General features: G+C 70.8%; 52 protein-coding genes and 1 riboswitch (1 of these 53 running past the window's edge). Of the genes, 27 read left to right on the top strand and 25 right to left on the bottom strand.

All coding sequences use genetic code 11. From position 1 onward, the window contains the following. The 7 genes from AB0C26_RS03405 to rnhA form a co-directional block, all read right to left on the bottom strand. On the bottom strand, positions 1–652 hold the 5' portion of the coding sequence (locus AB0C26_RS03405) for a carbohydrate ABC transporter permease (protein ID WP_360243491.1). 104 nt of this gene lie to the left of the window's left edge; 652 of the gene's 756 nt are visible here — the first part of the coding sequence; the start codon lies at positions 650–652; its stop codon lies beyond the left edge, outside the window. A gap of 214 nt (positions 653–866) precedes the next feature. After that, positions 867–1760, bottom strand: coding sequence for a sugar ABC transporter permease (locus tag AB0C26_RS03400; RefSeq protein ID WP_360240802.1), 894 nt, complete (start codon positions 1758–1760; stop codon positions 867–869). Positions 1761–1813: 53 nt separating this feature from the next. Further along, positions 1814–3124 (bottom strand): extracellular solute-binding protein, encoded by a 1311-nt coding sequence (locus tag AB0C26_RS03395; RefSeq protein WP_360240799.1) that lies wholly within the window; start codon positions 3122–3124, stop codon positions 1814–1816. A gap of 128 nt (positions 3125–3252) precedes the next feature. Then, positions 3253–4269 carry a LacI family DNA-binding transcriptional regulator gene (locus AB0C26_RS03390; RefSeq protein ID WP_360240796.1) on the bottom strand — a complete coding sequence of 339 codons (1017 nt, stop codon included), beginning with the start codon at positions 4267–4269 and terminating at the stop codon, positions 3253–3255. A gap of 144 nt (positions 4270–4413) precedes the next feature. Continuing rightward, positions 4414–5430, bottom strand: a complete 1017-nt coding sequence (locus AB0C26_RS03385) for a DUF1932 domain-containing protein (protein WP_360240793.1) — start codon at positions 5428–5430, stop codon at positions 4414–4416. Between the two features lie 328 nt (positions 5431–5758). After that, positions 5759–6106, bottom strand: a complete 348-nt coding sequence (locus AB0C26_RS03380; protein WP_360240791.1) for an MmcQ/YjbR family DNA-binding protein — start codon at positions 6104–6106, stop codon at positions 5759–5761. Between the two features lie 1009 nt (positions 6107–7115). Then, a complete protein-coding gene (rnhA, locus tag AB0C26_RS03375) occupies positions 7116–7580 on the bottom strand; it encodes a ribonuclease HI (RefSeq protein WP_360240788.1) in 465 nt (154 codons plus the stop codon). Between the two features lie 72 nt (positions 7581–7652). Between rnhA and AB0C26_RS03370 the strand changes: the two genes are divergently transcribed. From AB0C26_RS03370 to AB0C26_RS03345, 6 genes are all read left to right on the top strand, one after another. After that, complete coding sequence (locus AB0C26_RS03370) at positions 7653–8564, top strand: ABC transporter ATP-binding protein (RefSeq protein WP_360240785.1); 912 nt, start codon at positions 7653–7655, stop codon at positions 8562–8564. After that, entirely contained in the window at positions 8561–9316 is a 756-nt protein-coding gene (locus tag AB0C26_RS03365) for an ABC transporter permease (RefSeq protein WP_360240782.1), read from the top strand. Before AB0C26_RS03370 ends, AB0C26_RS03365 begins: the two co-directional genes overlap by 4 nt. 80 nt (positions 9317–9396) lie before the next feature. Further along, positions 9397–10230: an ABC transporter ATP-binding protein gene (locus AB0C26_RS03360; protein ID WP_360240779.1), complete on the top strand. Its 834-nt coding sequence runs from the start codon at positions 9397–9399 to the stop codon at positions 10228–10230. After that, complete coding sequence (locus AB0C26_RS03355) at positions 10227–11015, top strand: ABC transporter permease (protein ID WP_360240776.1); 789 nt, start codon at positions 10227–10229, stop codon at positions 11013–11015. Before AB0C26_RS03360 ends, AB0C26_RS03355 begins: the two co-directional genes overlap by 4 nt. After that, positions 10979–12136: a sensor histidine kinase gene (locus AB0C26_RS03350; protein ID WP_360240773.1), complete on the top strand. Its 1158-nt coding sequence runs from the start codon at positions 10979–10981 to the stop codon at positions 12134–12136. Before AB0C26_RS03355 ends, AB0C26_RS03350 begins: the two co-directional genes overlap by 37 nt. After that, complete coding sequence (locus AB0C26_RS03345) at positions 12133–12750, top strand: response regulator transcription factor (protein ID WP_360240770.1); 618 nt, start codon at positions 12133–12135, stop codon at positions 12748–12750. The genes AB0C26_RS03350 and AB0C26_RS03345 overlap by 4 nt, the downstream gene beginning before the upstream one ends. Before the next feature lie 18 nt (positions 12751–12768). Here AB0C26_RS03345 and AB0C26_RS03340 read toward each other — a convergent pair whose 3' ends face one another. Continuing rightward, positions 12769–13452 carry an alpha/beta hydrolase gene (locus tag AB0C26_RS03340; RefSeq protein WP_360240767.1) on the bottom strand — a complete coding sequence of 228 codons (684 nt, stop codon included), beginning with the start codon at positions 13450–13452 and terminating at the stop codon, positions 12769–12771. Positions 13453–13610: 158 nt separating this feature from the next. Between AB0C26_RS03340 and AB0C26_RS03335 the strand changes: the two genes are divergently transcribed. The 7 genes from AB0C26_RS03335 to AB0C26_RS03305 all read left to right on the top strand — a co-directional run bounded on the left by AB0C26_RS03335 (position 13611) and on the right by AB0C26_RS03305 (position 21514). Further along, positions 13611–13853: a hypothetical protein gene (locus AB0C26_RS03335; RefSeq protein ID WP_360240764.1), complete on the top strand. Its 243-nt coding sequence runs from the start codon at positions 13611–13613 to the stop codon at positions 13851–13853. Continuing rightward, positions 13853–14857, top strand: coding sequence for an FAD:protein FMN transferase (locus tag AB0C26_RS03330; RefSeq protein ID WP_360240761.1), 1005 nt, complete (start codon positions 13853–13855; stop codon positions 14855–14857). Before AB0C26_RS03335 ends, AB0C26_RS03330 begins: the two co-directional genes overlap by 1 nt. Next, positions 14854–15426, top strand: a complete 573-nt coding sequence (locus AB0C26_RS03325) for a ferric reductase-like transmembrane domain-containing protein (protein WP_360240758.1) — start codon at positions 14854–14856, stop codon at positions 15424–15426. The genes AB0C26_RS03330 and AB0C26_RS03325 overlap by 4 nt, the downstream gene beginning before the upstream one ends. Then, complete coding sequence (locus AB0C26_RS03320; protein WP_360240755.1) at positions 15423–16583, top strand: NADH-ubiquinone oxidoreductase-F iron-sulfur binding region domain-containing protein; 1161 nt, start codon at positions 15423–15425, stop codon at positions 16581–16583. Before AB0C26_RS03325 ends, AB0C26_RS03320 begins: the two co-directional genes overlap by 4 nt. Beyond that, positions 16580–16840: a ferredoxin gene (locus tag AB0C26_RS03315; protein ID WP_360240752.1), complete on the top strand. Its 261-nt coding sequence runs from the start codon at positions 16580–16582 to the stop codon at positions 16838–16840. Before AB0C26_RS03320 ends, AB0C26_RS03315 begins: the two co-directional genes overlap by 4 nt. 411 nt (positions 16841–17251) lie before the next feature. Next, a complete protein-coding gene (locus tag AB0C26_RS03310; RefSeq protein WP_360240750.1) occupies positions 17252–18430 on the top strand; it encodes a hypothetical protein in 1179 nt (392 codons plus the stop codon). A 140-nt stretch (positions 18431–18570) separates the two neighbouring features. Beyond that, positions 18571–18650, top strand: a riboswitch (cyclic di-GMP riboswitch). An 89-nt stretch (positions 18651–18739) separates the two neighbouring features. Further along, positions 18740–21514: a Calx-beta domain-containing protein gene (locus AB0C26_RS03305; RefSeq protein WP_360240747.1), complete on the top strand. Its 2775-nt coding sequence runs from the start codon at positions 18740–18742 to the stop codon at positions 21512–21514. Between the two features lie 45 nt (positions 21515–21559). On the opposite strand, the gene AB0C26_RS03300 is transcribed toward AB0C26_RS03305, so the two are convergent. The 3 genes from AB0C26_RS03300 to AB0C26_RS03290 all read right to left on the bottom strand — a co-directional run bounded on the left by AB0C26_RS03300 (position 21560) and on the right by AB0C26_RS03290 (position 25882). Next, a complete protein-coding gene (locus tag AB0C26_RS03300; protein ID WP_360240744.1) occupies positions 21560–23461 on the bottom strand; it encodes an ABC transporter ATP-binding protein in 1902 nt (633 codons plus the stop codon). Positions 23462–23573: 112 nt separating this feature from the next. Beyond that, positions 23574–25310 carry an ABC transporter ATP-binding protein gene (locus AB0C26_RS03295; protein WP_360240741.1) on the bottom strand — a complete coding sequence of 579 codons (1737 nt, stop codon included), beginning with the start codon at positions 25308–25310 and terminating at the stop codon, positions 23574–23576. Between the two features lie 2 nt (positions 25311–25312). Next, on the bottom strand, positions 25313–25882 hold the full coding sequence (locus AB0C26_RS03290) for a TetR family transcriptional regulator (protein WP_360243488.1): 570 nt from the start codon (positions 25880–25882) through the stop codon (positions 25313–25315). Positions 25883–26351: 469 nt separating this feature from the next. Here AB0C26_RS03290 and AB0C26_RS03285 point away from each other — a divergent pair, with 469 nt between their 5' ends. Further along, the gene (locus tag AB0C26_RS03285) at positions 26352–28538 is read left to right on the top strand and encodes an EAL domain-containing protein (RefSeq protein ID WP_360240738.1); all 2187 of its coding nucleotides are present in this window, start codon (positions 26352–26354) and stop codon (positions 28536–28538) included. 61 nt (positions 28539–28599) lie between these two features. Beyond that, on the top strand, positions 28600–30246 hold the full coding sequence (locus AB0C26_RS03280) for a sulfatase-like hydrolase/transferase (protein ID WP_360240735.1): 1647 nt from the start codon (positions 28600–28602) through the stop codon (positions 30244–30246). On the opposite strand, the gene AB0C26_RS03275 is transcribed toward AB0C26_RS03280, so the two are convergent. Beyond that, on the bottom strand, positions 30243–30602 hold the full coding sequence (locus AB0C26_RS03275) for a hypothetical protein (RefSeq protein ID WP_360240732.1): 360 nt from the start codon (positions 30600–30602) through the stop codon (positions 30243–30245). The genes AB0C26_RS03280 and AB0C26_RS03275 overlap by 4 nt on opposite strands. 89 nt (positions 30603–30691) lie before the next feature. Continuing rightward, positions 30692–31708, bottom strand: a complete 1017-nt coding sequence (locus AB0C26_RS03270; RefSeq protein ID WP_360240729.1) for a hypothetical protein — start codon at positions 31706–31708, stop codon at positions 30692–30694. A gap of 91 nt (positions 31709–31799) precedes the next feature. Here AB0C26_RS03270 and AB0C26_RS03265 point away from each other — a divergent pair, with 91 nt between their 5' ends. Both AB0C26_RS03265 and AB0C26_RS03260 read left to right on the top strand, forming a co-directional pair. Continuing rightward, a complete protein-coding gene (locus AB0C26_RS03265) occupies positions 31800–32363 on the top strand; it encodes a GNAT family protein (RefSeq protein ID WP_360240726.1) in 564 nt (187 codons plus the stop codon). Then, a complete protein-coding gene (locus AB0C26_RS03260) occupies positions 32345–33010 on the top strand; it encodes an adenosylcobinamide amidohydrolase (protein WP_360240723.1) in 666 nt (221 codons plus the stop codon). Before AB0C26_RS03265 ends, AB0C26_RS03260 begins: the two co-directional genes overlap by 19 nt. Here AB0C26_RS03260 and AB0C26_RS03255 read toward each other — a convergent pair. Beyond that, complete coding sequence (locus AB0C26_RS03255; RefSeq protein WP_360240720.1) at positions 32941–33834, bottom strand: DUF3800 domain-containing protein; 894 nt, start codon at positions 33832–33834, stop codon at positions 32941–32943. The two genes, AB0C26_RS03260 and AB0C26_RS03255, sit on opposite strands and share 70 nt — an antisense overlap. 42 nt (positions 33835–33876) lie before the next feature. Beyond that, positions 33877–34422: a TetR family transcriptional regulator gene (locus AB0C26_RS03250; protein ID WP_360240717.1), complete on the bottom strand. Its 546-nt coding sequence runs from the start codon at positions 34420–34422 to the stop codon at positions 33877–33879. A 54-nt stretch (positions 34423–34476) separates the two neighbouring features. On the opposite strand from AB0C26_RS03250, the gene AB0C26_RS03245 reads away from it, so the two are divergent. Then, positions 34477–34965 carry a GNAT family N-acetyltransferase gene (locus AB0C26_RS03245; protein WP_360240714.1) on the top strand — a complete coding sequence of 163 codons (489 nt, stop codon included), beginning with the start codon at positions 34477–34479 and terminating at the stop codon, positions 34963–34965. Positions 34966–35007: 42 nt separating this feature from the next. Here AB0C26_RS03245 and AB0C26_RS03240 read toward each other — a convergent pair whose 3' ends face one another. Beyond that, positions 35008–35973 (bottom strand): methyltransferase domain-containing protein, encoded by a 966-nt coding sequence (locus AB0C26_RS03240; RefSeq protein ID WP_360240711.1) that lies wholly within the window; start codon positions 35971–35973, stop codon positions 35008–35010. A gap of 13 nt (positions 35974–35986) precedes the next feature. Here AB0C26_RS03240 and AB0C26_RS03235 point away from each other — a divergent pair, with 13 nt between their 5' ends. Further along, positions 35987–37255: an alpha-amylase family protein gene (locus AB0C26_RS03235; RefSeq protein ID WP_360240708.1), complete on the top strand. Its 1269-nt coding sequence runs from the start codon at positions 35987–35989 to the stop codon at positions 37253–37255. Positions 37256–37263: 8 nt separating this feature from the next. Here the strand turns inward: AB0C26_RS03235 and AB0C26_RS03230 are convergent, their stop codons facing one another. From AB0C26_RS03230 to AB0C26_RS03210, 5 genes are all read right to left on the bottom strand, one after another. Beyond that, on the bottom strand, positions 37264–38385 hold the full coding sequence (locus tag AB0C26_RS03230; protein WP_360240705.1) for a MerR family transcriptional regulator: 1122 nt from the start codon (positions 38383–38385) through the stop codon (positions 37264–37266). A gap of 78 nt (positions 38386–38463) precedes the next feature. Continuing rightward, positions 38464–38898 carry a GNAT family N-acetyltransferase gene (locus AB0C26_RS03225; RefSeq protein ID WP_360240702.1) on the bottom strand — a complete coding sequence of 145 codons (435 nt, stop codon included), beginning with the start codon at positions 38896–38898 and terminating at the stop codon, positions 38464–38466. Further along, a complete protein-coding gene (locus tag AB0C26_RS03220; protein WP_360240699.1) occupies positions 38888–39808 on the bottom strand; it encodes an aminoglycoside phosphotransferase family protein in 921 nt (306 codons plus the stop codon). Before AB0C26_RS03220 ends, AB0C26_RS03225 begins: the two co-directional genes overlap by 11 nt. Before the next feature lie 16 nt (positions 39809–39824). After that, a complete protein-coding gene (locus AB0C26_RS03215; RefSeq protein ID WP_360240696.1) occupies positions 39825–40634 on the bottom strand; it encodes a PrsW family intramembrane metalloprotease in 810 nt (269 codons plus the stop codon). 57 nt (positions 40635–40691) lie between these two features. Then, the gene (locus tag AB0C26_RS03210; RefSeq protein WP_360240693.1) at positions 40692–41936 is read right to left on the bottom strand and encodes a multidrug effflux MFS transporter; all 1245 of its coding nucleotides are present in this window, start codon (positions 41934–41936) and stop codon (positions 40692–40694) included. A gap of 182 nt (positions 41937–42118) precedes the next feature. On the opposite strand from AB0C26_RS03210, the gene AB0C26_RS03205 reads away from it, so the two are divergent. From AB0C26_RS03205 to AB0C26_RS03195, 3 genes are read left to right on the top strand one after another with little or no spacing between them, the layout of a single operon-like run. Then, positions 42119–43468, top strand: a complete 1350-nt coding sequence (locus AB0C26_RS03205) for an MFS transporter (protein ID WP_360240690.1) — start codon at positions 42119–42121, stop codon at positions 43466–43468. 15 nt (positions 43469–43483) lie between these two features. Further along, positions 43484–44251 carry a hypothetical protein gene (locus tag AB0C26_RS03200; protein ID WP_360240687.1) on the top strand — a complete coding sequence of 256 codons (768 nt, stop codon included), beginning with the start codon at positions 43484–43486 and terminating at the stop codon, positions 44249–44251. Then, entirely contained in the window at positions 44251–44748 is a 498-nt protein-coding gene (locus AB0C26_RS03195) for a DinB family protein (RefSeq protein ID WP_360240684.1), read from the top strand. Before AB0C26_RS03200 ends, AB0C26_RS03195 begins: the two co-directional genes overlap by 1 nt. 239 nt (positions 44749–44987) lie before the next feature. Here the strand turns inward: AB0C26_RS03195 and AB0C26_RS03190 are convergent, their stop codons facing one another. Beyond that, the gene (locus AB0C26_RS03190) at positions 44988–45629 is read right to left on the bottom strand and encodes a methyltransferase domain-containing protein (RefSeq protein ID WP_360240681.1); all 642 of its coding nucleotides are present in this window, start codon (positions 45627–45629) and stop codon (positions 44988–44990) included. A 135-nt stretch (positions 45630–45764) separates the two neighbouring features. Here AB0C26_RS03190 and AB0C26_RS03185 point away from each other — a divergent pair, with 135 nt between their 5' ends. Beyond that, complete coding sequence (locus AB0C26_RS03185; protein ID WP_360240678.1) at positions 45765–46361, top strand: TetR/AcrR family transcriptional regulator; 597 nt, start codon at positions 45765–45767, stop codon at positions 46359–46361. Between the two features lie 3 nt (positions 46362–46364). On the opposite strand, the gene AB0C26_RS03180 is transcribed toward AB0C26_RS03185, so the two are convergent. From AB0C26_RS03180 to AB0C26_RS03170, 3 genes are read right to left on the bottom strand one after another with little or no spacing between them, the layout of a single operon-like run. Beyond that, positions 46365–47822 carry an ATP-binding protein gene (locus tag AB0C26_RS03180; RefSeq protein WP_360240675.1) on the bottom strand — a complete coding sequence of 486 codons (1458 nt, stop codon included), beginning with the start codon at positions 47820–47822 and terminating at the stop codon, positions 46365–46367. A gap of 1 nt (position 47823) precedes the next feature. After that, entirely contained in the window at positions 47824–49482 is a 1659-nt protein-coding gene (locus AB0C26_RS03175; protein ID WP_360240672.1) for an FAD-dependent oxidoreductase, read from the bottom strand. An 11-nt stretch (positions 49483–49493) separates the two neighbouring features. Further along, positions 49494–50651, bottom strand: a complete 1158-nt coding sequence (locus AB0C26_RS03170) for an NAD(+)/NADH kinase (RefSeq protein WP_360240669.1) — start codon at positions 50649–50651, stop codon at positions 49494–49496. Between the two features lie 187 nt (positions 50652–50838). Here AB0C26_RS03170 and AB0C26_RS03165 point away from each other — a divergent pair, with 187 nt between their 5' ends. From AB0C26_RS03165 to AB0C26_RS03150, 4 genes are all read left to right on the top strand, one after another. Continuing rightward, positions 50839–52353 (top strand): ricin-type beta-trefoil lectin domain protein, encoded by a 1515-nt coding sequence (locus tag AB0C26_RS03165; RefSeq protein WP_360240666.1) that lies wholly within the window; start codon positions 50839–50841, stop codon positions 52351–52353. Between the two features lie 130 nt (positions 52354–52483). Further along, positions 52484–54190, top strand: a complete 1707-nt coding sequence (locus AB0C26_RS03160; RefSeq protein WP_360240663.1) for a beta-1,3-glucanase family protein — start codon at positions 52484–52486, stop codon at positions 54188–54190. A 491-nt stretch (positions 54191–54681) separates the two neighbouring features. Further along, complete coding sequence (locus tag AB0C26_RS03155) at positions 54682–55308, top strand: hypothetical protein (RefSeq protein ID WP_360240660.1); 627 nt, start codon at positions 54682–54684, stop codon at positions 55306–55308. A gap of 10 nt (positions 55309–55318) precedes the next feature. Next, the gene (locus AB0C26_RS03150; protein WP_360240657.1) at positions 55319–55831 is read left to right on the top strand and encodes a DUF4240 domain-containing protein; all 513 of its coding nucleotides are present in this window, start codon (positions 55319–55321) and stop codon (positions 55829–55831) included. The last annotated feature ends 66 nt before the right edge of the window (positions 55832–55897 follow it).

Below are 55897 nucleotides of genomic sequence, written 5' to 3'. Positions count from 1 at the left end.
AGGCCGCGTAGTCCGGCGACTGCGCGCCGGCCAGCGCGTTCAGCGCGATCGTGATCGGGCCGTTCCTCGTGTTGGACAGGAAGATCGCGAACAGATAGTCGTTCCAGGCCGACGTGAACTGCCAGATCACCGTGACCACGAAGCCCGGGACGGAGATCGGCAGGATGATCCAGGCGAACGTGCGCAGCAGGCCGGCGCCGTCGACCCGGGCCGCCTCGACGAGCTCCTCCGGAACCGTGGTGGCGTAGTAGTTCCGGAAGATCAGCGTGCAGATCGGGATGCCGTAGACGCAGTGCACGAAGACCAGGGTCGGGATGCCGGGCGGGATGCCGATCGTCGTGACGATCTCCCGCAGCGGGATCATGACGGCCTGGTACGGGATGAACATGCCGAACAGGATCAGCGTGAACACCAGGTCGGCGCCGGGGAACCGCCAGCGCGACAGCACGAAGCCGTTGGCCGCGCCGATCACCGACGAGATCAGGGCGACCGGGATCGCCAGCTCGAAGGTGCGGACGAAGGACGCGTGCAGCGAGTTCCAGGCCTTCTCCCACGACGCCAGCGTCCACGTCTCCGGCAGGTTCCACTGGCTCGTGACGCCGATGTCCGAACCCGACTTGAAACTGGTCACGATCAGCACGTACATCGGCATCAGCACGATGATCAGGAAGAGCAGGACCAGCGCGTACTTGACGATCGAGCCGGGCCCGAACCTCTGCCGCGGCTTGGTGCGCGGCTTCAGGCTCTCCAGCGTCTCCTGAGGGGCGGCGACGACGGTCATTCCGAGCCCTCCTCTCGCATGACCTTCTGGCCCTCGCCTGCGAGGCCGTTTCTCGGTGCGGCGGGGTGCCGCTCGGTGCAGGCGGTCATGCGTTCTTCTCCGCCCGGTTGGTGTAGATCAGGTACGGGACGATGACGACCGCCACGAGCAGCAGCAGGATGATCGAAATCGCCGCGGCCTTGGCGTAGTCGCTGGTCAGCAGCGTCTGCCAGACGTAGACGGCGGGCACCTCGGTCAGCCACTGCGGACCGGAGACGCTCATGATCAGGTCGAACATCTTCATCGACATGTGGCCGAGGATGATCAGCGCCGACAACGCGACCGGCGTGAGCTGCGGGAAGATCACGTTGCGGTACAGCCGGTACGTGCTGGCGCCGTCCATGGCCGCCGCCTCGCGCAGCTCCTGCGGGATGCCGCGGAAACCGGCCAGGAACAGCGCCATCACGTAGCCGGAGAGCTGCCAGACGGCGGGCATCGCCATCGCGGCCATGCCCCAGTTCGGGTTGGTCCACCACGAGTTCTGCAGGAAATCGAGGCCGAGCGCGCCGAAGACGGCGTTCAGGCCACCCGCGTTGTCGCCCGTGTTCGGGTTCATCAGCCAGCGCCACACCACGCCCGACGCCACGAACGAGACGGCCATCGGGAACAGGTAGACCGTACGGAAGAAACCCTCACCACGTACGCCGCGCTCGAGCAGGAAAGCCCAGAGCAGGCCGAAGAACATCGCGCCGACCAGGAACACCACCGTGAAGATCAGCAGGTTCTTCAGCGAATGGGTGAAGCGGTCGTTGATGTCGTCGGTGAACAGCTTGGTGTAGTTCTCCAGGCCGACGAAACCCTTCGACCCCAGGGCGTTGTGCTCGTCGGACACCGAGACCTTCGTGGTCCAGGCGATCAGGCCGTACACGAAGACGGCGAGCAGGATGAGCGAGGGGGAGAGCAGGAGCAGTCCCGGTCCCCACTGCCGGAGTCGGCGCATAAGGGCTCCTTGCTGGGAAAGGCGGGGCGGCCGGTCGCCACCCCGCCCCAGACCTACTTCTTGACGAACTGCTGCGCGGCCGAGGCGAGAGCCTTCTGCAGCGCGCCGGCGTCCTGGTTGGTCGAGAACGCGCCCAGGGCCGAGTTGGCCGCACCCTGCCAGCCCTGCGAGCAGGCCGAACCGTGGGCACACGACGGAACCTGGGTCGCCGACTTCCAGTCCGCCATGGCGGCCTGCTGGTACTTCGGGTAGTCGCTCGGGCTGGCGTCCGTACGGGCCGGGATCGAGCCCTTCTTGGTGTTGAACGCCTTCTGGCCCTCGGCCGAGCCGACCGTCTTGAGCCAGCACTTGGTGCCCTCGGCGTTCTTGGCGCCCTTCGGCAGCACGAACGAGTCGGCGAGCCACTGGAAGGTGGTGCCGTTGCCCGGGAACGTGAAGTAGCCGTAGTCGGTGAACTTCTTGGCGTCCAGGTCGGCCGCCTCCCAGTCACCCATCAGCTGGTACGCGGCCTTGCCGTCCATGACCAGCTTCTCCGCGTCCGTCCAGTCGAGGGCGTCGCGGTCGGTGTTGGTGTAGGTGAGCAGCTTCTTGAAGTCGTCGATCGCCTTGGTGACGCCGGCGTCGTTCCAGTCGGTGCTGCCGTTCCACAGGCCGGTGAACTTCTCCGGGCCCAGGTCGGTGATCAGCACCGACTCGAACAGCATCAGCTGCGTCCAGTCCTTGCCGATCGCCAGCGGCGCCTTGATGCCCTTGGCCTTGACCTTGTCCAGGTCGGCGAAGAAGCCGGCCAGATCGGTCGGGTCCTTGGTGATGCCGGCGTCGGCCACGACCTTCTTGTTGGTCCAGACGACGTTGGCCCGGTGGATGTTGGCCGGCACCGAGTAGATCTTGCCCTCGACCGTCAGGTTGTCGATCAGGCCCTTGGGGAACGCCTGCTTGAGACCCCAGGAGTCGTAGTCGGCGCTGATGTCCTCGACCTGACCGGCGTTGATGTAGTCCTGAAGCTCCGCGCCGGCGTGCGCCTGGAACGTGTCCGGCGGGTCGCCCTGCTGGAGCCGGGACGCGAGGACCGACTTGGCGTTCGCGCCGGCGCCACCGGCCACGGCGCCGTTCTCGAAGGTCTGCCCGGCGCACGAGGTGCCGAACTGGGCGACCAGGCCGTCGAGGCCGGCCTTCTCACCGCCGTCGGCCCACCACGTGAAGACCTCGACCTTCTTGGAGCCGGAGTCGCCGCCACTGTCGTCACTGGACCCACAGGCCGTGGCCGTCAGGAGCGCGGCGACACTGACGGCCGCAACGGCAGCCCGTCGAGTGAAGCCCGTCCGACCGCCCCGCCCGCCACCCTTTACTTGACTGAAGACCATCCCGCTTGTCTCCCATCGAGATATTGACATCGTTGTCACGCGATTCGGGAGTACGGTGCCGCCTGAACGCACGGGTGTCAACGACTGTTTCCGTCTCGTTACGTGCGAACACTGTGGATAGATGATCGTTAACGGGGCGTCCGCTCTCCCGACCCTCTAGCAATGATGGATGTCGAAATAACGATCGTGCGGGCGGGCCCGGTATGCCCACTGATCCGCTCATGGGCGAGCCGGGCCGCCTCCCGCCCCAGAGCGGTCATGTCGTGGGCGACAACTGTCGTACCGAGCACGTCGGCGAGATCGAAGTCATCGAAGCCGACCAGCGCCGGCTGCTCCCGCAGATCACGCATCCCGCGCAGCGCGCCGGTGGTGAGCCGGTTGTTCGTCGTGAAGATCGCGGTCGGCGGCGGATCAAGGGCGAGGAGTTCCTGTACGGCGTGTTCGGCGTGCCGCACATCGTGCACGTCGGTGCGCACGTACGGCTCCCACTCGTCGTTGCCCGCGGCGTGCATCGCTTTCACGAAGCCGTCGATGCGCCCCTTCTGTGGCGCCATCCGCTTGAGGTCGGCCACCAGCGCGATCCTCCGGTGCCCCCGCGCGAGCAGATGCTCACCGGCCGACCGCGCCCCACCGGCGTTGTCGATGAGCACGGCGTCCGCGGCCACCCCCTCCGGCAGCCGGTCGAGGAAGACGAAGGGAACACCGCCGTTGCCCTCGACGGACAGATACTCGTGGTCGGTGCCGCTGGGAATGACGAGCAGCGCCCGCACCCGCCGCTCGAGAAAGGCGTCGACCAGACTCCGCTCCAAGGCGGCGTCCTCGTCGTTGTTGGCGGTGATCAGCAGCAGCCCGTGCTGCCGCAGCTCCCGCTCGATCCCACTGGCCACGGCCGAGTAGAACGGGTTGGTCAGATCACCGCTGACCAGCCCGACCAGCGCCGACGTGGCCCCACGGCGCAGCTCCCGGGCGATCCCGTTGAGCCGGTACCCGAGCAGGTCGGCCGCGTCCAGCACCCGCCGCCCGGTAGAGGGCGCCACGTTGGGCTCCCGGTTGAGCGCACGGGAGGCCGTCTTCAGACTGACCCCCGCCAGCTCCGCAACCTGGGTCAACGTAGGCCGGCGCACACTCGCATCGTCGGCGGACATAGCGCTCCGAGCCTCTCAACCAGCGGGGACGACTCAGTATGACATCGACAGAGGTACGACCCACCGCCCCAAGCACCCAGACGCACCACACACCCTCCCCTTTCGTGGACCCGCCCTCCCCCTGCGCGGCCGGTCCGCGGTGGGTTACGCCTCACTTCGCAGGCGGGCGACGATCTCGGCCGGGGTGAGGGCGCGGTCGTTCTCGGGGTCGTCGTCGGCGAGCCGGGTCGAGGCGACGTCGGCGAAGACGGCCGCCATCGCCGCGAACAGGTCGGGGCTCAGCCCGGCCTCGGCCTGGGTGGCTGACACCTCACGCATCTCGCCGACGTAGCGGTGCGCCTTCGTCGCCGCGCGGGCCACCCCTTCGCTGTCGGCCAGCCCGCTACGCGCGAGATCGTCCAGAACCTCATCGAGCACGCCATGCGCCCCCGCCGTACGCATCGCCTGAGTGAGCAGCCCCATCAATCCCTTGTAGACGCTCCCGGTGCACATCTTGAGCGCACTGGCCGCCCCGACCCGATCACCCAGAACCACCGGCTCGACCATCCCCGCCCACGGCAGCCCCGCGACGACCCCGGCTTCGACCCCGGACAGATAGACCCGCGCCCCCGGCTTGACACTGGGCGGCGGCCCCGAAATCGACCCGTCGACGACCCGCAGCCCACCAAGTTCCCGGACCACCCGCCCCATGGTCCCCGGCGACACCGCGTTGAGATCAGCCACCACGGGCCCGCCACCCACCCGAAACAGCCCGCTGTGCGCCTGCGGCCGCTCGCTGTCCGCGTCGGAATGCCCGCCGTGCGCCCGGGGCCGCTCGCTGTCCGCGTGGGCTTGCCCGCTGTCCTGGTGGGGTTGCTCGTCGGCGGCGCGGGATCGCCGGCCGTCGGCGGTGGTTCTTGAGTGGGTTGCTTCGGCGGCGGTGGCTATGGAGCGGGCGGCGTCGACTGCGGCGGACGGTGGGGTGATCGAGAGGATGACGTCGGCGACCGCCACGACGTCGGTGAGGGTGGGCAGGATCTCGAGCCCGGCCGTCTCGGCCAGGCGGCGGGAGCGTGCCGAACGGCCCTCGAGCGTCGTGACGACGCGGGCGCCGCCGGCCAGCAGGGCGGCGCCCAGGCCGGAACCCATGAAGCCCGCGCTCACGATGGCTACCGTCGGCATCGCAGGACCCCTTTTCATTGATCACACAGGTGGCTGACAGCTTCAACCTAGGCCGGGTTGGTTGGCTGCTTCGAGCGGACGGCCGGCGATCCGGGCATACCGAACCCAGCCGGGCTCGCCGGCCGCCCGCTGCGGAAGCGGCCGTGCCCCGCACCGGCTCACACCGCGCCGACCGGGTCGCGCGGGCACGGCCCCGAACCTCCGCGCGGGCCCGGAGCCAACGCACGGCACCCGATTTACGGACGGCCCGACCCCATGGTCCCGGAACCGTCAGGCGTCTCGGGATTGCGGACGGGACCGGAACTGCCGTGTGGGCTGGTGGTGGGGGTCAGGTGAGCCTTGGAAGGTAGGCCGACCCGACCTTTTTGGGGACGACCATGCGCCAGGCGTCCAGGACCAACTCGGTCATGCGTTTCTCGTCCAGCGGGTCCATCCAGGCCTGGACCCAGTTGAAGCGCAGGTCGGACTCGCGGGGGAGGTGGAAGATCTCGGGCTCACAGGTGACCAGGGCCGCCCTTTCCTCCTTGGGGAAGCCGAAGCCCATGACTGTCTCGTCGCGGGAGAAGGCCACGTAGACGATTTTGCCCACGCGGAACTTGACCCGGTCGTTTATCAGGTGTTCTGAGGTGCGGGGTAGGTCTCGTGCTACCTGCCGCACGTCGTCGACGGTAACCATGTGAGGACCCTACGGCGGGGGTACGACAATTCCGGGAGGGTCACGGACGGCGGGGCTTGGGCACCGAGAGGGGAGTGGTCGGCTCCTCGGGCAGTGGCTTGCTGTCGGGCACCTTTGCTCGGAAGACGCGGTCCGCCGGTAGGCGATAGGTCTTGGCCTGTACGAGCTCGTCCGGAACGCCGTGCCGCCCCGACGGCCTCTTCTCGTCGGCGTCGGGCGTCGGCGGGGACGCGGCCGGAGGAGGGGACGCGGCCGGAGGAGGGGCTACAGCCGGAGCCGGAGCCGGAGCCGGAGCCGGGGGCGGGGGCGGGGTGTGGGTCGATGCGGCGACTGGTGTCGTGTCCTGCTCAGGGACGGCCGGTCGAGGGTTCGGGAAAGGCTGATAGGTCACCCCGCCCACCGCGGCCGGCTCAGCCCGGACATTCGGCGGCGGGGGCGGCGGCACGGGAAAGCTCCCCTGCGACGCGGCGGCCCGAGAAGCGCCGGCGGAGGGCACCGCGGCCCGAGGAGCGCCGGCGGAGGGCACCGCGGCCCGAGGAGCGCCGGCGGAGGGCACCGCGGCAGGCGGCGCAGCGGCCGGAGGCGCGCCGGCTGGAGGCATGGCGGCAGGAGGCGCGCCGGCTGGAGGCATGGCGGCAGGAGGCGCGCCGGCTGAGGGCGCCGCGGCACGAGGCGCGCCGGCTGAGGGCGCCGTCGATGGGTGCGCGGCGACACGGGGAGTAGTGGCCGGAGGGTCGGCGGCCGGGCGGCGGGTGGGGTCGAAGGGGCGGTTCGAGGCTTTCTCGTATCCGGCCCGGTAGGCCTCTTCCCGCTCGTGTGCCGCCTGGTGTTTCTGGTGGAGCCGGCCGGCGGCGTACCCGCAGCACGCGAAGAAGACGGCTACGAGGATGAAGATCAGCACTGAATCGCCGGGCGCGGTCATGTACTGATTGTGACTAAATGGATAGACCGGAAGCTATGGCCCGTTTGACGTACCCCGATCGAATTAACTCGAAGGCTCAAGTTCTCGTCAGCCTCCGATCGTCGTGCCGGCCGCCACCGCCTCCTGCAGGCCCCGGGCGGCCAGGCGGTCCGCTCTCTCGTTCTCCGGGTGGCCGGCGTGGCCCTTCACCCAGTGCCACTGCACGTCGTGCCGGCGGACCGCCTCGTCGAGGCGCTGCCACAGGTCGACGTTCTTGACCGGTTGCTTGGCCGACGTCTGCCAGCCGTTCGCCTTCCAGCGGGGCAGCCATTTCGTGATGCCGTCCCGTACGTAAATGCTGTCGGTGTAGAGCTTGACCGTCATCGGCGCCCGGTTGAGCGTCTCCAAGGCCCGGATCGGCGCCATCAGCTCCATCCGGTTGTTCGTCGTCGACTCGGCGGAGCCGCCGCACAGGTCCTTCTCCTTGGCGCCGTAGCGCAGGACCGCGCCCCATCCGCCGGGCCCGGGGTTGGGGGCGCAGGCCCCGTCGGTGTAGATCTCCACCACGCTCATGCCAGCACCTTATTAGCCGGGAATCGGCGGGACGTAAGGTAGGGAAGTTGCGCTGAGTGAGGGCGGGCGGTTTTGACTGACGACGCGGTCCAGGTACGGGACGTGGTCGTGCGCTACGGCGACACGACCGCGGTCCATGGTGTGTCGCTGACCGTGCCGCGCGGCCGGGTTCTGTCCCTGCTCGGGCACAACGGCGCCGGCAAGACCAGCCTTCTGCAGGTGTGTGAGGGCTTCCGCCGGGCCGACGGCGGGCAGGTGCGGGTGCTCGGGCTCGACCCGATGGACGACCACGACGAGCTCATGCCCCGGCTGGGCATCATGCTGCAGTCGGGCGGCGTCTACCCGTGGGCCACGGCCGGCGAGATCCTGCGGCTTTTCGCGAGCTTCGCCGCGAACCCGCTCGACGTCGACATGCTGCTCGACCGGCTGGGTCTGCGGCGATTCGAGCGTACGAGGTTCCGGCGGCTCTCCGGCGGTGAACAGCAGCGGCTGTCGCTGGCGATCGCGCTGGTCGGGCGGCCCGAGCTGGTCTTCCTCGACGAGCCGACGGCCGGCATGGACACCGAGGCCCGCCACACCACCTGGGAACTGATCGAGCAGCTGCGCGCCGACGGCGTGTCGGTGCTGCTCACCACCCATCTGCTGGACGAGGCCGAGCGGCTGGCGGACGAGGTCGTCATCATGCGTAACGGGCTGGTCGCCGCCACCGGCACGCCGGCCGAGCTGACCGCCGCGGCCGGCATCGACCTGCTCGAGGTGCGGGCCGACGCCGGTCTGGTTCCCGACGGTCGCCTGGCCCCTCTCCAGGTCACCGAGACCAGCCCGGGGGAGTACGCCGTCACGGGCGCCCTCGACGCGGCCACCATCGCCGGCGTGCTGGGCTGGTTCGCCAGCGTGGGGGCCACGGTCACCTCGCTGAACACGCGCCGGCGCACCCTCGAGGACGTCTATCTGGCCCTGACCAGAGCGGAAGCTTATCGATGAGTACCTTCGCACCGGCTCCGGGCCGGGCTCCCATGCGCGCCGTGCTGTCCAGTCAGATCCGGATGGAGCTGGTGCTGACCGCCCGGCGTGGCGAGGCCGTCGTGCTGGCCATGGGCGTGCCTCTGCTGGTGCTGCTCGGTGCCGGCCTCACCAAGGTCACCAACGTGCCGGGCGACGACCGGCTGGCGTTCGTGGTGCCGGGTGTGCTGGCGCTGACCGTGATGTCGACCGCCTTCACCGGCCAGGCCATCACGACCGGCTACGAGCGCAGCTACGGCGTACTCAAGAGACTCGGTGCCTCTCCGCTGAGCCGTCCCGGCCTGCTGTTCAGCAAGACCACGGCCGTGCTCGGCCTGATCGTCGTGCAGCTTCTGGTGCTGGCCCTGGTCGGCGTGGCGGTGGGCTGGCGGCCGCATTTCGGGCAGATCCTTCCGGCGCTCGGGGTCACGGTGCTGGCCACCGCGGCGTACAGCGGCCTGGCCCTTCTCCTGGCGAGCGTGCTGCGCCCGGAGACCACGACCGCCGCCGCCACCCTGATCTACGTGCTGATGCTCGCCGCCGGCGGCATCATGTTCGCCGCGCCCGATCTGGGCACGTTCGGCTGGTTCGTGCTGCCGCTGGCCGCGCACGCCGAGGCGCTGCGGGCCACCCTCTCGCACGACGCGCCGATCCCGGCGCCGATCTGGCTGAGCCTGGCGTTGTGGGCCGTCGTCTTCGTGACCGCCGCCGCCCGCAAGTTCAAATGGGAGTAGCTGTCAACCGATCGGTTGACAGTCATTGACGACCGCCCGGTCGTATCGCCGGGCACCTATGAGAAGACACCATCAATGGCATGAACGCCATTGAGGTACGGGGGCTTCGCAAGTCCTACCGCGGCCAGGAAGTGGTCCGCGGCATAGATCTCGAGGTGGCCCGGGGCGAGGTGTTCGCCCTGCTCGGCCCGAACGGCGCCGGCAAGACGACGACCACCGAGATCCTCGAGGGGCACCGCAAGCGGGACGGCGGCGAGGCGAGCGTGCTCGGCGCCGACCCGGCCACGGGGGGCCGTCAGTGGCGGGCCCGGATCGGCATCGTGCTGCAGGACGCCGACGACGCGGCGGACCTGTCCGTGGTGGAGATGGTGCGGCACATCGCCGGCTTCTATCCGAACCCGCGCCCGGCGGCCGAGGTGATCGACCTGGTCGGCCTGACCGCCAAGGGCAAGAGCCGCATCCGGGCGCTCTCCGGCGGCCAGCGGCGCCGCCTCGATGTCGCGCTCGGCATCGTGGGCCGTCCCGAACTGCTCTTCCTGGACGAGCCGACCACCGGGTTCGACCCGCAGGCGCGGCGGCAGTTCTGGGACCTGATCCGTGAGCTGGCCGCCGAGGGCACCACGATCCTGCTGACCACGCATTACCTGGAGGAGGCGGAGGCGCTGGCCGACCGGCTGGCCGTGCTGGCCGAGGGCCGGATCCTGGCCGAGGGCACGCCGGCCACCCTGGGCGGTGGAGCGCAGGCGACCAAGGTGACCTGGCGCGACGACGGCGTACTGAAAGAAGAGCAGGTCGCCGATCCGACCGAGCTGATCCGCAAGCTCGTCGCCACCGAGGCCGACCTGCGCACGCTGACCGTCACCCGGCCGACTCTCGAGGACGTCTACCTCAACCTGATCAAGGGGGACAAATGAGCACGGCGACCATGGGGTTCAGCCGCGGCCACGTCGAGCTGCTGATGTTCCTCCGCGACCGCACCGCGGTGATCTTCACCTTCGCCTTCCCGGCGATGCTGCTCCTGCTGTTCGGCACGATCTTCGGCGACGAGTACACCGACGCCGGGGTCAGCGCCAGCAACGTCTTCTCGGCCAGCATGATCGCGTACGGCATCCTCTCCACCGCCTTCGTCACGATGGGCGCCGGCCTGGCCATGGACCGCGAGGACGGCACGCTCAAGCGGTTGCACGGCACGCCGATCACCGCCACGTCGTACGTACTCGGGAAATTGATCCTGGTCTTCGCTCTCAGCGTGGCCGAGGTGGTCCTGCTGGTGGGCGTGGGCGCGCTGGTCTTCGACATGCCCCTGCCCGACGCGAGTCACTGGATGACCTTCGCCTGGCTGTTCCTGCTCTCGGTGACGACGTGCTCGCTGCTGGGCATGGCGGTCAGCGGCATCGTCAAGCACGCCCGGACGGCCGGCGCGATCCTCAACGTGCCGGTGGTGGCGCTGCAGTTCATCTCGGGTGTCTTCATCTACCCGGTGACCCAGCTGCCGACCTGGTTGATCAACGTGGCGGCGATCTTCCCGGTGAAGTGGATGGCGCAGGGTTTCCGTTATGTCTTCCTGCCCGACGCGATGAAGGACCAGGAACCGGCCGGCCAGTGGGAGCTGGGTCGCATCGCCTTGGTGCTGGGCGCCTGGTGTGTGATCGGATTGGTCCTGTGCCTGCTGACCTTCCGCTGGAGCCGCGACAAGTGACCTCCACCGGCGAGGTGCACAACAGCTACCCCGGGGCTTGGGAGACCTTCCTCGGGGTGGTCGCGGCGGTCGTCTCGCTTGCGGTCTTCCTGTCGTACGGGTTCCCGCTGTGGCAACGCCTCGTCGCGATCGGCGCGGTCGCCGCCATCGTGATCCTGCACCTGGTGTGGGGCCGCAAGGTCATCCGCGGCGACCGGGGCCACGTGCCCCTGCTGGCCGCCCAGCTGGTGCTGTTCGCGATCGCCATCGTGACCGTGCCGGTGATGAACTGGCTGCTCTTCGCCATCATCCCGCTGATCTTCCAGATGGTCCGGCTCCGCGCGGCGGTCATCGCGGTCGTGGCGATCGTCCTGGTGCCGCCGGTGGCCGACCTGTTCCTGCGCCCCGGGCAGATCATCCCGGACCTGATCATCGCGGTCATCTCGGCCGCGTCGGGCATCTGGCTCGGCTTCTGGATCACCCGGGTGATCGAGCAGAGCGTGGAACGCCGCCACCTCATCGCCGAACTGGAGGCGAGCCGCACCGAGGTGGCCCGCCTCTCCCGCGAGGCCGAGCGCAGCCACCTGGCGGCCGAGATCCACGACACCCTGGCCCAGGGCTTCACCAGCATCATCACGCTGCTGCAGTCGGTCGACCCGGAGTTGCGCGACGAACGGCTGGCACTGGCCGTCCGTACCGCCAAGGAGAACCTGGCCGAGGCGAGGGCCCTGGTCGGGGCCCTGTCACCCTCGCCGTTGGCTTCGGCTTCACTGCCCGAGGCCGTACGCCGTCAGGCGCACCGCTTCGCCGAGGAGTCGGGCGTGCCGGCCACGTTCCGCACGAGCGGCGACGAGCGCGCCCTGCCGACGGCGGTCGAGGTGGTGGTGTTGCGGGCGGCGCAGGAGGCGCTGACCAACGTGCGGCGGCACGCCGCGGCCAACGAGGCGTCGGTGCTCCTGGCCTACACCCCGTCCCGCGTCCGCCTGGTGGTCCGCGACGACGGCCGGGGCTTCGAGCCGTCCGCGGCCGACGGGTTCGGCCTGTCCGGCATGCGCCAGCGGGCCACCCAGATCAACGGCGATTTGCGGGTACGCAGCGATCCCCGGGCCGGCACGACGATCGAGCTGGAGGTCCCCGCGTGATCCGCATCATCCTGGTCGACGACCACCCCGTGGTCCGGCACGGCCTGCGCGGCATGCTCGAGGCGGAACCCGACCTGACCGTGGCGGGCGAGGCGTCCTCGGGACCCGAGGGCGTGTCGCTGGCCGCGTCCCTGCTCCCCGACATCGTCCTGATGGACCTGCGCATGCCCGGCGGCGACGGCGTGACGGCCACCGAGCAGATCACCGCCCGGGTCCCCGGCGTCCGGGTCCTGGTCCTGACCACGTACGAGTCCGACCGCGACATCCTGCGCGCCATCGAGGCCGGTGCCGGCGGATACCTGCTGAAGGACGCCTCCCCGGCCGATCTGGCGAACGCGGTCCGGGCCGCCGCCCGGGGCGAGACCGTGCTGTCCCCGAGCGTGGCCTCCACACTGGTCCGGCAGGTGCGCAAGCCCGCCCCGCCGGCCCTGTCGGCCCGCGAGACCGAGGTCCTGCGCCTGGTCGCCAAGGGCCTGACGAACGCCGACATCGGCCGCTCCCTCTACATCTCCGAGGCCACCGTGAAGACGCACCTGTTGCGGGCGTTCACCAAGCTCGACGTCGCCGACCGGACCGCGGCGGTCACCACGGCGATGGAGCACGGCCTGATCTGACGGCGCCGCCGGGCCGGGTCAGCGTTCGGCGAAGCGCTGGATGAAGGCCAGGCTGGTCTGGCAGACCTCCAGCCAGCCCTGGTCGATGGTCAGCGCGTGGCCGCGGGCCGGAATGGTGACGGACTCGGTGAGACCGGTGTTGCGCTGGTGCCGGGCGTACACGTCCTCGGCCATCGCGGGCGGCACGGTCCGGTCCTGGTCACCCGAGATGATCAAAATCGGGCCACGGTACGGGTTGTCCGTGTCCACTTTGATCTCGGTGTCGGCCGAGTCGGCCACGAAGGACTCGGGCGCGGCGAACTCGCGGGCCTCCTCCGGGCCGAGGGTGTCGGCAAGGGCCTCGCGGAACTGCCCGGAGGTCGGCGGGGCCGGGGTGCCGGCGATCGCCACGGTGGCGACGGACAGGCCGCGGCCGGCCAGCAGCTGGGCCAGCAGGGCGCCGAACGAGTGGCCGACCAGGGCCGGCTGCTTCTCCAGGCGGCCGACCACCTGGTCGTAGTGGTCGGCGACCTCGGTGACGGTGAGGGGTTCGAGGGGCGTGGACGGGACCACCGGGGCGTATCCGGCGGCCCGGAAGGTCTGCGCCCAGCGGGTCCAGGCGGTGGGCCGCAGCCACAGGCTGGGCAGGAAGACGACAGGGGTCAGTCCGCTCGCATTGGCCTGGTCGATGTCGTCGATGGTGTGCAGCGGGATGACGGACATACCGATGACGGTAAGGAAACCGCAGGTCACCGCTCTACCGTCAAACGACGTACCGGCCCCGGGCTCACAGGAACCACCAAGCCGGGGCACAGGCCAGGGCGAGGCGGAACCCGCACCGTGGTTGAGGTGTCAAGCAATCACACGTGAGGGGGCCCGGGATGAAGCGGGAGACCGGACTGCGGCGCACCGCGCTGCTCACCGGAGCACTGGTGGCGGCGTCGGCGGTGGGAACCGCGGCCGTCGCCGTGGCCGCGTACGCGTCGGACAACAGCACGACCACCGTCACCACGACCGACAATGCGGACACGACGACGACCACGAACAACGACTCGCCGTCGCTGTCGACCGACGACGGCACCACCTCCGGCGGCAGCAGCGGCGCCACCTCGGGCGGCTCCTGATGCCCCTCACCGAAACGCTGCCGATCGGCGCCGACACCGCACAGTGGAACGTCTGGGGCACGGTGGCCCGCGTCGTCGTCACCGACCCCGCCGCGACTGACGAGGCGGCCGCTCTCGTCCGCGACGAACTTGCCGCCGTCGATCTGGCCTGCAGCCGCTTCCGCGCCGACTCCGAACTCCGCCGGCTCACGCCGGGCCGCGCCGTAGCGGTCAGCCCGCTGCTGGCCGACCTGGTGGCGGCCGCGCTGAGGGCCGCCCGGGAGACCGGCGGCGACGTCGACCCGACGATCGGGGCCGCCCTCCACGGGCTCGGCTACGACCGGGACTTCGCCGCCCTTCAGGGGTTCGGCGACGACCGGGACGCCGGTGCTCCCCACGGGCTCGGCTACGACCGGGACGCCGGCGCTCCCCACGGGCTCGGCTACGACCGGGACTTCGCCGCCGTCACCGGGCGCCGGGTGGGGCCGGCCGTCCGGGTCTTCGCGGCGCCCGACTGGCGCTCGGTCCGGCTGGACGACGGCCGTCTGACCGTGCCCACCGGTGTGCTGCTCGACCTCGGCGCGACGGCCAAGGCGGTGGCCGCCGACCGCTGCGCCGCCCTGGTCGCGCGGCGGCTCGGCGTCGGCGCGATGGTCGCGCTGGGCGGCGACATCGCCACCGCCGGCGCCGGGCCCGACGGCGGGTGGAAGGTGCTGGTCCAGGACAGACCCGGAGACCCTGCCCAGGCCGTACGGCTGCCGTCCGGCGCGGCGATCGCCACGTCGAGCACCGCCGGCCGTACGTGGGGACATCTGCACCACATCCTCGACCCGCGCATCGGCCTGCCCGCCCCGCGCGTCTGGCGCACGGTGTCGGTCGCCGCGTTCTCGTGTCTGCGGGCGAACACGCTGACCACCGCCGCCGTCGTCCGCGGGCGGCGGGCCGCCGGGCTGCTCCGCGGCGTGCCGAGCCGCCTGGTCACCCCGGAGCTCGGCGTCGTCCGGCGGGGCGGGTGGCCGTCGTGAGCGACGCGCTCTGGTACTTCGCGCGGGGCAGCGGCGTCGTCTCGCTGGTCCTGCTGACGGTCGTGGTCGCCCTGGGCATCGGGGCCAGGTCCGGTCGTACGGCGTTCAGCCTGCCCCGTTTCGCCGTGAACCTGTTGCACCGCAACGCCGCCCTGCTGGCGGTCGTGTTCCTGGTGCTGCATGTGGTCGGTCTGCTCTTCGACCCGTACGCGCAATTGAGGCTCTTCGATCTGATCCTGCCGTTCGCCGGCAACTACCGGCCGCTCTGGCAAGGGCTGGGCACGCTCGGCCTCGACCTGATGATCGCGATCGTGGTGACGAGCCTGCTGCGGCACCGGATCGGCGCCCGCGCCTGGCGGGCCGTGCACTGGCTGGCCTACCTGTGCTGGCCGGTGGCGCTGATGCACGGCCTCGGCACCGGATCCGACAACGGCACGGTCTGGCTGTGGGCGATCTCCCTGGTGTGTGCCGCCGTGGTGCTGGCCGCCGTGGTGTGGCGGCTGACCCCGAACTTCACCCGTTTCCCGCGGCGCGCCAAACGGCTGCGCCTTTTGGAGGAGGTCCGATGAGCGTCACGGAGGCGCCCACGGGCGTCGTGCAACGCCGGCTGCTCGCCGACGGCGAGCACGGCCCGCTACCCACCCCCGACGCCGCCCAACTGGTCGGCCTGGCCCGCGACGCCGGCCTGACCGGCCGCGGCGGCTCCGGCTTCCCGCTGTGGCGCAAACTCACCGCGGTGATCGCCTCCGGCCGCCCACCCGTGATCATCGCGAACGGCGCCGAGGGCGAACCGGCCTCGGGCAAGGACAAGGCCCTGCTCGCCCACCGGCCCCACCTGGTGCTGGACGGCCTGCAACTGGTGGCCCAGGCGGCCCGGGCCTCGACCGCCTACCTGTACGTGCCGAGACCGTCCGCCTTCCGCGCAGTGCTGGCGGCCCGCCGCGACCCGATCCCGGTGACGCTGGTGGCGGCCCCCGACGCGTTCGTGGCGGGCGAGGAGTCGGCGGTGGCCTCGGCGGTCGCCGGCCGGGGCGCGCTTCCGGCCGACAAACTGACCCGCCTGCCCGACACCGGAACGCTGGTCCAGAACGTGGAGACGCTGGCCCACTTGGCGATGATCGCCCGCTACGGCGCGGGCTGGTTCCGGGCGGCCGGCACCTACGACGAGCCCGGCACGTTCCTGGCCACGGTGAGCGGTGCGGTGGCGGCCCCGGGCGTGGTCGAGGCGGGCTATGGCGTGACGCTGGGCGCCCTGATCGCCGCCGCGGGCGGCCCGGCCGCCGGCCTGGCGGCGGTGCTGGTCGGCGGCTACCACGGCGCCTGGGTCCCGGCCGACCCCGCCCTGCCGATCAGCCGGGCCGCCCTGGCCCCGTTCGGCGCGTCCCCCGGCGCCGGCGTGGTGACGGCCCTGCCGGCGGGCGCATGCGGCTTGACGGAGACCGCACGCATAGCGGGATACCTGGCCGACCAGTCCGCCGGCCAGTGCGGCCCATGCGTCAACGGCCTGCCCCGCCTGGCGTCGACCCTGTCCGACCTGGCCACCTTCCGAACCCGCCCCGGCCTCCCGGCCGAGGTGGACCGCCTGACCCGCCTGGTCACCGGCCGTGGCGCCTGCCGCCACCCCGACGGCACAGCCCGCCTGATCGCCAGCGCCATGCGCGCCTTTCACACCGACGTGGCGGCCCACTTGGCCGGCCGCTGCCTGGCCACGGAGGCCCGAGCATGACCCGCCTGCACATCGACTGGACGGCCTGCGACGGCCGCGGTCTCTGCGCCGAACTCCTCCCGGAACTGCTGGCCGAGGACGACTGGGGTTACCCGATCGCCCGCGACGGCAGCCCGTCGCCCGCCGTACCGGGACCGCTCGAGCCGGCCGCCCAGCGCGCCGTCGACCGCTGTCCGGCTCTCGCCCTGCGCCTGCTCCGCGACGCGGAACGGCCGGTCGCTCGCTCGCAAAAGCTAGTAACGCGTTCGCCTTCCTAGATGGCCCCCGGTTCGGTTGTGCGTCGCGCCGTCCAGATCGGGTAGCCACGCGGCGCGGCGCGGCGGCAGCGATGAGAACCGCGGCCACCGCACCAGTCTGCCGCACGCGACGCGCGCCGCCGGGTTATCCACAATCCGTGGCTGTCCACAGGCCGTCGGCATGACCTTGGCCGTTTCCGGGAGGATCGGAGTGGGATGGTCCCCCTGGGTGGGCGGGACCTGCCTGGTGGGCTGCGGGACCTGCCTGGTGAGCTGCGGAACCTGCTCGTGCGGGCTGTGGGAACTGGTCGCGGCGCGGGAACTGCGGGCGAGCTGCGTGGGAACCGGTCGCGTGGCGCGGAAACCGCGCCTGAAAGCGACCCACGCGCGTGGCGATTCGTCCGGCTTGTGGGGGGTCTCTACGATCGGCCGATGGCACGGGTGGTGCGCCTGCTTGTGGCGGTTCTGATCAGCGCTTTCGCGCTGCTCGGGGCGGTCCGGCTGGTTGCGCCCGCCGACGGTGCTTCGGGCGTACGCAAGCAATTGGCTTTTCTCAAGCACGAGCTTCAGTCCGGCGCGGCCGAGGAGGCCCAGCGCCAGTTCCCCGAGGGCTACTTCTTTTTGTACGCCCTGTACGGGCTCACCGCCGTCGACCTGAACGAGGTCGGCGAGGCCCGCTGGGCTCTCGGGCGGCTCGAGTCGGAGGCCGGGCGGGCGCCCTTCGGCGGGGACATGGCCCTTCAGCACGGCGTCTTCTACCGGGGCTGGACGAACTGGCTGCGCGGCGGCATCATCTCCCGGCAGCGGGACGACGGGGAACTGCGCCGTTTCGAGGAGGACTCGGCCGCGATCGCCGCCGCCTTCGACGCGTCGCCGACGCCGTTCCTGGCCTCCTATCCGGGGCGGGCCTGGCCGGTCGACTCGACCGTGGCCGTGGCCTCGTTGCGGCTGCACGACAAGCTGCTCACCCCGGCGTACGACACGACGGTGATCCGCTGGGTGGCCAACGTCCGGGCCCGTCTCGACCCGGCCACCGGCCTGATGCCGCACACGGCCGACGCCGACACCGGTGAGCCCACGTCGGGGGCGCAGGGCACGTCGCAGAGCATCATGCAGCGTTTCCTGCCCGAGATCGACCCCGAGTTCGCCCGGCAGCAGTACGGCCTGTTCCGCACCGGGTTCCTGGCCGCGCCGCTGGGGCTCGGCCCGACCGTGCGCGAACACCCGAACGGCACCGACGGCCCGCCGAACGTCGACTCCGGCCCGCTGGTCCTCGGCGTCAGCCTCTCGGCGACGGTGGTGACCATCGGCGCGGCCAAGGTCCAGGGCGACGAGTCGCTGGCCGACGGACTGGCCACCTTCGGCGAGGTGGCCGGGCTCCCGGTGTCGACCCCGTGGACCAAGAGGTACGCCCTCGGCGCGGCCCCGATCGGCGACGCTTTTCTGGCCTGGTCGAAATCAGCCCGTCCCTGGGTCTTTGCTCATTCTTCGCCGCCAAAGCGCCAGATGTCCTATTTCTGGAAGAGTCCTTTGCTGGTGTTCTTTTTGACCCTCGGATCTGCTCCGTGGCTGGTAGGGGCCGCGTGGCGTCGGCGTTCTTCGATGCTGTGATGCGCGCCTTAGGCGGATTTAAGCCGAATAAAGCATTCCGCCGTTAACGGGGGGATACGCCGGTTAGATTACGGAAGGCGCGACCTCACGCGTTGTTCAGACCGGCTCGGCCGGTCCCTCCGAACCGCCCTCAGGTGCGGTGCCCGAACAGGCAAACCCGTCGCAAGGCGGGGACGCAAAGCCAGGGGCCTCCCCCGACGGAGGCAGCCCAGCCGCCGAAGGAGAAGGAAAGACATGCGCTATCCCAAAGCCCATGCAGATTCGAGCGGCTCGGTCCCGTTCGCTCTGCGTGGACGCAAGAACTCACGAATGGTCCTCGCGACCGCCGTCGCGGGTGCCATCGGCTTCGTGCCGGTCGTCCTGGTGGCGACACCGGCGTTCGCCGCCAACACGCTCACCGCGACGGCCTCCGCAACGGAGGGGACGAACGCTTCCGTCTCCCTGACGCTGCATTCGGACACGGCCACCTCTTACACGATCACCACTGCCCCGGAGCCCTCCGTCGGTGTCGGAGGTGCGGTCGCGGGTCAGGACTACACGGCGCCTACCAGCCCCGTCGTCTTCGGTGCGCCAGGTGACCAGACGATCACCATCCCGATCACCGACGATGCCCTTTACGAGGGCACCGAAGCGTTCAAGGTGACGGCAACGCCGGGAGACGCCTCGGGCACGGTGAACAGTGTGATCACGATCACCGACAACGACACGGCGCCGTCCTACACGCTCACCGCCTCGCCGAATCCGGTGACCGAAGCGGCGGGTGCGAAGACGACCGTGACCGCGAGGCTCAGCGCCGTCTCGGGCATGAGCACGACGATCAACCTGACCACGGCGAACGGCACGGCCCTCTCGGGCAGTGACTACACCGCGCTCAGCTCGCAGCCGGTCGTCATCCCGGCCGGGCAGCTGACCGGCGTTCAGGACATCCTGATCACCAACGACACCACGAAGGACCAGGCCGACACCGAGGTCTTCTCGGTCAACGGCAGCGGCACCAACGTCTCGCCGACGGCGGCCAGCACGACGGTCAGCATCAACGACGCGCAGAGCACGCCCAAGCTGACACTGTCGGGCGGCGGCTCCGTCGCCGAAGGCAGCCCGGCCACGTTCACGGTGACCGCGGACACCGCGTCGGAGCTGCCGATCACGGTGCAGTGGAGCTCCGTGGACCCGACTCTTGCGTCGGGACACGGCACGGCCACGCCCGGCGACGACTTCGGTTACCCGGGCACGCGGGTGGTGACCCTCTCGCCCGGCCAGACGACCACCACCTTCTCGGTCTCGCTGACGGCCGACGGCGTGGACGAGCCGGACGAGGACTACGCCATCCAGCTGTCCAACCCGACCAACGCCGTTCTCGGCGCCACCACCAAGGCGGCGGGCACGATCACCGATGGCGACACCGCGCCGACGATGTCCATCACGCCGGCGGCGGTGGCCGAGGGCGACTCGGGCCGCAAGTACCAGAGCTTCACGGCCACCCTCAGCGCCAAGTCCGGAAAGACGGTCAAGGCCAACTGGGCGACCGGCGAGACGGCTCCCGGTGTCGGGTCCGCGGTGGCGGGCAAGGACTTCGTCTCGAACACCGGCACCCTGACGTTCGCGCCGGGCACGACGACGCAGACCTTCGCTGTCGAGATCATCGGCGACACGATCGACGAGGGGCCGGGCAACCGCACCAGCAGCACGGCCGGTGGTGAGACGTTCAACGTCACCACCAGCGGCGTCGCCGGTGAGGTCTCGCCGACCCTGACCGGATACGGGAACACCGCCATCACGATCACCGACGACGACGCCGCGCCGTCGTGGACCTTCGACGACTCCTCGGTCAAGGAGGGCAACGACGACCACGTCGTCCTGCTCCCGATCAAGCTCACCGGTTCGAGCGATCAGAGCATCAACCTGACGGTCGCCAACGCGGGCACCGGCACGGCGAAGGCCACCATCGGCACCACGCTCGGTGACCACGACTACGCCCTGCTGAACACCGCGGTGGCCATCGCGCCCGAGACCTCCATGGGCTACGCCGCCGTGCTGGTCTTCGGCGACAAGATGCGGGAGTCCGACGAGACGGTGAACCTCACCGCCACGCCGAACGCCACCACCGGCGGCGCCGCCTGGCTCGCCACCGCGGCGCTCGACGCGGCCACGCTGACCCTCACCAACGACGACGACGCTCCGGACCTGGAGATCAACAGCGTCGGCGGCAAGGAGGGCGAGACCGTCAACGTGACCGGCACGGTCACCGGTAGCTCGGACACCAACACCCTGCTGACGGTGACCTTCGCGGGCGGCTCGATCAAGGGCAGCAAGGCGGCCGACGAGAAGGACTTCACCAACCCGGGTGCCAAGGTCGTCACGATTCCGGCCGGCACGGTCTCCGGTGCCATCGTCCCGGTGGCCAGCCTGCCGCTGCTCGAGGACAAGACGGCGGAACCGGCCGAGACGATCGTCGGCTCCGGCGTCGGCCTGGGCAACGTCGGCACGGTGACCGACGGCGTCGTCACGATCGCGGCCAGTGAGGGCTCGACGCCGAACGAGCCGGGCGAGGCGCCCAAGCCGACCATCATGGCGATGGGACGTACCGGATCGGGGCCGGTGACCATCACCGGTAAGGTCGCCAAGGACGCCACCGTCGAGCTGTGGGGCGCGCCGATCGGTGGTGGCGAGCTCGAGTGGATCGCCAACGCCAAGGCCGGTCCGATGGGCAACTACTCCTTCACGCGGACGATCTCGGAGGGCATGCGTTTCATGACGCAGTCCCAGAAGGTCAACTCGGACGAGGTGAAGGTCATGGTGACCGTCGGCGTCACCCTGACGGCGTCGTCGCCGTCGAAGGGACGCGTCGCGGTGACCGTCAAGAGCGCTCCGAACGCCGCCGGCCGCAAGGTCGTGGTTCAGCGCTGGACCGGCCCCAACACCTGGACCAACATCCTGGTGAGCAAGGCCAACGTGAACGGCGCCTACGCCGCCACCACGACCGTGCCTTCCGGTGCTGTCGCGCTGCGGGCCTGGGTCGAGGGTGACGCCGACAGCGGCATCGTCACCGGCTGGTCGCCGATCGTCCGGCCGACCATCAAGTAAGCACCAGCAGTGAATGAGGGGGCGGCCGGCCGGCCGCCCCCTCTGTCAATCCACTTCGGCGACGGCCTGGGCGAACTGGGCCGAGTAGAGCCGGGCGTACGCCGCGTCGGCCGCGATCAGCTCGTCGTGGGTGCCCTGTTCGACGATCGAGCCGTTCTCCATCACCAGGATCACGTCGGCGTCGCGGATCGTCGACAGGCGGTGCGCGATGACGAAGCTCGTACGGCCTTCGCGCAGCGTGGCCATGGCCCGCTGGATCAGCACCTCGGTGCGGGTGTCGACCGAGCTGGTCGCCTCGTCCAGGATCAGGATGCTCGGCTCGGCCAGGAAGGCGCGGGCGATCGTGATCAGCTGCTTCTGGCCGGCGCTGACGTTCGAGCCCTCCTCGTCGATCACCGTGTCGTAGCCGTCGGGCAGCATCCGGACGAACTGGTCGACGTGGGCCGCCTCGGCCGCCTCCCGGACCGCGTCCATGTCGAACGAGTCGGCCCCGTAGGCGATGTTCTCGGCGATGGTGCCGCCGAACAGCCACGTGTCCTGCAGGACCATGCCCATGTGTTCGCGCAGCTGCTCGCGTGGCATGGTCGCGATGTCCACGCCGTCGAGGGTGATCCGGCCCGACGTCACGTCGTAGAACCTCATCAGCAGGTTCACCAGCGTCGTCTTGCCGGCCCCAGTCGGGCCGACGATGGCGACGGTCTGCCCCGGGCGTACGGCAAGGGAAAGGTCTTCGATCAGGGGTTTGTCCGGCAGATAGCGGAACGAGACCTTCTCGAAGGCGATCTCGCCGCGGACCCGGCCCAGGTCGACCGGCCGCGGGTCGGGGCTCTGCTCCGGCGCGTCGAGCAGGGCGAACACCCGCTCGGCGGAGGCCACGCCGGACTGCACGAGGTTGGCCATGCTGGCGATCTGGGTGAGCGGCTGGCTGAACTGCCGCGAGTACTGGATGAAGGCCTGCACCTCGCCCAGGGTCAGCGCGCCGGAGGCGACCCGCAGGCCGCCGACGACCGCCACCAGCACATAGTTCAGGTTGCTGATGAACATCATGGCGGGCTGGATGAGCCCCGACATGAACTGCGCCTTGAACGACGAGGCGTACAACTTGTCGTTGTGCTCCTCGAAGGTCTTGCGGGCCTCGTCCTCGCGGCCGAACACCTTGACCAGCGAGTGGCCGGTGAACATCTCCTCGATGTGGCCGTTGAGCCGGCCGGTGGTGGCCCACTGGGCGACGAAGTTGGGCTGCGAGCGCTTGCCGATGGCCGTGGTGACCAGGATCGAGACGGGCACCGTGATCAGCGCGATCAGGGCCAGGATCCACGAGATCCAGAACATCGCCACCAGCACGCCCACGACCATGAGCAGGGCGGTCACGAGCTGGGCGAACGTCTGCTGGAGGGTCTGCGCGATGTTGTCGGTGTCGTTGGTGGCCCGGCTCAGCACCTCACCGCGCGGCTGCTGGTCGAAGTAGGACAGGGGCAGCCGGGACAGCTTGGCCTCGACCTGGTTGCGCAGCCGGTAGACGGCGGTCTGCACGACGTGCGCGGTGATCCGGCCCTGGAAGACGCCGAACAGCCAGGCGCACACGTAGACGACGGCGACCCAGGTCAGCAGGTGGAACAGTTTGTCGAAGTCGATGCCCTGGCCGGGCACGAAGTCGACGGCGGCGAGCAGGTCGGCCTGGGTGTCGTTGCCCGCGGCGCGCATGGCCGCGATCGCTTCCTCTTTGGTGGCGACACCATGGATCGACTGGCCGATGAAGCCGGAGAAAATGATGTCGGTGCCCTTGCCCAGCAGGTACGGGCCGAGGACGGAGAGCACGACACTGCACGCGCCGAACAGCAGCACGAGGCCGACGAGCGCCCGCTGCGGTTTGAGCAGCCCGAGGAGGCGCTTGGTGGAGCCCTTGAAGTCCTGCAGTTTCTCGGGCGGCGCGCCGCCCGCCATCATCCTTGCGGCGGGTCCTCCCATCGGAGGACCGGGCCTTCTAACGGGAGCGGTCACGCTGTGCCTCCCAACCAATAAGAGACAAAGAGCGCGATCATGACGTCGCTGCGCTCGGTCATGCCGCGGCCTCCTGCTCGGTCAACTGCGACAAGACGATTTCCCGGTACGTGGGGTTGCTGTCCATGAGTTCGGTGTGGGTGCCCGTGCCGACCACGCGGCCGTCGTCGAGCACGATGATCCGGTCGGCGTCGCGGATGGTGCTCACCCGCTGGGCGACGATGACCACCGTGGCGTCGGCGATGTGGCCGGTGAGCGCGGACCGCAGCGCGGCGTCGGTCGCGTAGTCGAGCGCCGAGAACGAGTCGTCGAACAGGTAGATCTCCGGCCGGTGCACCAGCACCCGGGCGATGGCCAGCCGCTGCCGCTGGCCGCCGGAGACGTTCGTGCCGCCCTGCGCGATCGGCGCGTCCAGGCCACCCTCCATCCGCTCGACGAAGTCGCGGGCCTGCGCGACCTCCAGGGCCTCCCACAACTGCTCGTCGGTGGCGTCCGGATTCCCGTACCGCAAATTGGATCCGATCGTCCCGGAGAACAGATAAGGCTTCTGCGGTACGAGCCCGACGGTCCGGGCCAGCAGCTTCGGGTCGAGATCACGCACGTCGACCCCGTCGACCAGCACCCGGCCGCCGGTGGCGTCGAACAGCCGGGGGACCAGGTTGAGCAGTGTCGTCTTGCCGCTGCCGGTGCTGCCGATGACCGCCGTGACCTCCCGCGGCCGCGCGGTGAGGGCGACGCCGCTGAGCACGGCCGCCTCCGCGCCCGGGTAGTGGAAGTCGACGTTCTCCAGTTCGAGGTAGCCGTGCCGGCTGAGCTCGGTGACCGGGGCCGGCGGAAGCTTGACGCTGGACTCGGTGCCCAGGACCTCCTCGATCCGCTCGGCGCACACCTCGGCCCGCGGGATCATGACGAACATGAACGTCGCCATCATGATCGACATCAGGATCTGCATGAGGTAGCTGAGGAACGCGGTCAGCGCGCCGACCTCCATGGCGCCCGAGTCGATCCGGTGCCCGCCGAACCACAGCACGGCCACGCTCGACATGTTCACGATCAGCATGACGGTCGGGAACATCAGCGCCATCAGCTTGCCGGCCTTGAGCGACACGTCGGTGAGCTCGTCGTTCGAGACCTCGTAGCGGTCGCGTTCGCGCTCGTCGCGGACGAAGGCGCGGATCACCCGGATGCCGGTGATCTGCTCGCGCATCACGGTGTTGACCCGGTCGATCTTCACCTGCATCGACCGGAACAGCGGCCGCATCCGCACGATGATCACCGCGACCACGGAGACCAGGATCGGCACGATCACCAGCAGCATGGCCGACAGCGGCACGTCCTGCTTGAGCGCGAGCACGATGCCGCCCACGCACATGATCGGCGCCGACACCATCAAGGTGAAGGTCAACAACACCAGCATCTGGATTTGCTGTACGTCGTTGGTGGTGCGCGTGATGAGCGACGGCGCCCCGAACTGGCCCACCTCACGGGCGGAGAACTCCTGCACCCGCCCGAAGATGGAGGCTCGCACGTCCCGGCCCACGGCCATGGCCGTACGGGCGCCGAAGTAGACCGCGACGATCTGGGCGGCGATCTGCGCGAGCGTGACCACGAGCATCCACCCGCCGATGCGCATCACATAGCCGGTGTCGCCCTTGACCACCCCGTTGTCGATGATGTCGGCGTTGAGGGTCGGCAGATAGAGAGTCGCGAGCGTCTGTACGAACTGGAAGAGCACCACCAGCCCGATGGCGCCCCTGTACGGCCGTAAATGACCGCGGAGCAGTTGGATCAGCACTACTACTGAGCCCCCCGTGTGAGTAATCCGTCGAGCAGGAGCGAAACCGTCTCCGCCCCGCTGAAGTTCATCGGGTCGCCGAACGGCCCGTACGTGTTGGCCCCGCAGAACATCAGGAGCAGCGTGGCGACGGCGGCCGGCGGCCGGCGCAGCTGATCGGCGTCGGGCTCGACGACAGCGACGATCGCCGCGTGCAGCGCCTCCCGCCCGGCCGTCATCCGCTTGACCGTCTCCGGGTCCTGCGCCGAGATCACCAGCTTGCGCGCGGCCGTCATCAGCTGCGCGTTCTTGGCGAACCGCGCGTGCACCAGATCGGCCGCCGCCGCCAGCCGCTCCCGCAGCGGAGCGCCCGGGTCGATAGCGCCCAGCGCCGCCAGCGTCGGCTCCGGATCCAACGCCTTGATCACCGAACACACGACCAGCGAGGTCTTGGTCTCGAACACCCCGAAGATCGTCCCCTCGGCCACCCCCGCCGCCTGCGCGATCTGCCGAGTGCTCACATCCACACCATGCTCATGAAGCAGCGGAATGGTAGCCGCGATCAGCGCGGCCCGCCGCTCCTCAGGCGCCATCGCCGGCACCCGTCGTCGTCTGGCCTCCACCCGGCCACCTTACTGAGCGAGCACTCACTCATCCACTGACATTTGTCATGGGTCCCCGCCATGGCGCCTCAGCTCGCCGCGATCGTGCTCGAACAGGGCGGGCTCCATCACCCCGACGCCAAGAACTACTGGGTGTCGGTCACAGCGCCCCAGCTCGCCGTGCGATTCGGGCGGAGCGACCACTACCACGCTCTGGAGTCGGCGGCGGACCAGCGCCACGCGCAGCCACCGAACTTTGCGAGGCCGGCATCTCGCCCGGCCGGCACTCAGTCCGGTGGTCCGATCCGGAAGAGCTGCCCGACGCCGATGTCGATCTGGCGGGGAAGCAGGTTCCGATGGTCTGCCGCCTGTCGAGAAGATCGGACTTCTGACTGCTCGCCGGTGGGGAAGGGCTGAGGTTTCTCTCAGGTTGCGGGGTGGGTTGACGATCGGTGCGCCCGTGCGACGGATCGAGATGGATGACCACACGGCTGAGTACTGGGTGCGGCAGCTGCGCATCGGGGCCGGCATCGCTGTGGTCGTCACCGCTATCGGCGGGCTTCGGATTGCTCTGGCCTGGGCGCCGGGGAGCCGATGGTGGCTGATTCCGGTCGCCGCCGTCGTCGTTCTTCAGGTGGCGGCCTTCTGGGTGCCCTGGGGGCGGATCGTGCGGGACGACCTCAAGCGGCGCCGGCTGTTGGCCTGGTGGTTCGGGCAGTTGCCCGTTCTGCTGCTGTTCGGGATGGCCGATCCGGACGGGTGGCTGCTCTACGTGCCCGCCGCCGTCCTTCTGCTGATCACCGGGATGGCGCTCTGGTCGCCCAAGGTGGTCATCTGGCTCGGCGTGCTCTCCGTCGCCGGCTACGCCCTTCTCCTTCCCGTCAAAGGTGACGCCGACACCGGGACCACCTCGCTTCTCGTCGCCATGATGGGCTGCGTCGTCGGGCTCACCGCCGTCGGCGCGCAGAGCCGGCGGCGGTTCGACGCCCGGCGCCGGACCGCCGAGCGGCGGGCCGAGACGCTGCTGGCCGCCTCGGCCGACGCGGTGCTCGCCGTCGGGCGGGACGGGCACGTCAAGTACGTCAGCCCCTCCGTGGAGCAGCTGCTCGGGTTCAAGCCCGCTGATCTGCTCGGCCGTCGCCTCGACGATGTCATGTCGGCCGAGCGGCGTACCCGGTCGCGGGTGTTCTTCGCCGAGGTGGCCGAGCTGCCGACCGGGCAGAGTGTGCGCACCGAGGCCAGTGCCGGCGGGATCGACATCGACATCATCGCCACCAACTGGATGAACAGCCCGGACCTGCAGGCCGTCGTGATCAGCGTGCGCGACATCAGCGCCCGGCGGGAGCTGGAGCGGCAGCTCAGCCGGCAGGCGTACACGGATTCGCTGACCGGCATGCCGAACCGGGCCCGGTTCCGGGAATGCCTGGGTGAGGCCGTGACGCGGGGGCAGCGGGTCACCGTACTGCTGCTCGATCTCGATGATTTCAAGCTCGTCAACGACAATCTCGGGCACAGTGCCGGCGACGAGCTGCTCGGCACCATCGCCGGGCGGCTGCGGCGGCAGGTCCGGCCGGACGATCTGCTGGCCCGGCTCGGCGGGGACGAGTTCGCCATCCTGCTGCGGGACGTGCCCGCCGAGGACGTGGCGGCGCTGGCCGAACGGCTCCTCGGGGTGGTGCGGGAACCCGTACGGCTGGGAAGCCGTGACGTGACCTGCTCGTTGAGCATCGGCATCGCCACCGAGGGCGCCGACGCCGAGCAGTTGCTCGGCAACGCCGACCTGGCCATGTACGCGGCCAAGCGGGCCGGCCGCAACGGTTTCGCGGTCTTCGACTCGACGATGACCATGTCCGTGCTCCAGGAGGCGCAGCTGCGGGCCGACATCGAGCACGCGCTGGAGCATGAGGAGTTCGTCGTGCTGTACCAGCCGGTGGTCGACATGCAGACGCAGCGGCTGACCTCGGTCGAGGCGCTCGTGCGGTGGCAGCATCCCCGCGACGGGCTGCTCGGCCCGTACCACTTCATCGCCGACGCCGAGGCGAACGGCCTGATCGTGCCGTTGGGGCGCTGGGTGCTGCGGCAGGCCTGCGCGCAGCTGGCGAGCTGGCGCCGCCAGGCGCCCGAGGCGGCCGGGCTGCACGTCAACGTCAACCTCAGCGCCCGCCAGTTCCAGTACGCGGGTCTGGTCGACGACGTCTCCAGCGCGCTGGCCGACGCCGGTCTCGACCCGGCCAGCCTCACCCTGGAGATCACCGAGTCGATGCTGATGGCCGACATCGAGAGCGCCAAGCAGACCCTGCACGCGCTGCGGGACCTGGGGGTGCGGCTGGCGATCGACGATTTCGGTACGGGGTACTCGTCGCTGAGCTACCTCAAGCAGCTCCCGGTTGACGTCATCAAGATCGACAAGACGTTCGTGGACGAGGTGGACGTCGACGCCGACGACGTGGCGCTGGTCGACGCGGTGGCCGGGCTCGGGCAGGCGCTGAAGATGAAGACCGTGGCCGAGGGCATCGAGACCGACGCCCAGTGGGCCACCCTGCGCAAGCTCGGCATCGACCACGGTCAGGGCTATCTGTTCGGCCGCCCGGCCGAGGCCGGCGATATCGTGTCCCTGCTCACCCGGGCGGCTGATCTGGCCGCTTGAACCGATCCCGGTCAGCCGCCGTGTACCCGGAAGCAGGTACGTTACGGCGGTAAGGAATCTCATGAAGCACGCGCGCCGGGTCGGCGGCACAGCGCTCACCGCGCTGGCCGTTCTTCTCGTGTTCCTGGCCCTGGTCCTCCCGGACCAGATCACCCGGCTGCCACCGGGCAACTTCTGGGGCACCGCGCTGCTGCGGGTGCCGATCGAGGGGCTGCTGGCGGTCGCCGTGCTGCTGGCCCTGCCGGACCGGGCGCGGCGGATCACCGCGACCGTGCTCGGCGTGGTCCTCGGCGTGCTGACCGTCCTGAAGATCATCGACATCGGTTTCTTCGCCGTGCTGGCCCGCCAGTTCGACCCGGTTCTCGACTGGGTGCTGTTCGCCGACGGCTACCGGTTCCTCAAGGGCGCGATCGGTTCGGCCGGCGCCGTCGGGGTGGCCGTCCTGGCGGTGGTCGCGGCGGTCGTCTCGCTCGCGCTGATGACCTTTTCCGTACGGCGTGTCAGCCGTGCCCTGCCGAAGCGGCCGGCCTTCGTGAAAGCCGGCGTGGCGGTGGCCGCGACCGCCTGGGTGGCGCTGGCCGGCATGAGCTACCAGCTGGTCGGCGGCATTCAGGTCGCCTCGGCGAGCGCGTCCGAGCTGGCCCGCGACACGGTGCTGGCGGTGCCCAAGGACATCGCCGACCGCAAGGCCTTCGACCGGGAGGTACGGGTCGACGCGTTCCGCGACCTGCCGCAGGACCAGCTGTTGTCCGCGCTGCGCGGCAAGGACGTGATCATCGGTTTCGTGGAGAGCTACGGCCGCGACGCCGTCGAGAACACCGAGTTCAACCAGCCCGTACTGGATCAGCTCGCCACCGATCGGAAGGGCCTGGCGGCCAAGGGCTTCCAGGCGCGGAGCGGCTTCCTGACCTCGCCCACCTTCGGCGGCGGCAGCTGGCTGGCCCACTCGACCTTCCTGTCCGGGCTCTGGATCGACAACCAGAACCGCTACCGCAGCCTGGTCGCCACCGACCGGCTCACGCTGACCAGCGCCTTCAAGCGTTCCGGGCATCGCGCGGTCGGCTTCGAGCCGGGCGTCACCTACGCCTGGCCGGAGGGCGACTTCTACGGCTACGACCAGGTCTACGACTCGCACACGCTCGGCTACCAGGGACCGCCGCCGAGCTGGTCGACGATGCCCGACCAGTTCGTGATGAAGCAGGTCCAGGAGTACGAGCACGGCAAGACCACCCGGCCGCCGCTGCTGATGGAGGTCACGCTGACCTCCAGCCACACGCCGTGGACGCCGGTGCCGCCGACGCTGCCGTGGGATCAGATCGGCGACGGCACGGTCTACGGGCCGCTGCTCGCGAACTCGGAGAGTGCGCAGAGCCTGTTCAAGGACTCCAAGCGGGTCCGGCAGTCGTACGCCAAGACGATCGCCTACGCGGTCGACAGCCTGACCTCGTACGTCGAGAAGTACGGCGACGAGAACACGGTGCTGGTGATGCTCGGCGACCACCAGCCCAGCACCAACGTGGTCGGCTCGACCGCGAGCAAGGACGTGCCGATCTCGATCGTGGCCAAGGACCCGAAGGTGCTGCAGCGGATCACCAGCTGGGGGTGGACGGACGGCCTGAAGCCCTCACCGGAGGCGCCGGTGTGGCCGATGAACGAGTTCCGCGACCGGTTCCTGACCGCGTACAGCCCGCCGGGAGAGCCGCACTAACTGTTCCAGCCGGCGTCGCGACACGCCTTGAGCAGCGCGTCGCCGGCTGATTTCCACTCGGCGCCGGTCTCGTTGGCGGCGTCCCCGACCTTCAGGGCGGCGTCCGAGATCGCTTTGTTGCCGGTCTTCATCGTGGACGCGCTGACCTTGTCGGCCAGCGCGAGCCGCGTACTTTCGCTCTTGGCCTTGGCGTATCCGGCGTTGAAGTCGCTGCACGCCTGCGCGGCGGCTGAGTCGAGCGTGCCCGGCCCGTCGTCGCCCCCACGGCCGCGGCTGACCACCAGCGCGATGATCACCAGAGCCGCGATGGCGGCCACGGTGATCACCCGCTTGTTCACTTTCACCTTCAGCGCCACATCACCACCCTAGTCGGACAGGAGGGATGAAAGGCGCCTCATTCATCAAGGGGGACGAGCGCCCGGGACCGGCGCTCGCCCCCCGGCTCTCAGTCGATCGTCCGGGGCAGGGACTGGGCCGCTTTCAGCGCGGCCGCGGCGCCGGCGTACGGGTTGTAGGTGTAGGTCCGGGACGGGGTGCCGGGGATGGTGAAGTACGCGGCGGCCAGCTTGGCCGGGTCGGTCGCGATCTCGCCGCGGGCCGGGACGTCGTTGCCGTCGTCCCAGCCCCAGGGTGCGTTGGCCGAGTTGGTGTTGCAGCCGTACGTGCCGGTGCCGCACCCGCCCGTCTGGTCGCCGGCGAAGGTGCCGAGCGAGGCGAACAGATCGGTGTTGGCCCGCTGCTGCCAGAGCCCGCCGCCGCCGAAGATGTCGATCAGCTGGTAGCGCACGTCGCGGTCGTTGGTGCTGCTCGGCGACTCGGAGACGGACGCCGACGGGTAGTAGACGATGCCGTCGCCGTCGATCGTGTATTGCGGGTACGCCTTCAGGCCGTGCCCGCCGCGCTCCTGCGCGGTCACCGGATGCTGGAACGAGTCGTGCGGCGAGGACTGGAGTTGCAGTGTCCCGTCGATCGTCTCGCCGCCGTTCTTCCAGGTGCTGCCGCTCGGGGCGTACGAGAAGAAGTCGCTGTGCGCGACCGTGACCGCGGCCCGGAGCGAGCCGTAGTCCGACCCGTCCTTCTCGACGATCTCGAGCAGGCCCTCGCCGTCGTTCTCGTGCTCGGTCTCGAAGAACGGGTGGTCGATCCAGTCGCGCGGGTGGAAGAAGAAGTACGTCAGGTAGTAGTGCGTCGACGTCTCGAGCACCGAGTAGTAGACCGCGGCGTCAGTGTTCCGCCCGGCGTTGTCCCAGTTGTCCCGGCCGTTCAGATTTCCGTCGAAGTCGTATCGCGTGATGTAGTCGGATTTTCCGCCCAGCGCGTGGCCACCCGTCGCGTCGACGTCCTGGTAGTGGATGGGCGCCCAGCGCAGCGCCACCTCCGCCCGGGACGGGGCGGCGTGGGCCGGTGCGGCCAGGCCGGCCGCGGCGAGCACGCCCGCCAGTCCGAGAGCCATCGTGCGCATGCTTCTTCCTTTCATAGACACGCGTCTATGTAAAGCGGTTCGGGTGGCCGGTGGGCGACGGCGAAGTTGCCGGGCGACTACTCTTCTGGGGGTGTTCAAGGTCGATCTGGGTGATGGCGCCGAGCTGCGCCCGCTGGAGCCGTGGCAGGCTGACGAGTTCTTCGCCCACATGGAACGCGCCCGCGCGACCGTCGATCCGTGGATTCCCTGGGCCAGCGGCAGCGCCGATCTCCCGTCGGCCCGCAGGACCCTTCAGAGGTACGCGGACAAGCGCGCCGCCGACACCGGCGGCATCTGGGGCATCTGGCTCGACGGCGTGCTCGTCGGCGGCACGATGTTCGTGGCCTTCGACGCCGGGTCGGGCGTGGCCGAGGCCGGCTGCTGGCTCGAACCGGCCGGCACCGGGCGCGGCCTGATCACCCGGGCCACCGGCGTGATCATCGACTGGGCGTTCACCGAGCGCGGCCTGCACCGGGTCGAGTGGCACTGCCGCCCCGACAACGTGGCCAGCTCCAACGTGGCCCGCCGGCTCGGCATGACCCTCGAAGGCACGCTGCGCTCCAACTACCCGTGGAAGGGCGTCCGCCACGACACGGAGATCTGGGCGGTGCTGGCCCCGGACTGGAAACCACCCGCGTGGACGAGCCCGAACTGACCCACCGCGACGAGGCCGGCCGATCCCTGCCGCTGCTCGTCTGGCGCCTGCCGAAACCGGCGAGGGCGATCTCGTCGGCCGTGCTCGGCGGCGGCCTGGGCCGGTGCGGCTGGGTGGTGAACGCGACGGTCCCGATGTCGTACGACCGTCGCGACCCGGCCGCGCACCTGCGCTCGCTGGCCGCCGGCCTGGGCTTGCGTGGTCCCGGCGTCGGCCTGCTGACCGGGGTCGACGTGTCCGAGGTGGTGCACGTGACCGAGGACGGGGTGCGGCTGTGGGCGACGGTCGGGCTCGGCACGCCGATCCAGGCCGCGGCCCCGCCTCCGGCTCCCGCCCTGGCCGAGCGCGTCGGCACTGTCAACTTCGTGGTCTGGGTGCCGCGGCGGCTCAGCGAGGGCGCGCTGGTCAACGCGGTCGCCACGGTCACCGAGGCCAAAACGCAGGCGATCCGGGACCTGGGCCTGGACGCGACCGGCACGGCCACCGACGCGGTCACCGTCCTCTGTCCACCCAACGGTCCGGTGGCGGCCTACGGCGGGCCGCGCTCGCGGTGGGGTGCGCCCCTCGCCCGTACGGCCTATGAAGCGGTTCTCTTTTCGGGTGAACCTGCGCGGCGGGCTGATCCGGCCAGCAGGTCGGCGACCTGAACTCTCGGGTCGTGACGCGAGTCGGCCATGGTCAGGCCGGCCAGCGGTGAGGGGTGGCCGCCGTCGGCCAGCGCCTCTTGCAGGCGGGCCAGCCGGCCGGCGGTGAGGGCGCTCTGTTCGTCGTGGGTCACCAGCACCCGGCGCCGGCCGCCGCTCCAGAACAGCACGGTCTCGGCCAGGGCCGGCAGCAGCGGCTCGAGCGGCGGCGGAAGCGAACGGTCATCGTCGTCGAGCCGCGCGGTCAGCGTCCACACGCGATCGTCGGTGAGCTCGGCCAGCACCGGATGAGCGGGCAGCGCGTCCCGGGCCCGGAGGAACTGCTCCACCGGCCGCCGGTGCTTCTCCCGGGCCAGCTCGACGAAGGCGGCCAGGAACGCGGTCCAGTCGTCCCCGGCGGCCCGGCCGGCCTCGTACAGGGCCCGCGCGGCCGGCCGGTGAGCTTGGGCCAGGCGCGTGCCGGCCGCGTACGACGGCTCGCCGAGCAGCAGATCGACGATCCGGGTGACCAGAAAGAACTCCTTGTCGACGGCGTGCACGTGGGCGCGGCCGCCGAGCGCGGCCAGGAACCACTCCAGCGCTCGCGGACGTCGAAGGAACTTTCCGGACTTGAGCTCGTACGGGGCGAACGCGAACCGCCCGCGCAACTCGTCGATCAGCTCGACCGCCTCGCCGGCGCTCAGGTCGACGCTCGCGTGCGTGATGACCGGGCTGGCCGGGTCGAGCAGATTGGTGCCGGAGAAGCCGGACTCGTCACAGGCGATCTCCACGACGGCCCCCGGCCGCGTCTGCGCCGGCAGCAGCCCGCCCTGGAGAACCCGCGCCATGCCGACCATGCTGGCCCGGCGGCCCGCTTCGGGACAACCGAGTTATCTCGGCTGGGCCGGGAGTCCGAGCTGGAGCCGGACGGCCGCTGTCACGCGGGGTTCGTCGCCGGTGGCCAACAGGTCGAGCATGGCGCCGCGCAGGACGGCCAGAACCAGCGTGCGGCGCGCGGCGCCCTCGGCGGTGTCCCGCTCGGCCGGCGGCTGGGCGGCGGACAGCAGAGCCAGCCAGTCGTCCACGGTCGTCCGGGCGAAGCCGGCCCAGGGGCCGTCCGGTTCGGTGAGCGATCGGGCGTACGACTCGGTCCACAACCGCAGCAGCGGCCGGTGTTCCGCGGCGGCCAGCCACCGCCAGATCCGCTCGGCCGCCTCGGCGAGATCGCCGGTCTCGCTCACCAGGGGCAATTCGTCGGCCCGGGCCCGTTCCAGGAGAGCGCGGACCAGCCCGTCCTTGCTGCCGAAGAGGAAGAGCAGGACCCGCGGGCTGGAGCCGATGGCCGCCGCCAGCGGCCGCAGCGACAGGTCGGCCAGCCCGTTGTCGAGGGCGTAGCGGTAGGCGGCCTCGAGGAGCTCGTCGCGCCGTGCGGTCATGGCGCTATCGTATCCTCGACTGAAACGGTCGTTTCAGTGGGTTGGGGGAAACCGATGACATCGCTACGCAGGGCCGACCGGCCGGGCGACCTGGGCTGGATCGTGATGGCGCACGGCGAGGTCTACGAGCGCCAGTTCGGCTGGGACACGTCCTTCGAGTCGCTGGTGGCCCAGGTCGTCGCCGACTACGCCGGCGGCCACGACCCGGACACCGAAACCGCCTGGATCGCCGAGAGCCCCGCCGGCGAACGCGCCGGCTGCGTCATGCTCGTCGCCACCGACCAGCCCGGCGTCGCCCAGCTGCGCGTGCTGCTGGTCACCGAGGCCGCCCGCGGCCTGGGCCTGGGCGGCAAACTGGTCACCGAATGCCTGGCCTTCGCCCGCGAGGCCGGATATCACCGGGTCGGCCTGTGGACGGTCGACGAATGCGCCTCGGCCCGCCGCATCTACCAGGCACACGGCTTCACCCTGCGCTCCGAGGCGCCCCACCCCGGCTTCGGATACCCGGTGACCGGGCAGACCTGGAGCCTCACCCTCCGCTGACCGGTCACCGACCGCACAGCGAGGCACAGGCGAGGTGCAGGCCTAGGAGATTCGCACAGCGAGGGCCAGGAAGTGGTCGTCCGGGTCCTCGTAGCGGGTCAGGGTCCAGCCGGTCTTGGTCAGCAGGGTGGTCAGGATGTCCTCGTTCATGGGCTCGTCGGGGGACAGGGTACGGCCGTGGCGGGCGGCCAGGGCCCTGCGCCCGCTCGGGTGGAACAGGGCCAGGCGGCCGCCGGGGTGGGTCACCCGGGCCAGTTCGGCCAGGCCGGCCGCCGGGTCGGGGAGGTGATGGACCAGGCCGGCGGCGAAGACGACGGCGGCCCGGGCCGGGGCCAGGGGCAGGCGGAGGGCGTCGGCCTGGATCAGGGCGGCCGGGCCTCGGGTGCGGGCCTCGGTGAGCATCTCGGTGGTGCAGTCCAGGCCGATGACGCGGCCGGTGGGGCCCACGGCGGCGGCCAGGGCGGGCAGGGCCCGGCCGGTGCCGCAGCCCACGTCGAGGGCCAGGTCGCCGGGGCGTGGGGCGGCGGCGGCGACCGCGGCGGCGTAGGCGGGCAGGTCGTCGCCGAAGCGTTTGTCCCAGCCGGCGGCCTTGGGGGCGAAGAAGGCCTGGCTTTCGGACAGGTACCACTGGGCCGGGTCGGCCAGGCGCGGGTGGACGTGGCGGATCACCGGCCACTGGGGGTCGTGGTGGTCGATGACGATCTGGGCCCGGCGTTCGCCCTGGCCGGTGCCGGCGCCGCGGGTGGTGCGCAGGTAGACGATGACGCGGTCGGCGGCGGGTTCCAGAACGTTCAGGGCGGAGTCCTGCACGCTGCCGGACGGGCCGGTCAGGCCGAGTACGGCGTCGACGTTCCAGGCGCGGGCCGAAGGTGGGAAGGCCGCGGCCAGGCGGGCGGCGAAGGTGGCGGCGGCGCCGTGGTCGCCGCCGTCGACGATCACGGTCAGTGGGGCTCGGGGTGCGAGGACGTCCGCCAGGAACGCGGTGACCTCGGCAATCCTTTCAGGCACGCACCCAGCATGCATGTGGATCTGTGACGGGGGCAACATCCGCGCCGGAGGAGCCGCCCGGGTCGGCGTCGAGGTGACCGAGGTGCGGACGTACGGCGCGTGGCGGATAGTGGGGCGCATGCGCGAGTGGGTTGATCATGCGATCTGGTGGCACGTCTATCCGCTCGGCTTCGGGCGCCTCGACAAGATCGAGAAGTGGCTGGACTACGCGGTCGAGCTGGGCGTGAACGGGCTGCAGCTCGGGCCGGTCTTCGCGTCGGAGTCGCACGGTTACGACACTCTCGACCACTTCCGGATCGATCCGCGGCTGGGGTCCGAGGAGGATTTCGACGCCCTGGTCGCGGCCTGCCAGGCGCGGGGTGTGCGCGTGCTGCTGGACGGCGTGTTCAACCACGTGGGGCGGGGGTTCGTGGCGCCGTCGCCGTCCTTCCTCCGGGGGACCGTCTTCGAGGGGCATTCGGGACTCGTCGAGCTGAACCACGACTCGCCCGAGGTGCGGGAGTACGTCGTACGCGTGATGAACCACTGGCTGGATCGCGGCGCCGACGGCTGGCGGCTGGACGCGGCCTACGCGGTGCCGCCCCGCTTCTGGCGCGCGGTGCTCGACGAGGTCCGGAAGAACCACCCGTCGTCGTGGTTCGTGGGCGAGGTGATCCAGGGCGACTACGTGGGCTACCTGCGCGACAGCGGTCTCGACTCGCTCACCCAGTACGAACTCTGGAAGGCGATCTGGAGCAGCCTCAACGACGGGAACTTCTACGAGCTCGCGTGGGCTCTCGACCGGCACGACGACGTTCTCGGGGCGGGGCTGCCGCTGACGTTCGTCGGCAACCACGACGTCACCCGCATCGCCAGCAAGCTCACCGACGAGAGGCACCTGGGCCACGCGCTGGCCGTGCTGTTCACCGTCGGCGGCTCGCCGAGCATCTACTACGGCGACGAGCAGGGCTATCGCGGCGTCAAACAGGAGCGGGCCGGTGGCGACGACGAGATCCGGCCGCCCTATCCGGCGCTGCCGGGCGACCTGGCCCCGTACGGCTGGCCGGTCTATCGCCTGCACGAACGGCTCATCGGCATCCGCCGGCGGCACGCGTGGCTCGCCCACGCCCGCACGACGGCCGTGCACCTGACGAACACGGCGGTCGCGCTGGCCTCCACCCACGGCGATAACCGGCTGGTGACGCTGCTCAACGTGGGCGACGACCCGTACACCTTCGAGATCGACTCGCAGCAGCGGACCGTGCCCGCGCACGAGTGGCTGATCGTCTCGGCCGAGTCCTAGATCGACGGTCACGTACCACTGATCAGCAGCCGCAGCCCCAGCTCGGCCGCGTCGAGGGCGACCAGGTCGCGGTTGCGCTCGGCCCACCGCCCCGACGCCAGGTCGTCGCCGAGCCGGGTGACGGCCCGCCGCTCGGCGTCCGGCCCGACCCGGGTCCACACCGAGACCGCGCGGCGGACGCGCTCGTCCAGGTACGCCTCGGGCCGGCGCCAGTGCGCCTCGAAGAAGCCGTCGGCGCAGTCCCACGGCACGAGCACCGGCTGGGCCCGCCCGCCGATCGCGCGGGTCAGGTCGGCCAGCGACGGCCAGCCGACCAGCAGCTGGGCGAACTCGGGCAGGTAGTCGCGGGTGAGCCAGAACCGCCGCCGCCAGCCGGTGTCGTCGGCGTCGTACGTGAACACCACCACCCGCCGGGCGACGCGGCACATCTCCCGCAACCCGGCGACCGGGTCGGGCCAGTGGTGAACGGTGCTGACCGCCATGGCCGCGTCGAACGACTGGTCCTCGAACGGCAGGCTCTCGGCGGCGGCGGCCACGCACGGCGCCGCCCCGGCCGGCCGCTGCGCCCGCATGACCGCCGACGGCTCCACGGCTGTGACCTCCCGATCCAGTGGCTCGTAGGAGCCGGTCCCGGCCCCCACGTTCAGGACAGTTCGCGCGTCACCCAGCGCCTGGTGGATGCGCGCGGCGATCCGCGGCTCGGTGCGGCGCGTCGCCGGATAGGCCGACCCGATCGCGTCGTACAACCGAGGCCCGAAGACCCTCAGCTGCTCCTCCGGCGTCGTCGGAATTCCCATCGCCCGTGCCTCCAACTCCCGGTCAATGGCCGTCACCATGGCGGCCGAACGGTCCCGTTGCTCCACCAGCAGGCCGCGCAGCCGGCACAGATGCGCGACCGCGTCGGTGTCCGGGTCGTCGACCAGATCGGCGATCTCACGCAACCCGAACCCCAGCCGCCGGTAGGCGAGCACTTCCCGCAGCCGCTCCACGTCACCGGCGGCGTAGGCCCGGTAGCCGCCCACGGTCCGCGCCGACGGTCGCAACAGCCCGATCTCGTCGTAGTGATGCAGCGTGCGCACGGTGACGCCGGCCAGCTCGGCCACCCGCCCCACGGTCAGGTGCTCTTCCACGCCACCGACTATGTGGCCTCACCCCACGTGAGGCGCAACCCGCGCGCACGAGACGGCGGGTGGGACGGGACGGTACGGCTAAGGCTTGTCCAACGTGAGGTTGAGCAGTTCCAGGCCGGTGACCGGGCGGAATCCGAGCGAAGCGTAGAGCGACAGGGCCCCGGCGTTCTCCGTCTCGGTCTGCAGGGAGACGCGCAGCGCCCCGGCCGCGCGGGCCTCGCCGATGACGTGACGCAGCAGGGCGCGGGCCGTGCCCCGGCGGCGGTGCGCCGGGCGTACGTAAAGGTCCCGGACCATCCAGGCCGTGGCCAGGCGCAGGGAGGCGGGCTGCACCGTCACCGTGACGAAGCCGTGCGGGCCGGCCGCGTAGGCGGTCAGGCGGCCCGAGGACAGTTGTTCTTCGAGCCAGGCCCTCGTGCGCGCCGGGGACGGGGACTCGCCGTAGTGGGCGCGGTACTCGTCGAAGAGCGGGGCCAACTGGCCGGCCGTGGGCCGGGCGATGTCAGAGGGCATCGAGATGGTTCAGCTCGGCCTCGAGCAGGGCCGTCACGTGGGTCTGCCGGCCGTCGGTGGCCGGGATGCCCCGGCTCGGGCCCTCGGTGAGCATCAGTGTGTACAGGTGGACGCGGTACAGCGCCAGGCGGATCAGCGCCGCCCGGTCGAACGGCCCCGGGGCGTATCCGGTCAGGAACGGGTGGCCGGGCTCGTCCTCGATGCGGCGGAACAGGGCGGGGGAGACCAGGTCGAGCAGCGGGTCGCCGTACAGGTAGCGCTCGCCGTCGACCAGGCCGCTCAGCGAGCCGTCGCCGGCGACGAGGACGTTGCCGTCCCACAGGTCGAAGTGCAGCAGGGCGGGCGTGGTCACCGCCGTCAGGGCCGGGGTGTGGCGCTCGACCGCGCCGTCCAGCGCCGGCGGCAGGCTGACATTCCACGAGGCGGCGTCCGTACGCAGGGACGCCATCATCGCGGCGAAGGCGGTGGCCCAGTCGGGGCCGGAGGGGCGGTCGCCCGGGTAGCCGAAGTGGCTTCCGGCCACGGTGTGGACCCGGCGAACCGCCGCGCCCAGGGCGGAGCGGGCCCGCGGCGAGTCCCCCGCGGTCAGGGGCTTGCCCGGCAGCAGCGTCGTGATGATCCAGCGGGGGGACACCGCCAGCACCGACGGCACCGGGGCCAGGCCGGCGACCAGGCGGAAGTACGCGGCCTCGGCCGGGATGAGCTCACGTTCGTACGACAGCAAGCGCGCCGACGCCGGCGGCGCCACCTTGACCACCACCCGGCGCCCGTCGGTGAGCGAAGCCAGCCAGACGGCGGCGAAACCGCCCCCGCCCAGCTCGGAGGCCGTGTCCAGGGAGGCGCCGAGAGCCTCCCGGACGATGACGGCGATGTCGGCGGACGTCAGATCCAGCTGCGTGGGGCTGCGCATCAGGGCAGGCTAGCGCTCATACGGTCAGCGGTGTGGCCAGCTGCGGGGCCGTGCGGTGCTCGGCGAAGACCCGGTAGCGCCACAGGGCCAGGAACAGCCAGGTGAGGCTGATGACGGCCAGGATGATGTACGTCAGGGTGCCCCCGAACGAGTCCCAGCAGGTGTGCAGGATGACCGCGCCGACGAAGGTGCCGATGAACTCGAGCACGTGCTTGAGGTTCGGGGTGGCCATCAGGGCCCACAGGGCGCCGGCGGTGAGACCGGTCCACGCCGTGTGACCGGCGGGCGAGGTGAGGCCGCGGACGAACAGGGTCTCCTCGACGCTGCCGATGTTGCCGCCCGAGGAGAGCAGCGCGGTGAACGCGTACCCCATGGTTTCGAGGGCGGCGAAGCCCATGCCGGAGGCGACGCCGATGATCAGGCCGTCCGAGGGCAGGCGCCGCTGGTGACGGGCCAGGATGGTGATCATCAGGATCAGCGGGACGATCAGTTTCGCCGACTCCTCGATGACCGCGACCAGCGCCAGCGGCAGGACGCCGAGGCCGCGCAGGGTGTTGTACTCGAGGGTGCCGGCGACCACGATGCCGATCACGCCGCCGAAGAACGCGGCGACGACCAGCGCCGAGGTGGGCACCTGCCAGCGGCCCGTCCGGGCCTGGGCGAAGGTCAGGAACGACAGGGGTACGACCGTCGCGCCGAGCAGGAGGAGGGCCGGCACGAGGTTCGGGTTCTGCGTGTGTACGAGGGTCCGCAGCACAATGACGTAGAGGGCCAGACCGATGACTAGGACGCCTAGCCACGCCCACCGGCGGGAGAGATCGCGCATGGTGGGCGTGGTACCCGAGCGTCTAGATCACGTCACGGAAAAGCGACGCGCGTCGCATCAGTGAACCGCGACCAGAACCGGCTCGCCCTCGTCCACGGGCAGCGACATCGGCCGTACGACCAGCCACAGCACCACGTTGGCGGCGGCCATCCCGCCGAAGACGACGATCGCCATGCCGGTCGATCCGTTGCCGAGCACGCCGACCAGCGGCGCGGCCAGCGCGCCCACGCCGAACTGGACCGCGCCGAGCAGCGCGGCCGCCGTGCCCGCGGCCTCGCCGTGCCGCGACAGTGCCAGCGCCGGCGCGTTCGGCATGGCCAGGCCGACCGCGGCCAGCACGATCCAGAGCGGGACGAGCAGCCCCCACAGGCCGCCGAAGCCGGTCTCGGCCACGGCCAGCAGCACCACGCCGCCGACCACACCGACGGCCAGCGCGAAGCTCAGGATCTGGGCCGGCTGCCACCGCCGGAGCAGCCGGACGTTGAGCTGGGTGGCGCCGATCAGGCCGATCGCGCCCCCGGCGAACACGTACGCGAACTGCTGCTCGCTCATGCCGTACTCCTCCTGGAAGACGAAGGAGGAGCCACTGACGTACGCGAAGAGCGCGGAGAACGCGAGCCCGGCGACGAGGATGAGACCGACGTACGCCCGGTCGGTGAAGAGCCGGCCGTAGTCGCGCAGCGTGCCGGTCAGGCCGCCGTTGCGGCGGCGCTCGGCCGGCAGGGTCTCGGGCAGCACCAGCGCGGTGGCCGTCATGATGGCCGCGCCGGCCAGGGTGAGCACGACGAAGACACCCCGCCACGAGGTCCAGTTGAGGACCGTGCCGCCGATGGTCGGCGCCAGGATGGGCGCCACGCCGATCACGAGCATCAGGCGGGAGAAGAGCTTGGCCGCGGCCAGGCCGGTGAACAGGTCGCGCACGATCGCCATGCCGATCACGGCGGCGGCCGCGGCGCCCAGGCCCTGCAGGACGCGCAGCGTGCCCAGGACGGCCAGGTTGGGCGCGATCACGCAGAGCACCGAGGCCAGGATGTGCACGCCGACGCCGGCCAGCAGCGGCAGGCGGCGGCCCACGGCGTCGGAGAGCGGTCCCACGAGCAGCTGCCCGAGGGCCAGGCCGGCCAGCGTGCCGGTGAGCGTGAGCTGCACGGCGGCCTCGGTGGTGTGCAGGTCGGTGGTGATCGTCGGGAGCGACGGCAGGTACATGTCGATGGTCAGCGGCCCGAGCGCGGACAGGAATCCGAGAACGAGAACGATCCGGAGCCTGCGGCCGGCGGGCAGGAGATCACCAGGAGATTGCATGACTAGTGACAAGTTGTCCGCGGCACAGATTCTTCCGGGTCGTAACAGTCCTCACAGATTCACCGAATGGTGGAAATGCATTTGACGTTCGTGCTGGTAGTGACCGGTCACACGTTGTCGATGCCGCCCGGGCGGAGTTGTCTTGAGGGCGTTGCGTGCAATCAGCGAGTGAAAGGCGGACCATGGCCCTGCGTCCCGGAGCCCGGGCCTGGGCGGTGTGGGCCGTCGGCCTCGCCGCGTACGTTCTCGCGGTCCTCAACCGCACGTCGCTCGGTGTCGCCGGGCTCGACGCGCAGGACCGCTTCCACATCGGCGCCGGCGCGCTCGCCTCGTTCGCCGTGCTCCAGCTTCTCGTCTACGCCGGCCTCCAGGTGCCGGTCGGCCTGCTGCTCGACCGCTTCGGCTCGCTGCGGCTGATCGTCACCGGCGGCGTGCTGATGGCGGCCGGTCAGGCCCTGATGGCCACCACCGACAGCGTGGGCGGCGCCATCGCGGCCCGCGTCCTGGTCGGCGCCGGCGACGCGATGACCTTCATCAGCGTGCTGCGCCTGGTCCCGCAGTGGTTCCCGGCGCGGCGCGTGCCGGTGGTCACCCAGCTCACCGGCATCGTCGGGCAGGCCGGCCAGGTGCTCTCGGCCGTGCCGCTGGCCGCCCTGCTGGCCGGGCCCGGCTGGGGCACCGCGTTCCTGTCGGCGGCCGGGCTCGGGATCTTCGTCGCGGTGGTCGCCTTCGCGGCGCTGCAGGACACCCCCGAGCGCAAGATCAGCAGCGGCGAGGCGCTCACCCTGGGCCAGTTGCGCTCCGATCTGAGCAGCGCCTGGCGGCACCCGGGCACCCGGCTCGGGCTCTGGACCCACTTCACGACCCAGTTCACCGGTACGGTCTTCGCCCTCATGTGGGGCTTCCCGTTCCTGATCGCCGGTCAGGGCCTGGCCCGGGAGACGGCGAGCACGCTGCTCACGCTCTTCGTGCTGGTCGGCATGGCCGCCGGTCCGTTGCTGGGCGTGCTCGTCCAGCGCTACCCGCTGCGCCGGTCCTACCTCGTGCTCGGCATCGTGTTCGCCAACGCGGCCGGCTGGGGACTCGTGCTGGCCTGGCCCGGGCACGCGCCGATGGCCGTGCTGGTGCTGCTGATCGTCGCGCTGGGCATCGGCGGCCCGGGTTCGATGATCGGGTTCGATTACGCCCGTACGTTCAACCCGCCGCACCGCCTCGGCACCGCGACCGGTGTGGTGAACGTCGGCGGCTTCGTCGCCTCGCTGCTCTCGATCGAGCTGATCGGCCTGATCCTGGACGCCCGGACGGGCGGCTCCGCCGACTACGACATCACCGACTTCAAAATCGCCATGGCGGTGCAGTACGTGTTCATCGCCGTCGGCCTGGCCGGCATCCTGCGCACACGCCGGCTGGCCCGCCTGCGGATGGCCGAGGAGGGCATCGTGGTCCGCCCGCTCCGTCAGGTGATAGCCGAGCGCCGGGGTTTAGCAATCGGCCGTCAGGTAAAGGCGAAGACCTTGCAGACACGTGAGTGACGGACTGAGGAGGACATGACCGAGCAAGCACCGGGCCATCGGTCCGGCATCGACATCACCAAGACCATCGCCGGCACATTGGCCGCCGTTTCGGCGGCCTTCCTGGGATCGTTCCTGGGCGTGGCCGGCACTCTGATCGGCGCCGCGGTGGCCAGCATCGTCGGCTCGGTGGGAACGGAGCTCTATCAGCGCTGGCTCAACCGGGGCACCGAGAAGATCAAGTCGACCTTCGTCACCGCCCCCGCCGCGATCGGCACGCCGGAGGTCGCCGCCGCGGTCGAGGAGAGCCCGTCCGGGCCTTCTCCGAAGATCCGCTGGCAGCGGGTGGCCATGATCGCGGGCGCGTTCTTCGTACTGGCGATCGGCTCCCTGACCGCCGTCGAGGTGGTCGCCGGGCGGAGCGCGGCCGACCTCGTGCACGACAGGGCCAGCAAGAGCTCGACCGTCGGGTTCCCGCTGCGCTCCCACAAGTCTGACAACTCCGATAAGCCGGCTGTGAAGCCGACGCCGTCCGAGTCGGCCACGACGGATCAGGAGTCGCCCGCACCCTCCGAATCGCCGGCCGAAGACCGCTCGGCGCAGCCCACGGAGTCGCCGGCACCGGCCGGCACGACCGACGGTCCCACTGACGAGCCGACCACCGACGCGCCGACGACCGACGCCCCGGCCCCGGGTGACGATCAGCCGCAGGACGGGGAGACTCAACCGGACGGCCAGACCCAGGACCAGGTCGGCCAGCCCCAGCAGCAGCCGACCGGCGACAGCACGAAGGCGGGAGAGTAATGGACGCCAAGGACATCCTCACCGAGGCTTTCGGGCGCCTGCCCGAGCTGGTGCACACGGCCGTCGACGGCCTCACCCCCGACCAGCTGCGCCACCGCCCGGCCGGCGAGGCCAACTCGATCGGCTGGCTGATCTGGCATCTGACCCGCGTTCAGGATGACCACGTGGCCGAGGTGATGGGCGCCGACCAGATCTACGCCACCGGCGACTGGGCCTCGCGCTTCGGCCTGAAGGACGCCACCGAGACCGGCTACGGCCACGACGCGGCCCAGGTGGCGGCGGTGGCTCCGGAAAGCGCCCAGGCGCTGGTGGACTACTACACCGCCGTGCACGAGCGCACGATCGCCTACCTGGCCGGCCTCTCCGAGGCCGACCTCGACCGGGTGGTCGACGAACGCTGGGACCCGCCGGTCACCCTGGGTGTACGCCTGGTCAGCGTCTACGACGACGACGCCCAGCACGCGGGCCAGGCCGCTTACGTCCGCGGCCTGCTCTGACCCGCTCCCCGAAGCCCGGGCCGCCATTCGCGCGGCTCTCCGATGGGCCGTGCGGCGCTGACAGCCGCGCGGCCCATCGCCGTACCGGCGACTGATCGGCCGTACGGCGTGATCGGCCGCGCGACAGTTGTCTCGGGCTGCGGCTGTTCAGGCTGCGGCCTTTCGCGGCGGCTGAGCTCGGCTGTGAGGCGCTGATCGGGGCGGGCGGCGGCTGGTCTGTGGCCCGGCGGGGTTGGTTGTCAGGCGCCGAGCGGGGTGAGCTGGTGGCAGCGGCGACGGGCTGGGGGCGCCGAGCGGAGGACCGGGGCGAGCGCCGGGCGGCGGCAGTAGTAGACGAGGGCGGGCGGCAGGTTGGCCCAGACGGTGCGGCCGAGCAGGACCTCGTCGAACCAGCTGTCGAGCGCGCCCCGCAGGCGGCGCGCCGGCGCCGCCCGGCGCAGGTGCACGTAGGCGAACGTGGTGAAAGCGCCCCCCGGGGCCAGGGCGCGGACGGCGGAGGCCAGGATGTCGCGCTGACGGTCGGGAGTGAAGGCGGCCCACGGCAGCCCGCTGACGATGACGTCGGCCCCGGCCAGGCCCCGCTCGGCCAGCAACTCGGGCAGGGCGGCGGCGTCGGCCGTGATCACCTCGACCTTGGGGTGACGGGCGGCGAGCTGCTCGGCCAGGCGCGGGTTGATCTCGATGGCGAGGTGCCGCCCGCGGCCGCCCAGCCGGCGCTGAATGGCCTCGGTGAACGGCCCGGTGCCGGGGCCGAGCTCGACGACGACCGGCTCGCCCGTGCTGGGGATCGGCGCGACGGCGAGTTCGGACAGGGCGGCCCCGCTCGGCGCGATGGCGCCGACTTCCCACGGGCGACGGAGAAATTCCGACAGCAAAGACATCGCGACCTGCTAGGGTAAGTGGAGGATTACTCCACCTAAGATATGGAGGAATCCTCCATTTCGCAAGATCGCCTGAGAGCCCTCTCAGCGACGCTGAAGGAAACGAAGCCAAAGGAACCGATGCAGAAGGAACCGATGCAGAAGGAACCGATGCCGGAGAAGCCGATGCGGGAGAAGCCGATGCGGGCGGACGCGCGCCGCAAGCGCGAGGCGATCATCGCGGCCGCCGTCGAGGTGTTCGAGGAGCGTGGTGTCGACATCGCGCTCGACGAGGTGGCGCGCCGGGCCGACGTGGGTATCGCGACGCTCTACCGGCATTTTCCGACGCGTGAGGTGCTGATCACCGGGGCCTATCTGCACGAGATCGGGCGGCTCTGCGCCGGGGCCGACGAGCTGCTGGCCGGCCTGCCCGCCGATGAGGCCATGAAGACCTGGATGCGGCGATTCATCGGGAACGCGCAGGGCCGGCCCGGCCTGGCCATGGCTCTCAAGTCGATCGTGAAGGCCACCGACGCCGAAGGGCTCGCCGCCGCCCACGACGAGGTCTACACCGCGCTGCAGAAGTTCCTCGACGCCGGATACCGGGACGGGATCTTCGCCACCCGGGTCGAGGCGGCCGTGCTGGCCACCGCGCTGAGCGGCATCAGCCTCGCCAGCGACGCGGCGGGCCGGGAGGCGCAGGCCGCGGCGATCATCGATCTGACCGTCAACGGCCTGCGCTATCCCGGCTGAGCGTCACGCCGAGGCCGGCTCGTTCAGCGGCAGGCGGACCTTGAACTTGGTGTCGCCCGGCTTCGAGTCGAGCTTGATGTCACCGCCGTGGCCGTTGACCACGATCCGGTACGAGATGTCCAGGCCCAGGCCCGTGCCCTCGCCCACCGGCTTGGTGGTGAAGAACGGCTCGAAGACCCGCTTCTTCAGCTCGTCGGGCACGCCCGGCCCGGTGTCGCCGACCGCGACGATCACGTGGTCGTCCTCGCGGTAGGTCTTGATCGTCAGGGTGCCGGCGCCGTTCATGGCCTGCACCGCGTTGTCGATCAGGTTGGTCCAGACCTGGTTGAGCTCGGCCGGGTGGGCCGGGATCTGGGGGAGCGAGCGGTCGTAGTCCTTGACCACCTTCACCCCCGTACCGATCTTGTGGGTGAGCATCACCAGCGTGCTGTCGAGGCCGGTGTGCACGTCGATCCACTGGTGGGCGGCCCGGTCCATCTGCGAGTACTGCTTGGCCGAGGCCACCAGCGACGACACGCGGCTCGTGGCATCCTCGATGTCGGTCATCAGCTGCTCGGTCTCGAGCGCGTACCCGATCCAGTGGATGGCCTGGTCGAGCAGCTCGGGCGAGCCGACCCGGGCCTCCATGTCGGTGAGGCAGTCGAGGTCGAGGCCGCCCTGGGCGAAGACCGCGGCCAGGTCCCACCCGCCGGTCACGTTGCGCTCGTCCATCCACTCGCCGAGCTCGTCCTCGCGGTCGGCGACCTGCATGGCGGTCAGCGCGGGCGCCTTGGCGGCCCGCTCGATCACGTCTTCCTGGAGCGCGACCAGCTCCACCAGGCGGTCCGGCGGCACCTTGCCGGCGGCCAGCATGCCCAGCTTGTGGCGCATGCCGGCGACCCGCTGGCGCAGCGCGGCGGTGGCCCGCGAGGCGGCCGCGGCCGGGTTGTTGAGCTCGTGCATGAGGCCGGCCGAGAGCGCGCCGAGAGCGGTCAGCCGCTGCCGCTCGCTGATCGCCGCCTGGGAGCTCTGCAGACCCAGGGTCAGGCCCTCGAGCAGGTGTACGGCCATCGGGAACCACTCGCGCATGATGTGGCCGAAGTCCTCGGCGCTCATCACGAAGAAGTCGGAGTCGTCCAGCGCGCGGATGCTCGCCATGTACCGGCGCGGGATGCCGTCGTCGCGCAGGTAGGAGTTGGTGGCGCCCATGTAGACGCCGCGCTGCTCGGTGCGGTTGACCCGTACGTCGTCCTGGCCGACCTGCCGGGTCATGGCGATGGTGCCGCTGAGCAGAACCAGGAACTGCTCGGCCGGATCGCCCTCGCGGATCACCGTGCCGCCCGCGGGCATGTGCATGGTGCACCCGTGGTCGGCGATCCACTGAAGCTGATCGTCGGTCAGTTTCTCGAACAGGAAGAGGGTGCGAAGCTCGGCCGGCGTGAGGGCGCCGGGATCGCAGGGCACGAGAACGGGGTCGGTCATCTCACTGCGCCTCCAGGTAGCGATGGACCAGCGTGACGGCCATCGCGCCCTCGCCGACCGCCGAGGCCACCCGCTTGACCGAGTTGGCCCGGACGTCGCCGGCGGCGAAGATGCCGGGAACACTGCACTCAAGGTAGAACGGATCGCGGTCCCGATCCCATCCCTTCGGGCGGGACCCGTTTGAGAGCAGATCCGGCCCGGTGTAGACGAAGCCCTTCTCGTCGCGGGCGACGGCCGTGCCGAGCCAGTCGGTACGCGGCTCGGCGCCGATGAAGACGAACAGGTAGCCGCACTCGACGGTGGTGCTCAGGCCCTCTTTGCTGTCGCAGATCGTGATGGCCTGGAGGTGGCCGTTGCCCTGCGCCCCGATCACCTCGGAGCGGGTGCGGACCCTGATGTTCTCCACCTGGTTGAGCTGCTGGATCAGGTAGTACGACATCGACGACTCGAGCGAGTCGCCGCGGACCAGCAGGGTCACCGAACGGGCGTACCGGGAGAAGAACAGCGCCGCCTGCCCGGCCGAGTTGGCCCCGCCGACGATGTAGACGTCGCTGCCGGCGCAGGACGGGCCCTCGGTCGAGGCCGAGCCGTAGTAGACGCCGGAACCGGTGAACTCGGCGATGCCGTCGGCCACCAGCGGCCGGTAGGCGACGCCGGTGGCGAGCACGATCGAGTGGGCCGAGACCTCGCCGCCGTCGGCGAAGGTCAGCGTGCGGGCCGAGCCGTCCGCCCGCAGGCCGGTGACCTCGCGGGTGTTCAGCACCTCGGCCGAGAACTTGCCGGCCTGGCGGCGGGCCCGGTCGGTGAGCTGGGCGCCGGAGATGCCGTCGGGGAAGCCGAGGTAGTTCTCGATGCGCGAGCTCTGGCCGGCCTGGCCGCCGACGGCCTGACGCTCGACCATCAGCGTCCGCAGGCCCTCGGAGGCGCCGTAGACCGCGGCGCCGAGCCCGGCCGGCCCGCCGCCCACGATGATCAGGTCGTAGAAGTCGCGGTTGGGCGCGGTGGACAGGCCGGCCGCCTCGGCCACCTCGGTCGTGCTGGGCTGGGCCAGCGCCCGCCCGTCGGTGGTCACCACCAGCGGGATCGACTCGGGGCCGACCCCGGCCGCCTCGAGCAGGCGGCGGCCCTCGGCCTCGTCGGCCCCGTACCACTTGTAGGGCACCAGGTTGCGGGCCAGGAAGTCGCGGATCTGGTACGACGGCTCGCTCCAGCGGTGGCCGACGACCCGGATGTCCTCGACCTCGCGGTCGCCGGTGGCCTGCCACGCGTCGAGCAGCGCGTCGATCACCGGGTAGAGCTTCTCCTCCGGCGGATCCCACGGCTTGAGCAGGTAGTGGTCGACGTCGACGACGTTGATGGCCGAGATGGCGGCGTCCGTGTCCGCGTACGCGGTCAGCAGCGCCCGGCGGGCGTTCGGGAACAGGTCCATGGCCTGTTCCAGGAACTCGATGCCGTTGATCTGCGGCATCCGGTAGTCGGCGAGCATCACGGCGACCCGGCCGCCGCGCAGCTTGAGCTCCTTGAGCGCGTCCAGGGCGTCGGCGGCCGACGAGGCGCGCAGGATCCGGTACTGGTCGCCGTAGCGGCGGCGCAGGTCGCGGGCGATGGCCCGGGAGACCGAGGGGTCGTCGTCGACGGTGAGGATCGCGGGATGGCCCATGGGTCAATACCTCAGCTCTGGCTCAGCAGGTCGGCGTATTCGGGGTGACGGTCCAGATATCCGATGACGAACGGGCAGGAGACGACGACCGGGGTGGCGCGGCCGCGCGCGTCCTCCAACGCGGCCGAGGCGAGCCGGCTGGCCAGCCCGCGCCCGGAGAACGTCTGCTCGATCTCGGTGTGCATCAGTTCGATCTTGTCGCCGTGGCGGCGGTAGTTGAGCACGCCGGCCACCTCGCCGCCGAGCAGCACCTCGTAGCGCTGGCGCTCGAAGCTGTCGACCACGACGGCGTCGGCCGAGTCGGGCACGCCGACCTGGGCGCTGCCCTCGACCCGCAGCTTGCGCCGGGCCCGCTCGTAGAACGAGGTGCCGCCGAGGCGGATCACGTTGGCCGCCGACGGCACGGGCTCGATCGCCAGCTTGTCGTCGGGGCGGGCGTAGCCCTCGATGATGCCGTCGACCTCGATGGCCAGCCGGCCGCTGGTGGCCAGCACGTCGAGCTCGAGCCGCTCGGTGAGGGCGAGCATCAGCGGGCGGTTGAACGAGGAGTGCGCGGCGGCCGCGGTGACGATCAGGCCCTCGACGTTCGGCGAGACGATCGGGCCGCCGGCCGAGAAGCTGTACGCCGTGGAGCCGGTCGGCGTGGAGACGATGACGGCGTCGGCCTGGTAGTTGACGAAGTTCTTGCCCTCGACCGAGATGCCGATCGCGGCCAGGCCGTCGCCGGGCACCCGGACCATCGCGATGTCGTTGAACGCCGACACGGCCTTGCCGTCGGGCAGCACGGTGCGCACCGCGGTGCGCGACTCGATGGTGAACCGGTGCTCGTCGATCGCCGACAGCGCCTCGGGCAGATCGGGCAGGTCGACCTCGGCCAGGAAGCCCAGCCGGCCCACGTTCACACCGAGCACCGGCGTCTTGCGCCCCTCGACCAGCCGCATCGTGCGCAGCATGGTGCCGTCGCCGCCCAGGCTGACCAGCAGCCCGGCCCGCTCGACCATCTCCTCGGGGCTGACCGCCTCGGCCTGGCAGTCGATCCGGTCGATCTCCTCGTGCAGGCCCAGGACCTGAACGTCGCGCCGCTGCGCCCATCGCGTGATCGCGTCGATCGCGGAGCCGCAGTCGCGACGCGGGTGCAGCACCAGGCCGACCACCTTGACCATGCCCATTTGCCCGTACACCCCGTCTGCTGCGAACGACTTGAAGAACACAGCCTTGCACGCCGGGGGCGAAGTCGGCGAGAGGAGGCGACGGAGGCCACGTGGTTCATACGGGCAGGTTTCTTCATTGTTTCTTGACAGCGTTGTCAGGCATCGACAGCCTCCGATTTAATCCCCACCCGAAAGGACACCCCCGATGCGTAAACGCTGGCTCGCCGTGGCCGCCTCGGCGATCACGCTGCTCACCCCCGTACCGGCCCAGGCCGCACCCCAGGCCGGACCCGGCGACAGCCCGGACCTGCCGCCGGGCATGGTCGCCGCGATGAAGCGGGATCTCCAGCTCGACGACGCCCAGATCGCCGCCCGCCTGCGCACGGAGGCGGCGGCGCCGGTCGTGCAGCGCCGGCTCCAGTCCCGGCTCGGCTCGGCCTTCGCGGGCGCCTGGATCCCGGCCGGGGCAACCCGGCTGACAGTCGCGGTGACCGATTCTTCCGCTTTTTCGGCGGTACGGGCGGAGGGCGCGACCCCGGCGCTCGTCACCCGCGGCGCCGCCGACCTCGCCGGCTCACGCGACGCTCTGAACCGGCACGCGCCGGCGGCCGCGGCCTCGTCGGTGCGCGGCTGGTACGTCGACACGACAGCGAACCGGGTCGTCGTGATGGCGGCGCCCGGCGCTTCCCCGGCCGCGGCGAAGTTCGCCGCCGACAGCGGTGCCGGCCCCGTCACGATCATCGAGGCCGAACAGCCGAAACCGCTCTACGACACCCGTGGCGGCGACCAGTACGTGATCAACGGCAACACCCTGTGCTCGGTCGGCTTCGCGGTCACCGGCGGCTTCGTCAGCGCCGGGCACTGCGGCGGCACGGGCAGCCCCACGCTCGGCTACAACAACGTCGCCCAGGGCACGTTCGCCGGCTCGTCCTTCCCGGGCAACGACTACTCCTGGATCCGGACGAACGGGAACTGGACGTCGCAGCCGTGGGTGAACAACTACTCCGGCGGCAACGTGACGGTGGCCGGCTCCCAGGAGGCGGCCATCGGCAGCTCGGTCTGCCGCTCGGGCCGGACGACCGGCTGGCGCTGCGGCACCATCCTCGGCCGGGACGAGACGATTGTGTACGCCCAGGGCGCCGTCTCCGGGCTGGCCCGCAGCAACGCGTGCGCCGAGCCGGGCGACTCCGGCGGCTCGTGGATCTCGGGCAACCAGGCCCAGGGCGTCACCTCGGGCGGCACGGGCAACTGCTCCAGCGGCGGCACGATGTGGTTCCAGCCGGTCAACGAGATTCTTTCGGTGTACGGCCTGACCCTGACGACCACCGGCGGCGGCTCCGGGTCGTCGCTGATCAGCAGCCTCAACAACAAGTGCCTGGACGTGCCGAACTCGAACTTCTCCGACGGCGTACCCGTGCAGATGTGGGGTTGCAACGGCACGGCGGCCCAGAAGTGGAACTTCGTGAACGGCACCCTCCAGACGTCGAACAACAAGTGCCTGGACGTGGCGTGGGGCTCGACGGCGAACGGCGCGGTCATCCAGATCGCCAACTGCAGCGGCAACGCGGCCCAGCAGTTCGTCCTGTCCGCCGCCGGTGACCTGGTCAACCCGCAGGCCAACAAGTGCGTGGACATCGACGCGTGGAACGCCGACGACGGCGCCCGGCTGATCCTCTGGGACTGCACGGGCGGCGCCAACCAGAAGTGGCGTCGCGGGTAACCGCCTCCCGAAAAAAGGGCAGAAGACCCTTAACGGAACCATAAAGATCTTGGCCGTGCGGGCGGATCACGGCACCGCTTCCGAGGATGGGCTTCGTTCCCACCCGCCGACCCCGGAGGCAAAGCCGACGATGCGCCGCACGAGAACGTTGATCCTGACCACCGTCGCCGTGGTGGCGGCCACGGCGACGGCCTGGTTCGCCCTGCCCGCCTCGGCGGCCGCCCCCACGGCCTCGGTGCGGACGGTGTCCGACTGGGGCACCGGCTGGCAGAGCGAGGTGACCGTCGACAACACGGGGACGTCCGCCATGTCGGCGTGGAAGGTCGAGTTCGATCTACCGGCCGGCGCCACGATCGGCAGCTTCTGGGACGCTTCCCTGGCCTCCGCCGGAACCCACCACACCTTCACGAACCGCTCCTGGAACGCCGGCGTCCCGGTCGGCGCCAAGGTGACGTTCGGTTTCGTGGGCTCAGGCGGCAAGCCCTTCAACTGCAAGCTGAACGGCCTCCCGTGCGGCGGCGCCGCCACCGGCCCCACCGCCACCACCCCCGCCGCCACCGGCCCCAGCGCTACTGGCCCTGCCGTCACCGGCCCTGCCGCCACCGGCCCGGCTGCCACCGCCGCTACTCCTTCCGCGGAAAACCCGACAAATGCTGACTCGGCGGGTGGCAGCCCGGCGGTGGGCGCGGCGACCGGTGCGCCCGCCGTGCCCACCACGGGTGGAACGGCTGCTGTGCCTCCGGCGGGGAACCTGCTGCCGGTGACGGTGAGCAACAAGACCGGGCGCGGTGACTCCGTGTTCCTCTACGTCCTCGGGGTGAACCTGACCACGGGGAAGCTCGGCTACGTCGACAGCGCGGGTGCCTTCACCGCCTGGACCGGGGGAGGGGCCGTTCCGGCGCCGGCGCCGGATGTGGCCATCGCCGGGCCGGGCAACGGCGCCAGCACGACGATCAAGGTTCCGAAGAATCTGTCGGGGCGGCTGTACATGTCGTTCGGGCGGAAGCTCGACTTCCGGCTCACCACCGACGGGCTGGTCCAGCCGGCGCCGTGGGCCGGCGGCGACCCCAACCGCGACATCCTGTTCGACTGGAGCGAGTTCACCCTCGACGACTCCGGCCTGTGGCTGAACAGTTCCCAGGTGGACATGTTCGCCGTACCGCACATCGTCAGCGTCACCGGCGGCAGCGGCAAGGTCTCGTCCACCGGCGAGCTGAAGACCGGCGGCCGGCAGGCGGTGATCAACGCGGTCAAGGCGTCCCCCGACTTCGCCAAGAGCGTGGTCACCCGCGCCGACGGCACCGTCCTGCGCGTGCTCGCGCCCGGCAAGGCCGCCGACGCCGGCCTGATGAGCCCGAACTACCTGGACTCGTACATCTCGGGCGCTTGGGCGGCGTACGCGGGAAAGAACTTGACCGTGGTGCCCTTCACCGACCAGCCGTCGGTGCGCTTCACCGGCCGGACCAGTGGCAACGTCATGAACTTCACCGACAGCTCGGGCAAGACGGTCGCCTCGTTCACCAAGCCGTCGACGGCGAACGTGTGGGGTTGCGACGGCGCCCTGGCCGCCCCGAACGACCAGGTCGTGGGCCCGATCGCCCGGACCCTGTGCGCGGCGCTCACCCGTACCACGCTGGGCCGTCTCGACACCCAGCCCAGCGGTACGGCGGCCGACTTCTACCAGGGCGCTCCGGCCAACCTGTACGCCAAGGTGATCCACCAGAACATGGTCGACGGCAAGGCCTACGCGTTCGCCTTCGACGACGTGCAGAACCAGGAGTCCCTGGTCCACGACGGCGACCCGCGCCAGGCGGCCATCACCCTGACCCCGTTCTGAGACGTGCGTCACTGAATTAGGTACAGTCACCGTCCTACTCGCTAGTAACCAGGGACGGGGACCGCGCCATGACCGACAAGCAGACGCCGCCGCCGGCCACCCCGGCGGCGGCCGGCGCGCCCACCCCGGCCCCGTCTGCGACCCGGCCCGTGGCACCCACCTCGGCCCCGTCTGCGACCCGGCCCGTGGCACCCACCTCGGCCCCGTCTGCGACCCGGCCCGTGGCACCCGCCCCGGCCCCGTCTGCGGCCCCGTCTGCGGCCCCCTCCGTGGCGTCGGCTCCGGGTGCGTCCGCGGGGGTGGGCGCGCGGACTCCCGATTCCTCCGTAGACGGCGGGCCGGACTCGGGCGCCTCTGCGGCCGGTGTGCGGGACCGGTGGGCGGCGGTCAGCGGTGCCGCGCGGGAGGCCGGGCGCCGGTGGGCGTCCACATCGTTCGCGCAGGGGGCGGCACGGCTGTGGGCCCACCCGCCACGCTGGATCATCCCGGCCGTGTCGGTCGCCGTCGTGCTGGTGGCGGTCCTCGCCGGCTACCAGGTGCTCGGCGGCGCCGGCAGTGGCGGGACGCCGCCCGCCGCGTGGAACAGCCCCTCGATCGCGCCTTCCGCCTCCGCGCCCCTCGCGCCGCGGCCCAGCGCCGCCCCGGTGAAGCGGACGGACGACCTCGCCCAGGTCTGCGAGGGCGTCTTCTACCCGAAGTCCCCCCGCTACACCGGCCGCGCACCCCACCAGATCAGCGTCGGCGTCACCGACTCCCTCACCGGCCCGCATCGCCGGATCCGGGCCGCGGTGGACATCCCGGACAGCCTGGCCAAGCCCCTCCGCGACGCCTGGCTGCCCAGCGACCCCGCGAAGTCCCAGCTGGTCGCCTGCGTGACCCTGACCAAGAGCGGCACCCCGATCAGGAAATGCGACACCCACCAGCTGGCCCGGGGCGTCTACACCCTTTCCCTGTACGAGGTGGCCACCGGCCGCCGCCTCCTGAAGAAGCAGCTGTACGGCGACGCCACCACCTGCCCCAACGCCGTACCCGTCGGCACCGCTCCCACGATCGCCAGCACCGTCTCCGACAAGGTTCTCTACCAGCAGCTGAAGAATTTTGTCGTAGCCTCCCGCTAACGTGCCGCCCGTGAACATCGACGCCGAAGAGACCCGTTTCTGGCAACTGCTCGAGTCGGCCTGGGCGGCGTGCGGCCCCGACGCCGCCCGCGCCCGCCAGGCTCTCCTCACCCGAGCCACCCCCGCCGACGACTACGCCCTCCTCGCGTGGCTCGACGAGTTCCTGGCTCACTTGCGCTCGCTGAGCGCCGGCTTCTCAAGCGCGGAACTCGCCGCCCTCGACCGTGTGGCCGAGCGCCTGATGTTCCGCATCGACCGCGAGGAGATCCACGAGCACACCGACGGCTCCGACGACGGCTTCCTCTACTGCCGGGGTTTCATCCTCGCCGCCGGCCGCGACTTCTACGAGGCCGTCGACGCCGACCCCACGAAGGCGATCGTGGACGCCGAGTGCGAGTCGATGCCGTACTTCTTCGCCCACCTGCACAACGAACGCTTCGGCGACTTCCCCGACACCGGCTCCGGCATCTCCCGCGAGTCCGCGTCCAACCCCGACGGCTGGCAGTCCAGCCGAGCGTCATGACCGCCCGGCAGACCGATACGCCGATCAGCCGCCGCGCGGCGTAGAAGAAGCGGCCTCGCCTCTGCG

The sequence above is a fragment of the Actinoplanes sp. NPDC048796 genome, assembly GCF_040650035.1.
GTDB lineage: Bacteria > Actinomycetota > Actinomycetes > Mycobacteriales > Micromonosporaceae > Actinoplanes.
Note: the sequence above shows the minus strand (reverse complement) of the source record. Positions and strands in the feature narration are given on the sequence as shown.

Excerpts from the sequence above, each read along its gene's own strand:
- AB0C26_RS03225 (WP_360240702.1), bottom strand. The coding sequence starts at position 38,898 with ATGCCCTCTGACATCGCCCGGCCCACGGCCGGCCAGTTGGCCCCGCTC.
- AB0C26_RS03235 (WP_360240708.1), top strand. The coding sequence starts at position 35,987 with ATGTGGATCTGTGACGGGGGCAACATCCGCGCCGGAGGAGCCGCCCGG.
- AB0C26_RS03160 (WP_360240663.1), top strand. The coding sequence starts at position 52,484 with ATGCGCCGCACGAGAACGTTGATCCTGACCACCGTCGCCGTGGTGGCG.
- AB0C26_RS03205 (WP_360240690.1), top strand. The coding sequence starts at position 42,119 with ATGGCCCTGCGTCCCGGAGCCCGGGCCTGGGCGGTGTGGGCCGTCGGC.
- AB0C26_RS03220 (WP_360240699.1), bottom strand. The coding sequence starts at position 39,808 with ATGCGCAGCCCCACGCAGCTGGATCTGACGTCCGCCGACATCGCCGTC.
- AB0C26_RS03185 (WP_360240678.1), top strand. The coding sequence starts at position 45,765 with ATGCAGAAGGAACCGATGCCGGAGAAGCCGATGCGGGAGAAGCCGATG.
- AB0C26_RS03180 (WP_360240675.1), bottom strand. The coding sequence starts at position 47,822 with ATGACCGACCCCGTTCTCGTGCCCTGCGATCCCGGCGCCCTCACGCCG.
- AB0C26_RS03305 (WP_360240747.1), top strand. The coding sequence starts at position 18,740 with ATGGTCCTCGCGACCGCCGTCGCGGGTGCCATCGGCTTCGTGCCGGTC.
- AB0C26_RS03340 (WP_360240767.1), bottom strand. The coding sequence starts at position 13,452 with ATGTCCGTCATCCCGCTGCACACCATCGACGACATCGACCAGGCCAAT.
- AB0C26_RS03250 (WP_360240717.1), bottom strand. The coding sequence starts at position 34,422 with ATGACCGCACGGCGCGACGAGCTCCTCGAGGCCGCCTACCGCTACGCC.
- AB0C26_RS03335 (WP_360240764.1), top strand. The coding sequence starts at position 13,611 with ATGAAGCGGGAGACCGGACTGCGGCGCACCGCGCTGCTCACCGGAGCA.
- AB0C26_RS03330 (WP_360240761.1), top strand. The coding sequence starts at position 13,853 with ATGCCCCTCACCGAAACGCTGCCGATCGGCGCCGACACCGCACAGTGG.
- AB0C26_RS03175 (WP_360240672.1), bottom strand. The coding sequence starts at position 49,482 with ATGGGCCATCCCGCGATCCTCACCGTCGACGACGACCCCTCGGTCTCC.
- AB0C26_RS03300 (WP_360240744.1), bottom strand. The coding sequence starts at position 23,461 with ATGATGGCGGGCGGCGCGCCGCCCGAGAAACTGCAGGACTTCAAGGGC.
- AB0C26_RS03400 (WP_360240802.1), bottom strand. The coding sequence starts at position 1,760 with ATGCGCCGACTCCGGCAGTGGGGACCGGGACTGCTCCTGCTCTCCCCC.
- AB0C26_RS03315 (WP_360240752.1), top strand. The coding sequence starts at position 16,580 with ATGACCCGCCTGCACATCGACTGGACGGCCTGCGACGGCCGCGGTCTC.
- AB0C26_RS03210 (WP_360240693.1), bottom strand. The coding sequence starts at position 41,936 with ATGCAATCTCCTGGTGATCTCCTGCCCGCCGGCCGCAGGCTCCGGATC.
- AB0C26_RS03190 (WP_360240681.1), bottom strand. The coding sequence starts at position 45,629 with ATGTCTTTGCTGTCGGAATTTCTCCGTCGCCCGTGGGAAGTCGGCGCC.
- AB0C26_RS03395 (WP_360240799.1), bottom strand. The coding sequence starts at position 3,124 with ATGGTCTTCAGTCAAGTAAAGGGTGGCGGGCGGGGCGGTCGGACGGGC.
- AB0C26_RS03320 (WP_360240755.1), top strand. The coding sequence starts at position 15,423 with ATGAGCGTCACGGAGGCGCCCACGGGCGTCGTGCAACGCCGGCTGCTC.
- AB0C26_RS03165 (WP_360240666.1), top strand. The coding sequence starts at position 50,839 with ATGCGTAAACGCTGGCTCGCCGTGGCCGCCTCGGCGATCACGCTGCTC.
- AB0C26_RS03310 (WP_360240750.1), top strand. The coding sequence starts at position 17,252 with ATGGCACGGGTGGTGCGCCTGCTTGTGGCGGTTCTGATCAGCGCTTTC.
- AB0C26_RS03200 (WP_360240687.1), top strand. The coding sequence starts at position 43,484 with ATGACCGAGCAAGCACCGGGCCATCGGTCCGGCATCGACATCACCAAG.
- AB0C26_RS03245 (WP_360240714.1), top strand. The coding sequence starts at position 34,477 with ATGACATCGCTACGCAGGGCCGACCGGCCGGGCGACCTGGGCTGGATC.
- rnhA (WP_360240788.1), bottom strand. The coding sequence starts at position 7,580 with ATGAGCGTGGTGGAGATCTACACCGACGGGGCCTGCGCCCCCAACCCC.
- AB0C26_RS03195 (WP_360240684.1), top strand. The coding sequence starts at position 44,251 with ATGGACGCCAAGGACATCCTCACCGAGGCTTTCGGGCGCCTGCCCGAG.
- AB0C26_RS03380 (WP_360240791.1), bottom strand. The coding sequence starts at position 6,106 with ATGGTTACCGTCGACGACGTGCGGCAGGTAGCACGAGACCTACCCCGC.
- AB0C26_RS03280 (WP_360240735.1), top strand. The coding sequence starts at position 28,600 with ATGAAGCACGCGCGCCGGGTCGGCGGCACAGCGCTCACCGCGCTGGCC.
- AB0C26_RS03290 (WP_360243488.1), bottom strand. The coding sequence starts at position 25,882 with ATGGCGCCTGAGGAGCGGCGGGCCGCGCTGATCGCGGCTACCATTCCG.
- AB0C26_RS03355 (WP_360240776.1), top strand. The coding sequence starts at position 10,227 with ATGAGCACGGCGACCATGGGGTTCAGCCGCGGCCACGTCGAGCTGCTG.
- AB0C26_RS03170 (WP_360240669.1), bottom strand. The coding sequence starts at position 50,651 with ATGGGCATGGTCAAGGTGGTCGGCCTGGTGCTGCACCCGCGTCGCGAC.
- AB0C26_RS03215 (WP_360240696.1), bottom strand. The coding sequence starts at position 40,634 with ATGCGCGATCTCTCCCGCCGGTGGGCGTGGCTAGGCGTCCTAGTCATC.
- AB0C26_RS03385 (WP_360240793.1), bottom strand. The coding sequence starts at position 5,430 with ATGCCGACGGTAGCCATCGTGAGCGCGGGCTTCATGGGTTCCGGCCTG.
- AB0C26_RS03390 (WP_360240796.1), bottom strand. The coding sequence starts at position 4,269 with ATGTCCGCCGACGATGCGAGTGTGCGCCGGCCTACGTTGACCCAGGTT.
- AB0C26_RS03270 (WP_360240729.1), bottom strand. The coding sequence starts at position 31,708 with ATGCGCACGATGGCTCTCGGACTGGCGGGCGTGCTCGCCGCGGCCGGC.
- AB0C26_RS03365 (WP_360240782.1), top strand. The coding sequence starts at position 8,561 with ATGAGTACCTTCGCACCGGCTCCGGGCCGGGCTCCCATGCGCGCCGTG.
- AB0C26_RS03255 (WP_360240720.1), bottom strand. The coding sequence starts at position 33,834 with ATGGCGCGGGTTCTCCAGGGCGGGCTGCTGCCGGCGCAGACGCGGCCG.
- AB0C26_RS03360 (WP_360240779.1), top strand. The coding sequence starts at position 9,397 with ATGAACGCCATTGAGGTACGGGGGCTTCGCAAGTCCTACCGCGGCCAG.